Genomic DNA, 54674 nt, shown 5'->3' with positions numbered 1-54674 from the left:
TGCACAGCCACAATGCCGCCATGTCGGACAGCCATTCCGATCAGGCCAGCGCCCCCGGCGTGCTCCATGCGGCGCCCGCGCGCACCACCTTCCAGGGCTTCGCCCGGCCGGACGGGCGCGTGGGCACGCGCAACTACATCGGCATCCTCGCCTCGGTGAACTGCTCCTCCACCGTCTGCAATTCCATCGCCGAGACGGCGAACCGGCTGCTGCTGCAGCACTTCCCCAATATCGACGGCTTTGCCCCGATCGTGCACGATCAGGGCTGCGGCATGGCCAACCAGGGTGAAGGCTTCGACGCGCTGGTGCGCGTGCTGAAGGGCTACCGCGACCATCCGAATTTCGGGGGCGTGCTGATCGTCGGGCTCGGCTGCGAGGTGAACCAGCTCACGCTCTATCAGCGCAGCGACTGGACCGAGGAACGCATCGGCATCTTCAATATCCAGGACGTGGGCGGCTCGGCTTCGGCTGTGCGCCGCGCGATGGAGCTGCTGGAGCCGATCTGTGCCGCCGCCAATGCCGACAGCCGCAGCGCACAGCCGGTGTCGAAGCTGGTGTTGGGCATGCAATGCGGCGGATCGGACGGGTTTTCGGGCATCACCGCGAACCCGGCGCTTGGCGTCGCCTCTGATATGCTGGTGGCCGCAGGCGGCACCTCGATCCTGTCGGAAACGCCCGAAATCTACGGCGCTGAGCATCTGCTGATCGCGCGGGGCGATGCGGCCACGGGGGCAAAAATCCGCGCCATGATCGACTGGTGGCGCGACTATACCGCGAAGAACGGCGCCAGCCTCGACAACAACCCCTCACCCGGCAACAAGAAGGGCGGCCTGACCACGATCCTGGAAAAGAGCCTGGGCGCGGTCGCGAAGGGCGGGCTGTCGCCGCTTGCCGGCGCCTTCGCCTATGCCGAACAAATTCGGATCCCGGGCTTCGTCTATATGGACAGCCCGGGATACGACCCGGTGGCGGCCACGGGCCAGGTCGCTGCCGGGGCCAATCTCATCGCCTTCACCACGGGGCGCGGCTCGTGCTTCGGCGCGAAGCCCGCTCCCTCGATCAAGCTCGCCTCCAACAGCGCCCTGTTCCGGCAAATGCCCGAAGACATGGACATCGACTGCGGCGTGGTGGTCGAGGAGGGCGTGAGCCTCGAGGAAATGGGCCAACGGATCTACGACCTGCTGCTCGATACCGCCTCCGGGCGGAAGACCAAATCCGAGGAATTCGGCTACGGCGACAACGAATTCGTGCCGTGGAAGATCGGCGCGGTGCTCTGAGCGCACAATGACGACCGAAAGGCCCGGGCGCCCGCCCGGGCCTTCGCATCTCAGCGCCGGCCCGCCTTCAGCGCGGCGACATTGCCGCCATGGCCGCCCCCGCCGAAGACCTGCTTCTGCCCGAAGGAGGCGCGCACCGGCGCCGCCGGGGCCGCGATCCCGAGCTCCGGGAACAGCAGCTCGGCCACGCGGTAGGCCTCCTCCAGATGCGGATAACCCGAGGCGATCACCGTATCGATCCCGATCTCCTGATATTCGCGCAGCCGCGCCGCCACCGTCTGCGGCGAACCGACGAGCGCCGTGCCCGCCCCCGAGCGCACCAGCCCGACGCCCGCCCACAGGTTCGGCGAGACCTCCAGCCGGTCGCGCCGGCCCTGATGCAGCGCGGTCATCCGGGCCTGGCCGACCGAATCCGATTGCCCGACCTGCGCGGCCTGCGCCGCGGCGATGGTCTCGTCCGACAGATGCGAAATCAGCTTGTCGGCCGCGGCCCAGGCCTCCTCATCGGTTTCGCGCACGATGAAATGCAGCCGGATCCCGAAGCTGACCTCATGCCCGCGCGCGGCTGCGATCCTGCGCACATGGGCGACCTTCTCCGCCACCTGCGCCGGGGGCTCGCCCCAGGTCAGGTATTTTTCGGTGATCCCGGCGGCGAATTCGATCCCGGCATCGGAGGAGCCGCCGAAATACAGCGGCGGGCGCGGCTCCTGCACCGGCGGCAGCCCGAGCTTTGCATCCAGCGCCCTGATGTATTTGCCATCGAGATTCGCATGGCCGGTTTCCATCAGGCTGTTGAACACCTGGAAGAATTCCTGCGCATGGTCGTAGCGCTCGTCATGGCCGAGGAAGATCCCGTCGCCCGCCAGCTCCTGCGCGGAGCCGCCCACCACGATATTCAGCAGCAGCCGCCCCCCGGAGAGGCGATCGAGCGTGGACGCCAGCCGCGCGTAATAGGCGGGCGAGGCCGTGCCCGGCCGCACCGCCACCAGGAATTTCAGCCGCTCGGTATGGGCGGCAAGGTCCGCGGCCAGAATGAACGATTCCTCGCAGGCGATGCTGGTCGGGATCAGCACGCCGGAATAGCCCAGCCGGTCCGCCGCGCGGGCGATTTCGCGGAAATAGGCCGGATCGCCGGGGCGGCTGAGCGTATCGGTGCCAAGATAGGCGCCATCCCCGGAGGAGGGAATGAACCACAGGAAATCGAGCGGGGTCTTGGTCATGGGTCTGGTTCCTTGCTGTCCGAGCGGATTTCAGGCGGCGTCGCGCCCGAGCAACCGGTCGAGGATCTCTTTTTCATAGGCGGCCACGCCCGCAGAGCCGTGATGGCGCGGGCGCGGCAGGTCGATGGCCAGATCGAGTGCGACCTGACCCTCTTCCAGCAGCACGACCCGGTCCGCGAGGATCACCGCCTCGGCGACGTCATGGGTCACCAGCACCGCGGTGAAGCCCTTCTCGCTCCAGATCCGCTCCAGGAGCCGCTGCATCTCGATCCGGGTCAGGGCATCGAGCGCGCCCAGAGGCTCATCCAGCGCCAGGACCGCAGGCGCCCCGACCAGCGCCCGCGCGAGCGCGACCCGCTGGCGCTGCCCGCCCGAGAGCACCGAGGGCCATTCGCCGCCCCGGTCGGCGAGGCCGACCTCCTCCAGATAGGCGGTGGCGCGGCATTCGGCCTCCGGCCCGACCGCGATCCCGGTGAGGCCGACGGCCACGTTTTCCGCCACCCGCGCCCAGGGCAGCAGACGCGGCTCCTGGAACATGATCCGGGTGCCCCCCGCCCCCTGCACGGCCGCCGCACGCTCGATCCGGCCGCCATCGGGCTGATCGAGCCCGGCGAGCAGCCGCAGCAGCGTGGATTTGCCGCAGCCGCTCTTGCCGATGATGGCCACGAACTGGCCTTCGGGGATGTCGAGGTTGATGCCGCGCAGCACATGCTTCTGCCCGAAGCTGCGGCTCACGGCGCGAAACGTCAGCGCGGCGGTCATGCGTCGCTCCTCTTCTGAAAGGCCGGATGCCATTGCAGCGCCAGCCGCTCCAGCATGCGGGCGAAACTGTCGGCGAGCTTGCCCAGCACCGCATAGATCAGGATCGACAGCACCACGACATCCAGCATCATGAATTCGCGCGCCTGCATCGCCATATAGCCCAGACCCGAATTCGCGGCGATGGTTTCGGCGACGATCAGCGTGAGCCACATGATGCCGAGCGCATAGCGCAGCCCGGCGAAAATGGCCGGCAGGGCACCGGGCAGGATCACCTTCGTGAACAGCGCCCAGGGCTTCATGCCATAGATGCGGCCCATTTCCACCAGCTGCGGATCGATGCCCTGCACGCCCAGCAGCGTGTTCACATAGATCGGGAAGAACACGCCGAGCGCCACCAGGAAGATCTTCGCGCCCTCGTCGATGCCGAACCACAGGATCACCAGCGGGATCAGCGCGAGATGCGGAATGTTGCGCACCATCTGCAGCGTGGTGTCGGTGATATCGCGCGAGAGCGACCAGAGCCCGTTCGCAAGCCCGAGCCCGAAGCCGATCGCGCCGCCGATGATGAAGCCGATCAGCGCGCGCTGCGTGCTGATGGCGATATTGGCCAGAAGCTCGCCCGAAGCGAGGCTGTCGCGGAAGGCCGCGAGCACCGCCGAGGGCGCCGGCAGCACGTTTTCGGAAATCGCGCCACTGCGCGACATCGCCTCCCACAGCAGCACAAGCAGCAACGGCAGGACCCAGCCGATGGCGCCGCGCAGCGACGGCAGCCGCAGCCGCCGCGCGCGCAGGCCGGTTTCTTCGCTGGTGACAGACATGGCGCCCTCCTCAGGCCCGGCCGCCGGACCAGACGGCATCGGCCACCGTGATCTGCTTCGGGATCAGGCCAAGGCGGAAGAAGCGATCCGCCGTCTGCTGCTGGCTGGCGATGATCGCATCGCTGAGCGGGAACAGGCCGAAATCCTGGCGCTCGGCCGCGATCTTCTGCGCGGCCAGCGGCACACCCGTCACCTCATGCAGCGCCTGGGCGACCTTGTCGCGGTTCGCGGCGGCCCAGGCGGCGGCTTCCTTCAGCGCGCCCAGGGTCTTGTCGATCACCTCGGCATTGTCCGCGGTGAAATCGCGGTTCGCGAGGAAATAGCTGTGCACCTTGAGCACATCCGCGGTGCGCACCAGAACCACCGGCTTGAACCGAACCTCGGCCACCGCGAAGAACGGGTCCCACACCGCCCAGGCATCGACCTTGTCAGCCGCGAAGGCCGCACCGGCATCGGCCGGGGAAAGATAGACCGGCTCGATATCCGAAAACTGCAGCCCGTTCGCCTCCAGCGCCGCGACGACGAGGTTATTGGCGCTGGTCCCCTTGCCCACGGCGACCTTGCGGCGCTTCAGATCCGCCACAGTCTTGATCCCGCTTTCGGGCTTCGTGAAGATCGCTTCACCGCGGCCATTGGACGGAAACGCCGCCACATAGGAAATCGCGGCCCCCGAGGCCTGCCCGAAGATCGGCGGGGCGTCGCCAGTCCAGCCGAGGTGAATGGCCCCCACGTTCAGCGCCTCCACCAGCGGCGGACCGGCGGAGAACTCGACCCATTCCGCCGCCACGCCCAAAGGCTGCACCGCGGTCTCGATGGTCTTTTGCTGCTGCGCGATGACCGGCAGGCCGGTCTTCTGATAGCCGATCTTGAGGGTCTTGACCGGGGCCGCGCCGAGCGGCACCCCGGCCATTCCGGCCAGAGCGAGAGAGGTCAGGGCAAACTGGCGGCGGGTCAGTGCGGACATGGGGTCCTCCGAATATCTGGCGAATGTCTGCCGTCCTGCGGCACGTTTCCGGTTCTTGGTATTCCTTGTGGGCGGGCCGTCAACCGAGGCGCCGGCACCGGGGATGCGGCCCGAAGGGCCTCATCGAAGACAATTATTCCTTTTTGAAATCATCGCATTACCACACATTCATTGCCATCCCGCGCAAATCCCCCCGGATCGGAGGAGATCATTCTTCCCCCGACCGCAGGGAGGACGAATGCCCCGTTTCACGCCGGGCCGAAAATGCACCGTATTGAACGCCCCAAATTTCGGGCACATCCGCGCCGGAAGAGCTCCGGCGCTCAGCCGCGCGCCGGGGCGGCAGACTCAGTGGCGATTTGTGCCGCGAGCTGCGCGCATTGCACCCGAATGTCCGGGATCGCGGTGATTTCCCAGCTCGCCCCGCGCGCGCAGGGGCCAATCGCCAGGATCCGGCGCGAGGCCCGCCCATCGCGCATCAGCACCCGGCACTGAAGGTCGGTATCGATCCCGAGCCGCAGCGCATCCAGCCGGCAGGCCCCCCGCGCAAGCAGATCACGCACCACCGGCGCGCTGTCACGCTCCGGATCGCGGCGGATCCCGCGGCAATCAATCGCCCGCGCCGCGCGCAGGGTCACCGGCCCCCCGGCCGTGCCGATGCGAATGCAGGTATGGCCGGGCGCGGCTTCGGCGCCCTGGAAGCGCCCGCGCAGAACGCGCAGCTGCCCCCGCGCGCGGGCATCGGCCAGCCAGCGGCCCGATTCCGGCGGCAGGCGATGGCGGTGCACCTCCCAGAAGCTGGCGGCATGGCGCAGGAAGCGGCGCCGCTCGGCCTCCGGCCAGGCGCGCCAGATCGCGCTGACATGCGGGCGGATCCCATCCACCGCATCACGCCAGCTGCCCCCCGCCTGCTCCGCCTGCCGCGCCAGCCCGCGCAGCCAGCGCATCGCCGCCCCTGCCGAGGCACCAAGCGGCACCTCGCCGCGGCTGACCGGCTGCGCATGCCCATCGGCATGGACCTGAGGCAGCAAGCCCCGCCGCGAGCTGCAGGTGATCGGGCCGCGATGGCCATTGCGCAGCAGCGAAATCACATGATCGACCATCGACAGCCCGGTGCCGATGATCACGACCTCGGCCGCCGGGTCCTCGGGCAGCGTGAAGTCCCAGGCATCGGCGAGCCCCTCGGGCATCTGTGCCGGGACGGCATGGCCGGTGGCCAGAATGGCGCGGTCGCCGCGGATGCAGCTGCCGTCGTCCAGATGCGCGATGACGGCACCGCCTATTTCCTCCAAGCGCAGGCATTCGCCGCGCACGCAGCGCATTCGGCCGCTTTGTTCGTCTTCGGTCTCGATCAGATCGGTGAGGTAGCGCCCGTAGACCCGCCGGCCCACGAAACTGTCGGGCGTGGCGCCCGGCGCGCGGCCGGTGGCCTGCAGCCATTTCTGGAAATGATCGGGCTCTTCGTTGAAGGCGCTCATGTTGTGCACGCGCGTGTTCAGCAGATGGCCCGGGTCCGACGTGGCATAGGCAATGCCGCAGCCAAGGATCTCGCGCTTCTCGATCACGCTGACGCGGATCGAGGGATCCGCCTTCAGCAGGTGCAGCGCCATCAGCGCGCCGCTGGCGCCCCCGCCGATCACCAGCACATGGCTACAGAAAGGCTCCAGTGCCTGAGGCGGAGAGAATTCTGCCGGGTTGAGGCTCGTCATGCGCATCTCCTGTCCTGCGTGAGGCGTTCCGATCCCGGCGCGCGGGACCATCCGTGTCTGCCGAACCGCGCGATGGCGGTGGGAGCCCGCGGGCTCCACGCAAAAAGACTACCATGCTTGTCGTGATTACATTTCTTTTTTGCCGCGGGGTTCGGGAAAAATGTTCTCGGGGGCAGGAAAAGGCCCCACCGTTTCGGCGGGCGCAAAGACACGGGGCGGCCGGGCTTTCTCCGGCCGCCCCTGCGCATGTCTTCGCTCTGTGTCAGGCGGCGGCTTCGTCCTGGCCGGCGACAGTGGCAGAAAGCCTGCGCGCAATCGCCTCGGCCCAGGCCGTCACCTCGGGCAGGCCCATCAGCTCGCCCACGGCGCCGCGCGCCAGAGGGCCGGCAATCAGCAGCCGCTCCCGCGCCAGCCCGTCCGCCCCGATGGCCGCAGCCTCCGGCGTCGCATGGAGGCCAAGGCCCAGCGGATCGGGCGCCAGTTCCCCTGCCACCGAAAGCGCCGCCAGCACCGGATTTCCCGAAATCGCGCGCTCATGGGCCGGGCCGGTGGCGAGAACGATCCGATCGGTATCGATCTCCTGCTGCCCACCATCGCGCAGCGCGACCGTCACCGCGACCCCGAGCGGATGCGGGCGCAGCCCGACGATCCGGCCCGCGACGGGGTGAACGTGACGCCCGGCGATCTGCCGGTTCAGCAGCGCATGCGTTTGCGGCGCGATCCGGAAGCGGTGAATGTCCCACAGGCCGCGCAGATGGCGCACGAGGCGCTTGCGCTCGGGCTGCGGCAAGGCCGCCCAGATCTGCGGCCCCTGCGCGCGCAGCCGGTCGAACACCGCGTGCCAGGTCAGCCCCGCCTGCGCATCGCGCGCAAGCTCTGCCCGCACCCGGCGCAGCAGCCCGCGCGCGGTGCGCGCCGGATCGCGGCTGAAATCGGCGGTGGTCTCGGCCTGCCGCGGCCCGTGCGGCTGCGAGCGGCGGCCATGGCGCGACAGCATGTGCACGGCGGCGGCATGCCCCTGCCGGTGCAGCGTCGCGACCACATCGGCCCCGGTCAGCCCGGAGCCGATCAGCAAAACCCGCTCCCCGGCGCCAATGCCCGCCAGCGCTCCCTCGGCATAGGCATCCGGGATCAGCCGCGGATCGCCCACAAGCCCGCGCAGCGCTCCGGGAACACCCGGCGCCGGATGCGAGACCGCCAGCACCAGATGATCCGCCTGCAGGCTGCGCCCGTCCTCCAGCGTGATCCGGTAGCCCGCGCCCGCACGCTCCGCCGCGTTGGCGCGGCTGCGCAGATGCACGATCCGGCCACTGTCGAGCCAGGGCTGGAGCTGCCGGGCAACGTAGAGGCCGAAGACCCCGCGCGGCGCAAAGACCTCGCCCGCGAGCGTGGCCGAACCAGCCGGCAGGAACGGCGCATCGAAGGAGCTGAGCCAGCGGCGGAAATGCAGCGGATCGGCGGTATCGAGCGACATCTTGTGCTCGGGCACGTTCAGCCGGTGATCCGGGTCCGGCGTGCCATAGGCGAGGCCCCGCCCCAGCTCCGCGCGTGTCTCCACGACGATGATGCGCAGCGCATGCGCCTTGGTCCGGCGCGCCAGATGCCAGGCGACAGCGGCGCCGGAAAACCCGCCGCCGATGATGACCACCGTGGGTTGTGCTTCGCCGGGCATGGCCTGCTTACTCCGCGGCATGCTGCAGCGCGCGCGCCGCCGGGAAGATCAGCTCGAATTCCTCCACGGCACGGCCCAGCCGCTCCAGCGCGGCGGCGCCGGTCAGACGGCCATCGGTGAAATCCTTGTCCGACACATGTACGGCCGTGGACAGGACCCGCGCCTCGAAGAAAGCGAACAGCGGGCGCAGCTGATGCTCCACCGCCAGGGCATGCCTCTCGCCGCCGCCGGTCGCCGCGATCAGCACCGGCTTGCGCAGGAAGGCGGCCGGGTCCAGCAGGTCGATCAGATGCTTGAACAGCCCCGGATAGGAGCCCTTGTAGATCGGGGTCGCGACCACCAGCGCATCGGCCGCGAGCAGAGCCTCCACCCGCGCCCGGGCGGGTTCGGAGAGGTCCGACAGGCGCCGGGCGCGGCCCAGGTCTTCGCCGAAATCGGCGATCTCGAACAGCTCGGTGCGGGCATCGAGCCTTTGCGACGCCAGATCCAGCGCCGTGGCGACAAGGGCGCGGGTCTTCGACGGGCTGGTGATGTTGCCGGCGAGGCCGACGATAGACAGCGCAGGGGACAGTGCGGGCATGGATGCCTCCGATAAATCACGATCTTGGCGCTAGATTATTTCGGCTGTCAGGCCTTCTCCATTCCAAAGACCCGGCCCCAGACAGTATAAACCTCTCCGCCCGCGCCCCAAAGCGGAGAGATCCATCTCAGCTGGCCGCTGCCTGCCGGGTGACGCGGATATCGAAGGCGCCGCCGGTCTGGTTGCCGCGCTGCGTCACCGCGGCCTTGCCCAGGAGCGGGAACACCAGCTCCGCGAAGCGAATCGATTCCTCCAGATGCGGATAGCCCGAGAGCACGAAGGTATCGACGCCCAGCTCCTGATATTCGCGCAGCCGCTCGGCGATCTGCTCGGGCGCGCCGACCAGCGCCGTCCCGGCCCCGCCGCGCACGAGGCCGACCCCCGCCCAGAGGTTCGGCCCGACGACAAGCCGCTCCCGCTGCCCGCCATGCAGGGCCGCCATCCGCGCCTGCCCGACGGAATCCATCTTCGCGTAATTCGCCTGCGCCGCGGCGATATCCTCATCGGTCAGCCGCGAAATCAGCCGGTCGGCTTCGGCCCAGGCCTCGGCCTCGGTCTCGCGCGCGATCACATGCAGCCGCACCCCGAAGCGCACCGTGCGCCCCTGCCGTGCCGCGCGGGCGCGCACATCGGCGATCTTCTGCGCCACGGCCGCGGGCGGCTCGCCCCAGGTCAGATAGGCATCGACATGCTTCGCCGCGAGATCATGCGCCGCAGGAGACGACCCGCCGAAATAAAGCGGTGGATAGGGCCGCTGCACCGGCGGATAGAAATTGCGCGCGTTTTCCACCCGAAGATGCTTGCCGGCGTAGCTGTAGGGCGCATCGCTGGACAGGATCTGCCGCCAGACGGTGAGGAACTCATCCGCTGCCTCGTAGCGCGCATCATGATCGAGGAATACGCCGTCGGCGGCCAGCTCCGCCGCATCGCCGCCCGGAACCACGTTGAGCAGCAGCCGCCCGCCGAGCGCCTGATCCAGCGTCGCCGCCTGCCGCGCCGAGGCCGTCGGCCCCATGATCGAGGTGCGCAGCGCCACCAGAAGCTTGATCCGGCTGGTTTCCGAAATCAGGCTGGCGGCCGTCACCCAGGGGTCCTGGCAGCTGGATCCGGTCGGGATCAGCAGCCCGTCATAGCCCAGCCGCTCCGCCGTCACGGCGATCTCGCGCATATAGGCATTGGTCGGGGGGCGCCCGAAATCCGATTTGCCCAGATAGCGCGTATCGCCCGAGGTGGGCAGGAACCAGAAGATGTCCGGCGATTGGCTCATCGCGATGCTCCTTATTCTTCCCTCCCAGACTGGCCCCGCGCCCGGGCGGGGGCCATTCCAAAGACAGCCCGTTCCGGAGGAGAAAACATGCGGCCGGGGAGGGCGCCGCAACCGTTTCCTCCTCCGGTCCGCCTCAGCTCCAGGGATGCCGGGGCGGGTGTTCGCCGTTCAGATACCAGTTGCCGACGTGGTAGAACTTCCACCGCACCGGGTCGTGCAGCGTATGCACCCGGGCATTGCGCCAGTGCCGATCGAGCCCGTGGGCCGCAAGCGTGGAGCGGGTCCCGCCAAGCTCGAAGAGCTTGTTGGTGGCCTCGATCGCGACCTGCGTCGTGAGCACCTTGGCCTCGGCCGTGCGGATCGTGGCTTCGGTGATGGTGTCGAGCGACTCATCCAGATAGCCGCGATCGATGGCGCGGCCGGCGATCTCCAGCAGCGCCTCGGCGGCATGCAGCTTGATCGTCAGATCCCCGATCGCCTGGATCGAATAGACATCCTCGCCCGCGGTTTCCTTGCCACTGTCGATCCAGGGCCGCGCCTGGGTCTTCAGGAAACGGATGGTCTCGTCGATGGCCGCGCGCGCGATGCCCGCATCGATCGCGGCCTGGATGATCTGCGAGACCGGGCCCTGAATCGAAGGCTGCACGGCCGGATCGCGCAGGCGGATCGCCCGGTCGCGCGGCACGCGGACATTCTCCAGCCGCACCGCGCCCGAGGCCGTGGTGCGCTGACCGAAGCTCGACCAGTTGTTGGTGATGGTCAGGCCGGGCGTGTCGCGGTCCGCGAAGACCAGATAGGCCCCATCTTCGCCAATCGAGACGATCGGCACGATATGCGACAGCAGCGCCCCGGTGGTATAGAACTTCTCGCCGTTGACCACGGCCTCGTCGCCCTCGAAGGTGACCTTGGTCTGGAAATCCGCCACAGAGCGGCCGCCGAATTCCGAGAAGGCATTGCCGAAGCGCAGCCCGGCGAGCGACCAGCCGAACACCTGCTTCTTCTGGGCTTCGGTGCCGTCGATGTCGATCAGCCCGACGATGGCGATATCGTTCTGCGCGATCTGCGCAACCGCCGGGTCACCGCTGGCCACGAGCGCAATCGCTTTCGCCAGGGTCGCATGCGACAGCCCCGGGCCGCCATGGCTCTTTGGCACCAGGATCGACCACAGGCCGCTTTGCGAATACTGGTCCAGCTCCGCGAGCGGCAGCAACCCCTCGCGGTCGCGCAGCGCCGCGCCCTTCGCGAGCTCTGCCGCCAGCGCCGTTGCCACTGCCACCGCATCGGCGTCATCCACCAGCAGATGCGGCGGCTGCGCCGGGCGCGGCCGCGGCGGGACCGGATCGTCGGAATTCACCCGCGGATGCAGGCTATAGTCGATTTCAGTTTCGGTCAGCGAACCCATGTCCTGTCCTCTCGTTGATCTCGTGCGCGGCGACCGAAAAGCCAAGGTCATGAAAATAAGCACTTTATGATCAGTGCCCCGCCCCTGTAGCCTCGCAGCAGCGGCCTGCGCCGGCAAGGAACGGAGATTGTCTTTCTTTGTGCGCGGCGGAGCGGGTTCTTCTCTGCGGCCGCGCTCTGGCAACGCCTCCGTTCCCCGAGGCCCGGCAAATCCCGACTCAGTCAGACGTGATTCGAACCGCCCCTTATCGCCCCGGCGAAAAACCTTCTCGCGGCACCGGTCACCGCGACATCCCCCTGCTCCACCCGCGGCCCAATTCGGAAGGGCACGCTCTCCCCCCGACCGGGCCCGCGGGCATAGACTTCGGCCATGCCCCCTGCGGGGCCCTTCGCGCATATCAGCGCCCCGGCGAGCGGGCGCATCAGGAGAGAGCCATGACCGTACACGACCGCTGGACCGAGCTGCCCGATACCGAAACGCTGAAGGCGCGGTTCCGCCCGGTTTTCGACCGGATCGCCGAAGGCGCCCTGCGCCGCGAGCGCGAGCGCACCCTGCCCTTCGAGGAGATCGGCTGGCTGAAGGAGGCAGGCTTCACCGCGGTGCGCGTTCCGGTGGAATATGGCGGCTCGGGCGCCTCGCTGGTGCAGTTCTTCGACCTGCTCGTCGATCTGGCCGAGGCCGATACCAACATCGCCCAGGCCCTGCGCGGCCATTTCGCGCTGGTGGAGGACCGGCTGGTCGCGCCCCGCGCGGAAGGCGAGCTCTGGCTGAAGCGCTTCGGCGCGGGCGAGATCGCCGGCAATGCCTGGACCGAGGTCGGCGCGGTGAAGATTGGCGACACGATCACCAAGGTCGCGCCCGATGGCGCGGCGTTCCGTATCGACGGCGAGAAATACTACTCCACCGGCACGATCTTCGCCGACTGGATCGACACCTATGCCGTGCGCGCGGATACGGGCGCCCCGGTCATCGCGATCGTGCGCGCGGATCAGGGCGGGATCGAGCGGCGCGACGACTGGGCGGGCTTCGGCCAGCGCCTGACCGGCACCGGCACCACTGTATTCGAGGGCGCGGCCGTCGAGGCGGCGGGGGTTGTGCCCTTTGAGACCCGGTTCCGGTATCAGACCGCCTTCTACCAGCTGGTGCTGGATGCGGTCCTCTCGGGCGCGGCGGCGGCGGCGGTGCGCGATGTGACCGCGCAGGTGCGCAAGCGCACCCGCGGCTATTCGCATGGCTCCGGCACGGTGGTGCGCCAGGATCCGCAGGTGCTGCAGGTGGTCGGTCGGGCGCGCGCCTTTGCCTTCGCCGCGCGGGCCGCGACGCTGGAGGCCGCGCGCGCGGCCGAGCGTGCCTATCTGAGCGCGCAATCGGGCGACAAGGCCGCCGATGACAGCGCCAATGTGGAAGCCGAGCTGGCTTCGGCGGCGGCGCAGGTCGCGGCAGCGGAGCTGGCACTGCGGGCCACGTCGGACCTGTTCAATGCCCTCGGCGCATCCGCGGCAGATACCGGCCTCGCGCTGGACCGGCACTGGCGCAATGCCCGCACCGCGGCCAGCCACAACCCGCTGATCTACAAGGAGCGCATCCTCGGCGATCATCTCGTGAACGGGACTGAGCCGGTCTATGTCTGGCAGATCGGCCAGATCGGCGGCTGAGCCGCCGATACGCGCCCGGAAAACCGGTCTCCCGCCCCTGCCCCGGGCGGAAGGCCCTTCTCCGCACAGGCTCTTCTTTGGAATGGCCAACAGGGCCGGGCCGCGGCATCAATAATCACGACAAGACAAGTAGATTATATCCGGCGCGGCCGGCCCCATGATCCATGAGGACATCATGACCCAGACGAAGAAGCGCATCATCCTGAACGCCTTCGAAATGACCTGCGTCGGCCATCAGGCCGCGGGTACCTGGCGGCATCCCTCCAGCCAGGCGTCGCGCTACAATGACATCGAATACTGGACCCATCTGGCGCAGGAGCTGGAGCGCGGCCGGTTCGATGCGCTGTTCATCGCCGATGTGGTGGGCGTCTATGACGTCTATCGCGGTTCGGCGGAGGCTGCACTGCAAGATGCAGCCCAGGTGCCGGTGAACGACCCCTTCGGCGCGATTTCGGCGATGGCGGCGGTGACGCAGAACGTGGGCTTCGGCGTGACTGCGGCGGTGACGTTCGAACACCCGTATCTGCTCGCGCGGCGGCTCTCCACGCTCGATCACCTGACCAAGGGGCGGCTGGCGTGGAACGTGGTCTCCTCCTATCTGGACAGCGCGGCGCGCAACATCGGCCTCGAGCGCCAGATCGCCCACGACCAGCGCTATGACGTGGCCGAGGAGTATATGGAGGTCACCTACAAGCTGTGGGAAGGCAGCTGGGAGGTGGGCTCGGTGCTGCGCGACAAGGAGAAGGGGGTGTTCACCGATGCCTCCAAGGTCCACCCGATCCGGCATGAGGGCGCGTATTACAAGGTGCCGGGGTTCCATCTGTGCGAACCCTCGCCGCAGCGCACCCCGGTGATCTTCCAGGCCGGCGCCTCTTCGCGCGGGCGCGCCTTCGCCGCGCGCCATGCCGAGGCGATGTTCATCCTGGCGACCACGCCCGAAACGGCGAAGAAGCTCACCGACCAGATCCGTGCCGAGGTGCAGGAAGCCGGGCGCGAGCCCGATGCGCTGAAGATCTTCACCCTGCTGACGGTGATCACCGGCCCGACCGATGCCGCCGCGCGGGCGAAATACGAGGAATACCTGTCTTATGCCTCGGCCGAGGGGGCGCTGGCGCTCTATGGCGGCTGGACCGGGCTCGATTTCTCCTCGCTGGATCCGGATACGCCGCTCACCGCAGTGGAGAACGATGCGCTGCGCACGACGCTGGAATCCCTTGCCGCCGATGGCGAGGCCTGGACGGTGCGCGACGTGATCCGCAAGCGCTCCATCGGCGGGCTCGGGCCGGTGCTCGTGGGCGGGCCGAAGACCGTGGCCGATGCGCTCGAACGCTGGGTCGATGAGGGCGGGGTCGATGGGTTCAACCTGGCCTATGCGGTAACCCCGGCCTCGACCACGGATTTCATCGACTTCGTCGTGCCGGAGCTGCAACGCCGCGGCCGGGCGCAGACGGAATACACCCCCGGCACGCTGCGCGAGAAACTCCTGGGCGACACCGACGGCCTCGCCCGCGACAGCCACCCGGCCGCGCATTGGCGCCAGCACTATGTCGGGCGTGAGAGCGTGGCCGATGCGAGCCACGGCCAGCCTTTTGCCGAACCGGCCCGCCACGCGGCCGAATGAGCTGATGAAAAGGCCCGATCCGCCCTTGCGCGGGCCGGGCCGATCTGAACAACTGCACGCGTTCTCAGGGCGGGGCGAAATTCCCCACCGGCGGTATAGCCCGCGAGCGCCTTCCCCCGGGAAGGGTCAGCAGATCAGGTGAAACTCCTGGGCCGACGGTCATAGTCCGGATGGAAGAGAAGATGCCGCAAGGCCGCATAAGCGCGGCCCCATGGCATGAGATCGCCTTGGGTGACGTGTCACAACAATGGAGATCACGATGACACACACCCGCTATGCCTTCATCAAGGCGCAATGGCATGCCTCGGTCGTGGACCAGGCGCTGAACGGTTTTCTGGAAATCATCCCTGCGGCACAGGTCGATGTATTCGACGTGCCGGGCGCGTTCGAGATGCCGCTGGTGGCGAAGAAGCTCGCGGCGACGGGCCGCTATGGCGCGATCGCTGCGGCGGCGCTGGTGGTGGATGGCGGCATCTACCGGCATGATTTCGTCGCGCAGGCGGTGGTCAGCGGGCTGATGCAGGCCGGGCTGGAGACCGGGGTGCCCGTGCTCTCGGTCTCGCTGACGCCGCATCACTATCAGGATGGCGCGCATCACCGCGCGATATTCGAGGCGCATTTCGTGCAGAAGGGCCGCGAGGCGGCCGAGGCGGCGCTGAGCATCGCCGCCACCCACGCAGCACTCTGATCGCTCAGGCCGCGTGGCCGCCGAGATAACTGTCGCGGATCTCGGGGCGCGCGGCCAGTTCCTGCGCCGGGCCAGAGAGCGTGCTGCGCCCGTTCTCGATCACCGTCGCATGCCGGGCATGGCGCAGCGCCACCGCCGAATTCTGCTCCGCCACCAGCAGCGTCAGCCCGGTTTCCCGGTTGAGCCGCTCCAGCGCGGCAAAAATTTCGGCCACCACCAGCGGCGCGAGCCCCATGGAGGGCTCGTCCAGCACGAAAAGCCGCGGCTTCGCCATCAGCCCGCGGCCGATTGCCGCCATCTGCTGCTCGCCGCCGGAGGTGAGCCCCGCAACGCTGCGCCGGCGCTGCTTCAGCCGCGGGAACAGGTCGTAGACCAGCTCCAGCCCCTCGGCCACGCCGCGCCGGCCGAAGCCGCGCCCGACCGCGCCGGTGACGAGGTTCTCCTCGATGCTCAGCGATTTGAACAGCCGGCGCCCCTCCAGCACCGGGACCAGCCCGGCGCGGATATGGGCGCCCGGGCTGCTCTCGGTCACGTCGCGGCCCTCGAAGCGAATATGGCCAGCGGTGATGCGGCCGCGCTCGGCGGGCAGCAGGTTCGACGCAGCCTTCAGCAGCGTCGTCTTGCCCGCGCCATTCGCGCCCAGAAGGGCTGCGAAATCGCCCTCCTCCACCCGGAGCGAGACCCCGTTCAGCGCCGCGATAGCGCCATTATAGGCGGCCGACACCGCCTCGAATTCCAGTAATGCCGCCATGCTATGCTCCTGCGGATGGGGGCGGCCGCGCCGCCCCCTGGCCGGTCAGTTGGTGGTGACGATATCGACATCCGCCTCGGTGCGGATCTTCAGGCCTTTCTCGGCCGCATAGGCCTCGGAGGATTTCTCGATGATCGGCCGCAGCAGCGCCCAGTCGGGCGCGATCCAGTCCGACACGACCTTCCACTTCTCGCCGTCCCATTGCTGGAAGGTGACGTAGCCATCGCCCTCGTGATTGTCCCAGGTGACCTTGATCGAATGGAACAGGTTCTCGGCCCCCAGCTCCTTCACCCGCGCGGGGCTGAGCTGCAGATGCTCGAAGCCCCAGCGGACTTCGTCGCCCGTCAGCGTGCGGTTACCGAATTTCGCCTGCGCGATCCGCACCGCCTCCACGTTCAGGATCCCGTTGACGATGCCGAGGTTATGATAGACCGAGCCGATCCGGCTTTTGTCCGACAGGTTGCCCTGCCCCTTGTCATAGACCGTGGCGATGATCTCCTTCAGCACCGGATAGTCCTGCCCCGACGCCTGGGTGGTGATCGCGGTATAGCCCTTGGCGGCATCGCCCGCCGGGCGCACATCCTCCTCCGAATTGGACCAGACGTTGCCGATGATCCGGTCCGCCGGGAAGCCGTTGCGCTGCGCCGTGGTCAGCGCCACCGGGTTCATCACCCCCCAGCCGCGCAGCACCACATAATCCGGGCGCTCGCGGCGGATCTGCAGCCATTGCGCCTGCTGCTCGTTGCCCGGATGCGGCACCTCGATCTGCGTCAGGGTGAAGCCGTATTTCTCGGCCAGCAGCTCGTAGATCGGGATCGTTTCCTTGCCATAGGGCGAGCCGTGATACAGCACCACGATCTTCTTGCCCTTCAGCTGGTCCTGCCCGCCCTCCTTCGCGGCGAGGTAGTTGATGATGCCGGAGCTCTCGGAATAGGGGTTCAGCAGCAGCGGAAACACATAGGGGAACACGCGCCCGTCGGTGGTGTCGGTGCGGCCGTGGTTGATGGTGATCAGGGGGGTCTTGTCCTCGGTGATGCCGTCGATCATCGCATAGGCGATCCCGACCGACAGCGGGTTCCAGGCGGCCACGCCCGGATTGGATTTCAGCCGCTGATAGACCTCCACCCCCTTCTCGACCTCATATTCGGTCTCGCCCTCGGAATAGGTGAGCTTCACCCTGTTCACGCCGCCATCGCGGGTGTTGATCAGGTTGATATAGTCGATGAAGCCGCCGAAGAAGCCGGTGCCGCCCGCCGCATAGGGCCCGACGCGATAGGACTGCAGCGGGAAATACTGCTCATCGGCCAGTGCAGGCGTGGCGAGGACGCCCGCCGCGAGCGCCGCGGCGGCAAAACGTTTGAAGAAAGACATGGAAAACTCCGTTGGGTTGGTCAGCTCCGCCGCAGCGCCGCCCGGATCCGGGCCGTGGCCCGGTCCAGGATGGCCGTGAGGCCGTTCGGTTCCGCGATCAGGAAGAGGATGATCACCGTGCCGAGCACGATGCGTTCGACGAGTTTGAGAACCCCCGCATCAAGGACGCCGTCGAACAGCGCCGAGGAGATGCGGGCGAGCAGGAGCGGGAAGACGACGATCAGCCCCGCGCCGAGAAAGGCGCCCCGGATCGTGGCGAGCCCGCCGATGATGATGATGAACAGCACCTGGAAGGAGCGGTCGAGGTTAAAGCCCGCGGGCTCCACCGTGCGCAGATAGGCGAAGGCCCAGAGCACGCCCGCGACACCGATGATGGCCGAGGAGAGCGCGAAGGCCGCGAGCTTCGTGCGCAGCACCGGCACGCCGATCACCCGCGCCGCGGTTTCATCATCGCGCACGGCAACGAGGTTGATGCCCTCGGCGCTGCGCACGATGCGGTACACGAGAAGCGTCGCCGCCAGCACGATGGCGAGCGAGAACAGATATCGCCCCCCCGGCCCGTCGAGCGCGAGCCCCGCGACCGAGAGCTTCGGCGCCGAGATCACGCCCGAGGCGCTGTAATTCGAAAACCAGCCGAACTTCGTCAGCGCCCATTGCACGAAGAACTGCGCCGCCAGTGTGGAAACGGCGAGGTAGAAGCCGCGCAGGCGCAGGCTCGGCAGGCCGAAGAGCGTCCCGATCGCCGCGGCGGTGAGCGCGGCGAGCAGGATCGACACCGGCAGGCCGAGGCCGAGCCGCAGCTGAAAGTTGTAGGCCGCGAAGGCGCCCACCGCCATGAAGGCCGCGGAGCCCAGCGAGACCTGCCCGCCGTAGCCGGTGAGCAGGTTCAGCCCGAGCCCGGCCAGCGAAAGCGCCAGGAAGGGCAGCAAGATCGCCTCGATCACATAGGGCGAGGCATAGAGCGGCACTGCGAGGAGCGCCGCGAGCCCGGCGAGGCCCAGCCCCCAGGGGGCCAGCCGCGGGCGGGCCGTGGGGCTGTCGGCAAGGGTCGTCATCTCAGTATCTCTCCACGAGTTTCTTGCCGAACAGGCCCGAGGGCCGCACCAGAAGCACGACGAGCGCCACGACATAGGCGAACCACCCCTCGATGCCGCCGCCGACGAAGGGGCCGAGATAGACCTCGGCGAGCTTCTCCGCCGCGCCGATCAGCAGGCCGGCGATGATTGCGCCGAGGACAGAATCGAAGCCGCCCAGCACCAGCACCGGCAACGCCTTCAGCACCACGAGCGAGAGCGAAAACTGCACGCCCAGCCGCGCGCCCCAGAGCAGCCCTGCCACCAGCGCGACGAAGCCCGCCGCCGTCCAGACCGCGCCGCGGATCCGGCCGAGCCGCAGCCCGATCGCAGTGGCGGCGAAGGTATCATCGGCCACGGCGCGGAAGCTGAGCCCGGTCCGGGTGAAGCGGAAGAACAGCGTCAGCGCGGCGACCATCGCCGCCGCGATTCCGGCCGCGACCAGATCGAAGACCGAGACGAAAATACGGCCGACCTCGAAGGGCGCATTCGAGATGCCGAGATCCAGCCGGTGCACCTGCGTGCCCCAGATGAGCTGCGCCGCCCCTTCGATGACGTAGCTGAGCCCCAGCGTCGCCATGAACAGCACCATGGGCGAGCGGTTCGAGAGCGGCCGCAGCACCGCGCGTTCGATGGTGAAGCCGAGCGCGGCCATCACCGCCATCGTCGCCGCCAGCGCCGCCCAGAACGGCACATGGCGCTCCACCAGGCTGACGAAGGTCAGCGCCGCAAACAGCACCAGTGCCCCCTGGGCAAAGTTCAGCACGCCCGAGGTCTTGTAGATCAGCACGAAACCGATCGCGACCAGCGCATACATCACCCCGGAGAGCAGGCCGCCAACTGCGACCTCGACCCCGAACAGAAACCCATACCAATCCATCAGGCGTCCCCCAGATAGGCGCGGATCACCTCCGGATCGTGGCGCACGGCCTCGGGCGCGCCATCGGCGATCTTGACCCCGTGGTCGAGCACCGCGATCCGGTCCGACAGCTCCATCACCACACCGATGTCATGCTCGATGAGCACGATCGCGAGCCCGAGACGGTCGCGCAGCGCGCGGATCTGGCGTGCCATCGCCGCCTTCTCGGTCGCGGTCAGCCCCGCCATCGGCTCATCGAGCAGCAACAGCTGCGGCTCGGCCGCAAGAGCGCGGGCGAGGTCCACCTGCTTCTGCAGCCCATAGGGCAGCGTCGCGACCGGCCGGTCGAGCTGCGCCGCGATGCCGAGAAAGCCCGCCACCTCCTGCACACGGGCATCGGCGCGGGCCTCTTCGCGCCGCGCCTGCGGCAGGCCGAGCACCTGCGCCCCCAGCCCCGCGCGGCGCCGGAAGGCGAGACCCGAGGCGATGTTCTGCGCCACGCTCAGCCCCGGAAACAGCGCCAGGTTCTGGAAGGTGCGCGCCACGCCCAGCTCCGCCAGGCGATGCGGCGGCACCTTGCGGAAGGCCTGCCCGCCGAGGCGCACGGCGCCCTCATCGGCATCGTAGAGCCCGCTGATGACATTCATCAGTGAGGATTTTCCGGCGCCATTCGGGCCGATCACCGCGCGGATTTCGCCGGGGCGCACATCGAAGGACACATCGCGCAGGGCGTGAATGCCACCAAAGCTCAGGCTGATCCCCTCCAGCGCGAGCGCGGCCCGGGCAGCAGGAGATACGGCGGAAACGGGCGCAGCCGGGGGCAGGCGCCGAAAGACGCTGGTCATGGGAAACTCCGGATCGGGCCATCGGCCCGCAAGGTCAGGGAAAGGCGCGCGGCCTTCAGGCGCGGCGCACGGGCGTTACAGGCGAACGACCGGACAACAGGAGCTGGAAAGCGGCATCACCGGACCTCAAATCACGACTTCATGAGCCGATTTAAGCATTCCGGGGGCTGTTTCTCCATTCCAAAGACAGGGCGCGGAGAAACCGGTTTGATCTCCCGGCGGGCGGGCCGCCGGAGAAGTTCGTTCTGTCGGGATGGTGTCAGGGGGCGCTCTGGAAGGCGTAGATCTTGCGGGTATGCTCGACGATCTCCCAATCGCCCTTCCAGCCGCGGGGCAGCATGATCGCATCGCCCGGCCCCAGCTCGCGGCGCGTGCCGTCGATATGGATCATCACGATCCGCCCCGAGAGGAAATAGCAGAATTCGGCCGCCGCGGCGCGATCCGCGCTGAACCGCCCCGGCGTACATTCCCAGACACCGATCTCCAGCGATCCGTCGGGCGCGGACCACAGCGGCGCCGTGGCCTCCTGCTGCCCGGGGGTATGGGTCGTGGGTTTGTCCGCGAAAGGGCCTACCGGCATGCCGGCGAGGTCGGAAAAGGCGGAGAGGTCGATCATGCTGGGTCCTTCCGTTCCGGGCTCAATGCCCGGTGATCTTGTTGGCAAGCCAGGCGAGGCGCGAGCTGCGCTGCCCGCGCAGGGCCGCCTCGCGCCGGTCCGCCATGTGATAGAGCTGGTACATCGCATGCACGCCAAGCCAGCGCAGGGGCTCGGGCTCCCACCGGCGCGGATGCCGGTTCACCCAGGGCAGGGCCGTCAGCTCGGTCTCGCGCGCGAGCACCAGATCCGCCAGCGTCCGCCCGGCGAGGTTCGAGGTAGAAACCCCGATCCCGACATAGCCCCCGGCCCAGCCGATCCCCGTGCGCGGATCGAGCCCCGCCGTCACGCACCAGTCCCGCGGGACGCCCAGCACGCCGCACCAGGCATGGTCGATCCGCAGGGCGCGGGCTTGCGGCAGCAGCCGGTAGAGGATCTCGCGCAGCTGCGCGACGGTCTGCGGCTGGGTCTGGCCGCGGATATCGGTGCGCGAGCCGTAGCGGTAGGGCACGCCGCGGCCGCCCATGGTGATGCGGCCCTCGCGGGTGCGCTGCGCATAGCAATAGGCATGCGAGGCATCGCCCAGCAATTCCCCCGCGCGCCAGCCGATCTCCTGCCACAGGGCGTCGGAGACCGGTTCGGTGACGATCTGGGCGCTGTTCATCGGCAGCCATTCGCGGCGGCTTCCGGGCAGGCCCGCGGTGAAGCCCTCCGTTGCGCGCAGGATGCGGTGCGCGCGCACGCGGCCGCGGTCGGTGTGTACGAGACCCGGCGCGATCCCGGTGACGGTGGTGCCCTCATAGATCCGGGCGCCACGGCGCTCCACCACCTCGGCCAGGCCGCGCACCAGCTTTGCCGGCTGCACACGCGCGATATCGTGGAGCACGAGCGCCCCCATCGCATCCTTGATCCGGATCCGCTCCGACGCCTCCGCCGCCCCGATCAGCGACATCCGGCCCTCGGGCAGCTCCCAGGCGATGCCCTCGGCATGCTCTTCCTGCAGCCGCGCCCATTGCGCCGGGCTGCAGGCATAGGTCAGGCCATCGGTGATGTGGATGTCGGCGTCGATGCCTTCGGCCCGGGCCACGCGCACGACCTCCGCCACAGCCCCGATCGCCGCCCGTTCAAAGGCGATCACGCCCGCGCGGGTACCGGAGGAGAGATACTTCCGGCGGTTCCAGCCGAATTCGCCCGAACACCAGCCGCCATTGCGCCCGGAGGCGCCGAAGCCCGCGAATTCGCGCTCCACGATGGCGATGGAAATCCCCGGCTGCGCCTGCTGCAGGTAATAGGCGCTCCAGAGCCCGGTGAAGCCCGCGCCGACGATGCACACATCCACGTCGATGTCGCCCGGCAGGCCCGGGCGGCGCGCGGGCAGGCCGCCGATATCGGCATACCAGAACGAGATGTCGCCGTTGCGCATGGGGCCCTCAGTAGAAAGCCGGGGTGGTGACCCAGATCACCTCGGTCTCCACGCCATCGGCCCAGAACCGGATCATCGAGGTGGCGTCAAACGCGAAGGAATCGCCCTCGCGCAGGATGTCGGTGCGGCCGTCGATCTCGAGCCCCAGCCTGCCGCGCAGCACGACCCCGCATTTCGCGCCCTCGGGCTCGTTGTAGGCTTCCGCGCCGGTGGTGCCCTCGGGCTTCAGCACGATGCGCATCATCTGCAGCTTCAGCATCGAATCCGGGGTCAGCATATCCTTTTCCATCCCGTTCTTCGGGAAGGCGATATGCCGGTGCGCGGCCTTGCGGATCACATGCGGGTTTTCCGCAGCATCGCCCTGGCCGCGCCCCTCCGGATCCAGCAGCCAGCTCAGCGGCATCTGCAGCGCCTGACACAGCAGCACCAGCTTGTCGACCGAGGGCATCGCATTGCCGCGCTCGATCTGGCTCAGCTGCGCGGTGGAAATGCCCGCAGCCTCCGCCACCGTGGCCAGCGTCATCCGCCGGACCTTGCGCCGCTGCCGCAGCCGGGTGCCGAGCTCGTTCACCGGGCTTGCCGCCTGCGCAGCGGTGCCGCGCACGCTGGCAAAGGGAACGTCGATCTTGTCCGGATCATTCATCCGCAGCTTTCCTCCCCGCCCCCCGGATCAGCCCGAGACGCGATCATATAGTTGCCGGCGCGTGGGCCGCGCCCGCCCGTCAGCGGCCCCGAAGCGTGTCGCGCAGCCGGTTCCACGCCATGGTCGCCTCGGCCCCGATCTTCCAGAAGCCATGGAACGGCACCGGCGCGAGCGCGCCATCCACCGGCAGCGCCACATCCGCCGCCCCGCCCGACAGGATATGCTCCGCCACCATCCGCCCGGAGGCCGTGGAGACCGCAATCCCGCGGCCATTGTAGCCAAACATCAGATGCACGCCTGTCTCGGGCGCGACCAGATGCGGGAAATGATCGTCGGTGATCGCCACCTGGCCGTGCCAGCTCCAGGGGAAGGACACGTCCTTCAGCTCCGGCCAGAGCTTCCTGGCATAGCGGGTCAGATGGCCGTAATCGGCCTCCACCCGCGCATCGCGCTGCGGGCCGCGCCCGCCCATCAGCAGCCGCCCGGCATCGTCCAGCCGGTAATAGACCACGTCCCAGGCCGCCTCATACAGCGCCGCCCGCGAAGGCATGATCTTCTCGCGCAGCGCCGCGGGCAGCGGGTCCGTGGCGGCGATATAGGTCCAGACCGGGACCAGCGCCTGGCGGAAGCCGGGCCAGAGGTCATCGGTATAGCCATTGGTGCAGAGCACGATTTCGGGCGCGGTGACGGAGCCGCCCGCGGTGCTCACCTTCCAGTCCGAGCCCGCGCGCGCAACCGAGGTGGCCCGGCTCTGGCCGTGCAGGCTGGCGCCTGCGGCCTGCGCCGCCAGCGCGAGGCCCCGCGCATAGCCGAGCGGGTTCAGGTGGCCGCCGCGCGCATCGAAGGCCCCGGCGCGGTAGATGCCGGTGCCGGTCATCTGCGCCATTTCGGCCGCATCCACGAAGCGCACCGGCCAGCCGCGGGCGGTGCATTGCGCCACCAGAGCCTTCACCTGCGCCACGCCGGCATCGTCGATCGCGGCGCGGATCGTGCCGGTGCGGCTCGGCGCACAATCGATGCCATAGCGCTCGACCAGCTCGAACACTTCCGCCGGCGCATCGGAGCCCATCTGGTTCATCCGCTTGCCGCGCGCGGCGCCGAAATGCGCCTCCACGTCATCGGGCAGCGCCTTGAGCCCCGGGTTCACCTGGCCGCCGTTGCGCCCCGAGCAGCCATGCCCGATCTCGCCCGCTTCCAGCAGCACCACCCGCGCGCCCTGCCCTGCGAGCTTCAGCGCCGCCGCGAGCCCGGTATAGCCCCCGCCGACGATCACGACATCCGCCGTCTGCGCCCCGCTCAGCGCGGGAGCCGAGACCTGCGGGCGCGCCGTTTCCAGATAGAGGTTCTTCATCATGTGTTCCAAGTCGCTGCCGCCGAGCCAGATGCTCCGCCCGGACCGCTCGGCGCGCGGTCGGCGAATCCCCCCGTCGCCTCAGATTACGGGCCGAAAATTTTCTGACAATAAAATTGTGACGTCATTTTTTTATTGCCAAAGAATTATTTTCCATACCTTCTATGCCCACAACGATATCCGCAGCCTGATTCAGGCCAAGCGCATACGACGGAAAACAGGGAATGCCCGGCCACCGCCCGTAATGGGAAACGACACGCTGTGTCGGCCGATGATGCATGCCCGCTTCCGGAGCCAACCCGCCGCCCTGCCAGGGCGGTCTCGCAAGCAAGGCGGCGCCTGCGCCGCGACAGGGAGTATGACATGAGAAGTTCCATCGGTATCGCGACCCTGCTGACGCTCGCGACGCTCAGTGCGGCGGCGGCCCAGCAGGCGCCCGTGGCCGGCGAGGTCGCGGAAGGCGCGCTCAAGGGCAAAACCGTCACCTTCGTTTCCTATGGCGGCGTCTATCAGGACGGACAGATCAAGGCGCTGGACGAATTCGTGAAGAAATCCGGCGTCGAGCTGCTGTCCGACGGGCCGACGGAGCTCGCCAAGGTGCAGGCGCAGGTGGAATCGGGCAATGTCATGTGGGACGTGGTCGATACCGGCGACGCCCTGCCCTATGTCCATTGCGGCACGATCTTCCAGAAGCTGGATTTCAGCCGCATCGACACCTCGAAGATCCCCGCGGGCCAGGTTGGCGAATGCAGCGTTCCGGCGACGAACTATGCCGTGGTGCTGATGTACAAGAAGTCCGTCTTCGGGGATAACCCGCCGAAAAGCTGGGCCGATTTCTTCGATACCGAGAAATTCCCCGGCACCCGCGCGATCCCGGGCTATGGCGACCCGGAAGGCTACATGATGGAAATCGCGCTGCTGAACGACGGCGTGGAGAAAGACAAGCTGTTCCCTGCGGATCTGGACCGCGCGCTGAACAAGTACCGCAAGATGCGCGACGACGGCACGCTGATCCTGTGGACCACCGGCGCCCAGTCGCAGCAGATGATGGAGGCCGGTGAGGCCGATATGGCCATCGTGTGGTCCGGCCGCGGCAAGGCCGCCGTGGCAAACGGCGCCGAATACGAGCCGGTGTGGAACGACTGGATCGTCGTGAAAGATCAGCTCACGATCCCCGTCGGCAGCAAGAACACCGATGCCGCCTATGCGCTGATCAACGCCTATCTCGGCAAGGCCGCGCAGGAAACCATGACCGAGGCCACCTCCTATTCGCCGATCAACGTCGATGCCACGCCGAAGGTGGACGAGCTGACCGCGAAATGGCTGACCAACACGCCCGAGAAGCAGGCCACCGCCCATAACTTCAACATCCCCTACTGGGTCGAGCACAATACCGAGCTGACCGAGAAATGGGGCGCCTTCCTGGCGGGCAACTGACGCATTGCCGGGCCGTTCGCGCGGCCCGGCCCTTCCGAGGACGAGACCATGACCCAGACCGATCCGGACGTCCGGCAACGCCGCCGCGCCCTGCTGATGACCGTTCCCGCGCTGGCGGTGCTGGCGCTGGTGCTGCTCTTGCCGCTGGGGATCGTGGTGCTGCGCAGCTTCACCGTGCCCGAGCCTGGCCTCGGGAACTACGTCTGGTTCTTCGGCACCAAGGTGAACCTGACGGTGCTGCTGCGCACCTTCACCATCGCCTTCTGGGTAACGCTGGTCTGCGTGGTCGCGGCCTACCCCTATGCCTTCGCGATGTCGGTGGTGGGGCGGCGCACGCGGCTTTTGCTGGTGCTGTGCGTGCTGGTGCCGTTCTGGGTCTCGGGGGTGGTGCGCAGCTTCGCCTGGGTGATCCTGCTGCAGGACGCGGGCGTCATCAACCGCATCGTCATGGCGATGGGCTTCGAGAAGATCCGCCTGATCCGCACCCAGCTCGGGGTGACGATCGGGATGGTGCAGATCCTGCTGCCCCTCATGCTCATGCCGCTCTATTCGGTGATGCGCGCGATCGACCTGCGGCTGATCCAGGCCGCGGGCAGTCTCGGCGCCCATCCGGTGAAATGCTTCTTCCAGATCTACCTACCGCTGTCGCTGCCCGGGGTCTTTGCCGGGGCGACGATCGTGTTCATCTTGGCGCTCGGCTTCTATATCACGCCGCTGCTCCTCGGCGGGCCGTCGTCGACGATGCTGTCCACGCTGATCCAGCAGCAGGTCCTGTCGCTGCTGAACTGGGGCCGCGGCGGGGCGATGAGCGTGGTGCTGCTGGTCGCGACCTTCGCCTTCCTCGCGCTGGCCGCCCCTGTCATGAAACGCAAATACGACCTGAGCGGGAGCGGCAAATGAAACGCGCCGGACGTCTGTGCCTCGGGCTCGCCTGCCTGCTGATCGCGGTCTGGCTGGTGGCGCCCACGCTGGTGATCATCCCGATCTCCTTCACCGAGAAGAAATCGCTGGCCTTCCCGCCCTCGGGCTTCTCCTGGCAGTGGTATCAGAACATCTTCGCCAGCCGCGACTGGTCGCGCAGCCTGGTGAACTCGATCCAGATCGCTGCGATCGTGGCGGTGCTCGCGACCGTGCTCGGCACCATGGCCGCCCTCGGGCTGGAGCGGCTGAAGCCGCGCACCAGCGGGCTGATCCGCGCGGCCCTGATGACGCCGATGATCGTCCCGGGTGTGGTGCTGGCAATCGGGATCTATGCGGTCTATCTCGATGCCCATCTCGTCGGGACCTGGACCGGCTATGTGCTGGCGCATACGCTGCTCGCGCTGCCCTTCGTGGTGATCGCGGTGGGGGCGAACCTCGCCGTGTTAGACCGGCGGCTGGAAACGGCAGCGGCAAGCCTCGGGGCCTCGCGGCTCTCCACCTTCTTCACCATCACCATGCCACTGATCCTGCCCGGCATCCTGTCGGGCGCGCTCTTCGCCTTCGTCACCTCCTTCGACGAAGTGATCGTGGCCCTGTTCATCACCAGCCCGCAGCTGAAGACCCTGCCGGTGCAGATCTTTTCCTCGATGACCCGCGACACGGATCCGACCGTGGCCGCGCTCGGCACGCTGGTCTTCGCCGCAACGACCCTCATCATCGGCGCGGGCCTGCTGCTGGGCTCCCCGAAAGGACGCAAGCAATGACTGAAGCCCCCCGCCGCGGCGCCGCCATCGACATCAGTGCCGTGAGCAAGTTCTACGGCTCCTTCACCGCGCTGAAGGACGTCAGCCTGACGATCGAGCCGGGGGAATTCATGTCTTTCCTCGGGCCGTCGGGCTCGGGCAAGACCACGACGCTGAACCTGATCGCGGGCTTCACCGCGAATGACACCGGCTCGATCGCGCTCGACGGGCGCGCGATCGACAACCTGCCGCCGCACAAGCGCAATATCGGCGTGGTATTCCAGCATTACGCGCTGTTCCCGCATATGACCGTGGCGCAGAACGTGGCCTATCCGCTGAAGCAGCGCGGCATGGGGCGCGCCGCGCGCGAGGCCGCGGTGATGGAAACGCTGGCGAAGGTGAAGCTCGAGAGCTTCGCCCACCGCTACCCGAGCGCGCTCTCTGGCGGCCAGCAGCAGCGCGTGGCGCTGGCGCGCGCGATGGTCTTCAACCCGGCGCTCCTGCTGATGGACGAGCCGCTTGGCGCGCTGGACAAGAAGCTGCGGGAAGTGCTGCAGCTGGAAATCAAGCGCATCCACCGCGAGCTTGGCTCCACCTTCGTCTATGTCACCCATGATCAGGAGGAGGCGCTGGTGCTCTCCGACCGGATCGCGGTGTTCAACAAGGGCCAGCTGGAGCAGGTGGGGACCGGCGCCGATCTCTATACCCGGCCGCAGACCCTGTTCGTGGGCCAGTTCATCGGCGAGAGCTCGATCCTGCGCGGCACGCATCAGCGGGCGGGGGGCGAAACTGCGCTGCAGATCGGCGGCAGCCGGGTCAGCGTCGCGGCGGCGCCCGCCTCCGAAGGCGCGCAGGTGATCCTCCTGCGCCCCGAGCAGATCCGCGTGCAGCGCCCCGGCACCGGCCCGCAGGGCGATTTCGGCAATGTGCTGGCGGGGCAGATCTGCGAGAAGCTCTATCTGGGCTCCGCGGTCAAATACGAGGTGCGGCTGGCCGATGGCACCATCATCACCGCCCGCTCCGGGATCGAGGACAACGGCTTCGCGCTGAACGATGCGGTCGAGATTGCCTGGAGCCCGCGCAGCGGGATCCTCCTGGCCGATGATGGCAGCTGATCCGAGAGATAAGCCGGAACAGGGCGCAGGGCGCAGGGCGCAGGGCGCAGGGCGCAGGGCGCAGGGCGCAGGGCGCAGGGCGCAGGGCGCAGGGCGCAGGGCGCAGGGCGCAGGGCGCAGGGCGCAGGGCGCAGGGCGCAGGGCGCAGGGAAGCCATGCCCGCATCGACCGCATCGCGCAAGAAGCGCCACGATGCAGCCGCAGTCGGATCTGTGCGGCCGGCCCCGAACGCGCGGGCCGCCCCGGCTACCGCCCCAGCCGCGAGAAATCATGCCGCGGGTCGGGGCCGATGCCCAGATAGCCCCGCATCACCGCGGAAACCGCGTCGATGATCTCGTTCTTCTGGGTGTATCCGCGCGCCCGCGCCGCCCGGGCATCCCCGCCGACAAGCGCCGGGGCATCTGCGGCGATGGGTGTCGGCTCGGTGAGCGGCTGGCCACTGCGGGCATCGAAAATCTGCAGCGTGAAGCGGATGTCATGCACGCCCGAAAAATGCAGATACTTCTCTACCTTCGGCGTGATCGCATGAAACTGCTGCAGGGTTGCCACCAGGGTCACCGCCCGCTTGCCGCGCAGCTCCTGCGCGCCGGTGCGCAGCGCAGTCGTCATCAGCGCTTCGACCTGCGCATACCGGTCGCCGGGCGGATCGCCATGCCAGACGATGTCATAATCGGGCGTCCAGCTGTTTTCATCCGATGTGGTCAAGGTCCGCGGCACCGAAACCCGCACATCCGCCACATGCCAGCCCCGCGTGACGGCCGGATCCAGCGCCTGCGGATAGCGCACGCGCCACTCCCCATGCGCGCCGCAGCCCGCAACGGCCAGCAAGCCGAGCATCACCCCCCTGCGCCTGACCCGGATCGTCATGGTCCCCCCGCCTGATGCGCCTTTGGGCGGACCATGGCGCCTCACGGTTGCCAAATGGTTAATGCCCGCCCTCAGCGATAGGCTTCGAGGATCTCCAGGAAGGCCCCGGCGAAACGCTCCACCTTCGCCTCCCCCATGCCCGAAACCCGCGCAAGCTCCTCGCGGTCGCGCGGCATCTTTTCGGCCAGCCGGGCCAGCATGCCGCTGTCGCAGCTGAGGAGCCGCTCCTGCCCCCCGGCCCCGCGCGCGAGCTCCTGCTGCGCCGCCAGAAGCCGGTCGTAGATTTCGCCGGCGTCGCGCCCGGCGAGCCGCCGCCGCGCCGGATGCAGCGCCTCGACCGCACCCGCGATCACCTCCAGAAAGGCCGCGCCATAGCTTTCGAGCTTCTTCGCGCCGACGCCATTCACCCGCGCCATCTCGTCCATGCTCTGCGGCCGGCTCTCCGCCATCTCGATCAGGGTACGGTCGGGAAAGATCATGTAGGCCGGCAGCCCCGCCGCCTCCGACAGCGCCCGCCGCTTCGCCTTCAGCGCCGAGAGCAGCGGCGCATCCTCCTCCGCCACCAGCGCCCGCACCACGGGCTTTGCCTTGGCGCGCTGGATCAGGTCGCGCCGCAGCGTGATCCGCTCCTCGCCGCGCAGGATCGGGCGGGCGCGCTCCGTCATCACCAGCGCGCCATGGCGCTCGCTGTCGGGGCGCATCAGGTCGTGGCCCAGCATCTGCCGGAACACCGCCTGCCATTGCGGGCGGCTCAGCTCGCGCCCGACGCCGAACGTGGGCAGGCTGTCGTGGTTGCGCGCGCGGATCCGGTCATTGGTATTGCCGAGCAGGATCTCGATCAGATGGCCCGCGCCGAAGCTTTCGCCCGTGCGCAGCGCAGCCGAAAGCGCCTTGCGCACCGCGTCGGTGGCATCGAACAGCTCGGGCGGGCTTTCGCACAGGTCGCAATGGCCGCAGGGCTCCGAGGCCTCGCCGAAATAGGCCAGCAGCTTCTGGCGGCGGCACGATGTCGCCTCCGCGAGGCCGAGAAGGGAATTCAGCCGGGCGTGGTCGGCGGCCTTGCGGTCGGGCGGCGCGGGGCTTTCGTCGATCTGCGCCCGGCGCAGGCGGATGTCGTCGGGGCCATAGAGCGTCATCGTCTCTGCGGGTGCCCCGTCGCGCCCGGCGCGGCCGATTTCCTGATAATAGCTCTCGATGGATTTCGGCAGGTCCGCATGCGCGACCCAGCGGATATCGGGCTTGTCGATGCCCATGCCGAAGGCGATGGTCGCCACCACGATCAGCCCGTCCTCGCGCTGGAACCGGGTTTCCACCAGGCGGCGGTCCTCGGCCTCCATGCCGCCATGGTAATGGCAGGCCGGATGCCCCACCTCGCGCAGCGCCTGCGCGATCGCCTCGGTGCGGGCGCGCGCGGCGCAATAGACGATGCCGGACTGCCCCCGATGCGCGGCGGCATAATCCAGGATCTGCTTGCGCGGGCTGTCCTTCGGCGCGAAGGCGAGGTGGATGTTCGGCCGGTCGAAGCCGCGCAGGAAGGTCTCCGGCTGGCGCCCTTCGAACAGGCGGGTGACGATCTCGGCCCGGGTCTCCTCGTCGGCGGTGGCGGTAAAAGCCGCCAGCGGCACATTCAGCGCCCGCTTCAGCTCGCCGATGCGCAGGTAATCGGGGCGGAAATCATGGCCCCACTGGCTGACGCAATGCGCCTCGTCCACCGCAATCAGCCCGGCCTGCGCCCGCTTCAGCAGCGCGACCGTGGCCCCGGAGGCGAGCCTTTCGGGCGCGATATAGAGCAGCTTCAGCCGCCCTTCGTCGATCGCCTGGAACACCCCCTCGGTCTCCGCTTCGGTATTGCCCGAGGTCAGCGCCCCGGCCGCGACGCCCGCCTCGCGCAGCGCGCGCACCTGGTCGCGCATCAGCGCGATCAGCGGCGAGATCACCACCGTCAGCCCCGGCAGGCACAGCGCCGGCAGCTGGAAGCAGAGCGACTTGCCGCCCCCCGTGGGCATGATCGCGAGCGTATCGCGCCCGGCCAGAACCGCCCGCACGATCTCTTCCTGCCCCGGCCGGAACGACCGGAATCCGAAGACCGAGGCGAGCAGCGCCTCTGGATCGGGCTGGGCGGAATCGCGCATCAGAAGCCGTAGAAGAAGCCCGCGTTGTTGCGCAAAGCCTGTTGCAGGATGATGATGGCGATGAACACCACCAGCGGCGCCAGATCGAGCCCCGGCGTATTCGGCAGGAAGCGGCGGATCGGCGCATAAACCGGCTCCAGCAGGCTGTTCAGCCCGTACCACAGCTGTGCGACAAGAGGCTGGCGCAGGTTCAGCACCTGGAAGTTGATCAGCCAGCTCATGATGATCTGCACGATCATGACGAACCAGACGACGTTCAGGATCAGGTTCAGCGCCTGATACAGGGTGACCATGTGTGACCTCCGGGTGGTGCGGCACAACAGGTAAGCCAGCCGCGCCGCCGTTGCAACCTGCCGCGACGTTGCGATTGACCGCGATGTGGCGCTCGGGCACGCAATTGCGCAGGGAGGCGCTCATGTATCCGATTGTCCGCATGGCCAAGGCCTTGGCCCCCGCCCGGGGCCAGCCCGTCGATATCCTGCAGGTGCTGTCCACCCGGCACATCGCCTGGCCCTGGGACATCGACCCCTGGAAAGACCTCAACAATGGCCGCATCCTGACCCTGTTCGACCTCGGGCGGATCGCGCTGATGAACCGGGCCGGGCTGTTTCGCACGCTCCGCGCGAACCGCTGGGGCATCGTGGTGGCGGGCAACACCACACGCTACCGGCGCCGCATCACCATGTGGCACCGTTTCGAGATGCGGACCCGCTGCATCGGCTGGGATGACCGCTTCCTCTATCTGGAGCAGGGCATGTACCGCGGGGAGGAGTGCTGCAACCATGTGCTGATCCGCGGCGCGATCACCTCCGCCGGGGGCATCGTGCCGCCCTGGCAGGTGCTGGCCGCGATGGGCCATGCGGAGCCAAGCCCGGAGCTGCCATCGTGGGTGGCGGACTGGATCGCGGCCGAAACCGGGCGCCCCTGGCCGCCGAACCTCTGACAGGGGCCGCGCCCCCGCCGCCAAAACTGTGATCTGCGGGCGGCTTGCGTCCGGGCGCGGTTTGAGGCTTCATCGCCCCGACACGGAGGTTCGGACATGATCGCCCCACGCAAGCGGATCCTCGGCTGGTGGTTCTTCGACTGGGCCAGCCAGCCGTTCAATACCCTGCTGCTGACCTTCGTCTTCGCACCCTACATGGCGGACCTGCTCGGCTCCGGCACCTCGGCGCAGACGGTCTGGGGCTATGGCGTCGGCTTTGCGGGCGTGGTGATCGCGCTGGCCTCGCCCTTCCTCGGCGCCATCGCCGACCGCTCCGGCCGGCGGATGCCGTTCATCTGGCTGTTCTCGCTGATGTATGTGGCCGGGGCCTGGGGGCTCTGGTGGGCCGCGCCGGGCAATTACAGCCTGCTTCTGGTGATGACCAGCTTCGCCATCGGCCTGATCGGCATGGAATGGGCCACCACCTTCACCAATGCGCTCCTGCCCGGGCTCGCCCCGCGCGCGGAGCTGGGCAAGGTCTCGGGCACGGGCTGGGCCTTCGGCTATCTGGGCGGGCTGGTGTCTCTGGTGCTGATGCTGGGGCTGCTGCAGGTGAACCCGGCCACCGGGCACACGCTGATCGGCCTGCCGCCGCTCTTCGGGCTGGATCTCGCAGCGCGCGAGGATACCCGCATCGTCGGGCCGCTGACCGCGGTGTGGTATGTACTGTTCATGGTGCCGTTTTTCCTCTGGGTGCGCGACCCGCGCCCCGAAGGCTCGGTCTCCGTCGCCCGCGCGGCGCGCGAGGCCTGGCCGCATCTGCGCGCGACGCTCCGCGCCCTGCCCCGGCAGCGCAGCCTGTTCCTGTTCCTGCTGGCCTCGATGTTCTACCGCGATGCGCTGAACGCACTTTATACCTTCGGCGGGATCTATGCGAAGGGCGTGCTCGGCTGGACGATCCCGCAGATCGGGCTCTTCGGCATCCTCGGCACCATCACCGGCGCGGCCTTCGCCTGGCTCGGCGGGCGCGCGGACGACCGCTTCGGCCCGAAGGCGGTGATCCTGTTCTGCCTTCTGGTGCTCTCGGCCGTGGTGGTGGGCGTGATCTTCGTCGCGCGCGACAGCCTCTTTGGCCGGCCCGTCAGCCCCGACAGCATCCTGCCCGACATCGCCTTCTATGCCCTTGGCGGGCTGATCGGCGCGGCGGGGGGCGCGCTGCAGGCGGCCAGCCGCACGCTGATGGTACGTCAGGCCGACCCCGCGCATATGACCGAGGGCTTCGGCCTCTATGCCCTGACCGGCAAAGCCACCGCCTTCCTCGCGCCGCTGCTGATCGCCGTGACCACGCAGATCACCGGCACCCAGGCGATGGGGATCGTGCCGATCATCGTGCTTTTCCTCCTGGGCCTTGTGCTGCTACCCTGGGTGAAATCGTCCGGCGCCGCCTCCCCGGCCGCAACAGGAGACCCCACGCCATGAAACCGCTTGTCGCAGCCCTTGCGCTGAGCCTGCTTGCGCCCGCAGCCTCGGCCGAACCGCTGGCCCGGGAGCTGTTCGGCGCCGCCCGCACCCCGTCGCATCAGCAGCCCACGCCGATCGGCAGCTATGCGCGCGGCTGCGCGGCCGGGCTGCAGGCGATGCCCGAATCCGGCCCGACCTGGCAGATGATGCGGCTGAGCCGGAACCGTTTCTATGGCCAGCCGGTGATGCTCGGCTTCCTGCAGGACCTTTCGCGCTTCGCGGCCAGCCTTCCCGGCTGGCGCGGGCTCTATCTCGGCGATATCAGCCAGCCCCGCGGCGGCCCGATGACCGGCGGCCATGCCAGCCATCAGATCGGCCTCGATGCCGATATCTGGATGCTGCCCGCAACCCGGCTGAACCTGAGCGCGGCCGAGCGCGAGAAGATCAGCTCGATCCCGATCCGCACCGCCGACCAGACCCGCATCAATGGCAACTGGACGCCCCAGCACATGGCGCTGATGAAGGCCGCCGCCTCCGACCCGCGGGTGGAGCGGGTGTTTGTGGCCGCCGCCGCCAAGATCGCCATGTGCAATGCCGCGCCCCGCGGCGACCGTGCCTGGCTGCAGAAGATCCGGCCCATTTATGGCCACGAGACCCATTTCCATGTGCGCCTCGCCTGCCCGCCCGGCGCGACCTATTGCGAGAGGCAGAGCCCCACGGTGGCGGAGCTGTCCAAGGGCGGCGATGGCTGCGACGAGACTCTGAACTGGTGGGTGACGACCTATCTCGAGGAGCTGCGCAATCCGCCCAGGCGCCCCGCCACCCCCGGCCCCGCACCGAAAACCGCCAAGACCTTCGTGATGTCCGATCTGCCGTCCGCATGCCTGAACGTTCTCGCCTCGCGCTGATCACCGTGCTGCTGGGGGTGGGCCTCGGGCTGGGCGGGCAGGGATGCGCCGCGCAGAACGAGCACGCCTCCGCGGTGCAGCTTCGGGGGGAATTCCTGCAAAGCTGGGTCTGGCGCCTGCCCGACCCGGAGTTCGGTGGCTTCTCCGGCCTGAAATTCCTCGAAGACGGGCGCCTTTTCGTCACGCAATCGGACCGCGGCACGGTCTGGCGCGGGACGCTGAGCCGCGATGCGACCGACCGGATCATCGGTGTGAGCCGCACCGGCGGCCCGGTTCCGCTGCACGACCGCGACGGCCAGGTGCTGGACCGGCGGCGCGGTGATGCCGAGGGGCTGGCGATCGCGCCGCAGGGCGGGATCTATATTTCCTTCGAGGGCGAGAACCTGGCCCGCGTCGCCTATTATCCGGCCGATGACGCCCCGGCGCAGCTGCTGCCGCGCCCGGCCGCCTTTGACCGGTTCTGGCCGAATTCCTCGCTGGAAACGCTGGCGATCGATGCCGAGGGCACGCTCTACACCATCCCCGAACGTTCGGGCGCGAAGGAAGCCCCCTTCCCGGTCTGGCGGTTCCGCAATGGCGCCTGGGATCAGCCCTTCACCATCCCGCGCGACAATACCTGGCTCACGGTCGATGCGGATTTCGGGCCCGACGGGCGGTTCTACCTGCTGGAGCGCGATTTCTGGGGGCTGCTGGGCTTCCGCACGCGGGTGCGCGTCTTCGATATCCGCGGCGACCGGATTTCGGGCGGCGAGGTCCTGGTGGAGACATCGGCCGGCACGCATGACAACCTGGAGGGGCTTGCCGTCTGGCGCGACCGTCAGGGCACGATCCGGCTGACGATGATCTCCGACGACAACCAGCGCTTCTTCCAGCGCACCGAATTCGTGGAATACCGGGTCCGGGCACAGAAGCCTTGACCGGCGGGGCGCGGCGGCGTATGCGCCGCCTGTCCTCGGACCATGTCCCCGCTACCATGTAAAAACGGTGATCTCATGAAACGCCTGTTGCCTGGCATTCTCGCCATGACCGTCATCGTCGTGGCCTCCAATATCCTCGTGCAGCACCTGTTCGGCCAATGGCTGACCTGGGGTGCCTTCACCTATCCCTTCGCCTTCCTCGTCACCGATCTGACGAATCGCCTGCAGGGGCCGGCCGCCGCGCGCAAGGTGGTGGTCGCAGGGTTTGTCGTGGGCATTCTCTGTTCGGTGATCGGCTCGCAGATCGATGGCGAATTCGGCGCGCTGGTCAGCTTCCGCATCGCAGTGGCGTCCGGCCTCGCCTTCCTGTGCGGGCAATTGTGCGATGTGTCGGTCTTCAACCTGCTGCGCCGGTTCAGCTGGTGGAAGGCGCCGCTGGTGGCATCCTTCCTCGGGTCCTGTATCGATACCGCGCTGTTCTTCTCCCTCGCCTTTGCCGCGCCCTTCGCCTTCATCGAACCGGGCAACGACATGGGCTGGGCCGGCGAAATGCTGCCGCTGCTCGGTATCGGGCCGCAGGTTCCGCTCTGGGTCTCGCTCGCGCTGGCCGATTGGTGTGTCAAAGTTGCTATAGCAATAATCGCATTGACGCCTTATCGGGCAATTGTCTGGAAACACGCGCCACGCATTGCGTGAATTAACTTGCCATATACCAGATCTGTGCCACCTTTGGTTCATCGGCAACGCATGAAAGGAGGTGGTCCAGTGTCTAGAGTGATATTGGAGAGAGGTGTCGGGACAGTCAGGGGGGCCGAGGCCTGAGGGCAACCCCAAGGGTCGAAAACCCTGGCTGGGACGGACGGATCCGATCTAGGACCCTAACCGGACCATCTCCGTAGATCTCGGGGGGCCGCGAGCGGATGCAGCGGCCCTTACCCTTTGCCAGCGCCCGGCTGATCAAGGCGCAGGCCAGAACGAGGAGACGCAGGCGGGCAATGCCCCGGCGTCTCCAGCATCCGCCCCAGTTTCAGCTCTTCGCCAGAACGCCGCTCCGAGCTGCCTGACGCATGCGTCGCCCCCTAGGGGGTGGAGGCCCGGTCTATGGCCCGCCCGAGGATTTCGCGGCGCCGCGGGTGCCCGGCGCGACGGCGCGAATCGGCGGCTGCCGCGCAAAGGTGCCTCTCCGACCGATCATCGCATTTCCGCCGAAACCCCCATCTCGCACTGGATTCCGCGAGGCTTCCGTGGCATCCCCGGGGCAAAAGGAAAGGATCTGGCGATGAGCGAACCCGACATCTCCGCGATGAGCTTCGAGCAGGCGATGAAGGAACTCGAGGGCGTCGTCGGGCGGCTCGAGCGGGGCGAGGTGCCGCTCGACGAATCGATCCGCCTGTATGAGCGCGGGGCTGCGCTGAAGGAGCGCTGCGCGACGCTGCTGAAGGAAGCCGAGGAGCGGGTCGAGAAGATCACGCTCGGCACTGACGGCGCGCCGAATGGCACGGTCCCGGTCGAAGGCCTGTAATGTTTCCCGAACGTCTGGCCCAGGTGCAGGGCGCGGTGGGCGCCGCGCTGGACGAAGCGATCGCGCGCTATCCGGCCGGCAGCCTGCGCGACGCGATGGCCTATGCCGCCACAGGCGGCAAACGGCTACGGGCGTTTCTGGTGCTGGAATCGGCCGCGCTGTTCGGGGTGGCGGATGCCCTGCCCGCGGCCACCGCCGTCGAGGCGCTGCATGCCTACAGCCTCGTGCATGACGACATGCCCTGCATGGACGACGACGACCTGCGCCGCGGCCTGCCGACCGTCCATGTGAAATGGGACGAGGCGACCGCGGTTCTGGCGGGCGATGCGCTGCAGACGCTGGCCTTTGCGCTGTGCACCGCCCCGGCGCTCGGGCCGCACCGGATCGAGCTGGTTGCGGCACTGGCCGAGGCTTCGGGCGCGGGCGGGATGGTCCATGGTCAGGCGCTCGACATTGCGGCCGAAACCGCTGCCGTGCCGCTGAGCCTTGCCGAAATCACCCGGCTGCAGGCGGGCAAGACCGGGGCGCTGATCTCTTTTGCGGCCGAAGCGGGGGCGATTCTCGCCGGCGCGGACCGCGCGCCGCTTGCGGCCTATGCGCGCGCGCTCGGGCTCGCCTTCCAGATCGCCGATGACATTCTCGATGTCGAGGGCTCGGAGCAGGCGGCGGGCAAACGCCTGCACAAGGACGCCGCCGCGGGCAAGGCCACCTTCGTGTCGCTCCTCGGGCTCGCGGGCGCCAAGCAGCGCGCCGCCGAGCTGGTCGCCGAAGCCGAAGCCGCTCTTGCGCCCTATGGCGAAAAGGCGGAAACCTTGCGGGACGCCGCGCGTTATGTGATCGCCCGCGACAAGTGAGCCAGTGATGAGCCAGACCCCGACCCTCGACCGCGTGCATCTGCCTTCGGACATGAAGGCGCTCTCGGATGCCGAGCTGAAAAAGCTCGCCTCGGAGCTGCGCGCGGAAACGATTTCCGCGGTGTCGGAGACCGGCGGGCATCTGGGTGCGGGGCTCGGCGTGGTGGAGCTGACGGTGGCGCTCCATGCCGTGTTCGACGCCCCGCGCGACAAGATCATCTGGGACGTCGGGCATCAGTGCTATCCGCACAAGATCCTCACCGGGCGGCGGGAGCGGATCCGCACCCTGCGCATGAAGGACGGGCTGTCGGGCTTCACCAAGCGCTCGGAAAGCCCCTACGACCCGTTCGGCGCCGGGCACAGCTCGACCTCGATCTCCGCCGCCGTGGGCTTCGCGATGGGCCGCGAGCTGGGCGCTGAGACCGGCGATGCGATTGCCGTGATCGGCGATGGCGCGATGTCGGGCGGTATGGCCTTCGAGGCGCTGAACCATGGCGGGCATCTCGGCAAACGGGTGTTCGTGGTGCTGAACGACAATGAAATGTCGATCGCGCCGCCGGTCGGGGCCCTTTCGGCCTATCTCACGCGGCTCTATTCCGAAGCGCCGATGCAGGACCTGAAGGCCGTCGCCAAGGGCGCGGTCAGCCTGCTGCCGGAGCCGTTCCAGGAGGGCGCGCGCCGGGCGAAGGAACTGCTGAAGACCATGGCCGTGGGCGGGACGCTGTTCGAGGAGCTGGGCTTCACCTATGTCGGGCCGGTGGACGGGCACGACCTGGACGCGCTGCTGCCGCTCCTGCGCACGCTGAAGGCCCGCGCCAAGGGGCCGGTGCTGATCCATGCGCTCACCCGCAAGGGCAAGGGCTATGCCCCCGCCGAAGCGCGCGCCGACAAGGGCCATGCCACGGCGCGATTCGATGTGGCGACCGGGGCGCAGCACAAGGCGCCCTCCAACGCGCCGAGCTATACCAAGGTCTTTGCCGAGAGCCTGATCCGCGAGGCCCGGCGCGACGAGAAGATCGTCGCCATTACCGCCGCGATGCCCGATGGCACCGGGCTCGACCTCTTTGCCAAGCAGTTCCCACGCCGGTGTTTCGACGTGGGCATCGCCGAGCAGCATGCGGTGACCTTTTCCGCCGGGCTGGCGGCCTCCGGCATGCGGCCGTTCTGCGCGATCTATTCCACCTTCCTGCAGCGCGGCTACGATCAGATCGTCCATGATGTGGCGATCCAGCGGCTGCCGGTGCGTTTCGCGATCGACCGCGCCGGGCTCGTGGGCGCCGATGGCGCGACCCATGCCGGGGCGTTCGATATCGGCTTTATGGCCTCGCTGCCCGGCATGGTGGTGATGGCCGCGGCCGATGAGGCCGAGCTGGTGCATATGGTGGCAACCGCCGCCGCGCATGACAGCGGCCCGATCGCCTTCCGCTATCCGCGCGGCGAGGGCATGGGCGTGGAGATGCCCGAGGAGGGCGTACCGCTGGAGATCGGCCGTGGCCGCATCGTCGCCGAGGGGGCGCGCGTCGCGATCCTGAGCTTCGGCACCCGTCTCGCGGAGGTATTGAAGGCGCGCGAGGCGCTCGGCCAGCGCGGCATCGCGCCCACGGTCGCCGATGCGCGCTTCGCCAAGCCGCTCGACACCGCGCTGATCCGCCTGCTGGTGGCGGAGCACGAGGCGCTGATCTGCATCGAGGAAGGCGCCATCGGCGGCTTCGGCAGCCATGTGGCGCAGTTCCTGGCGGAGGAAGGCGTCTTCGACCGCGGTTACAAATTCCGCTCCATGGTCCTGCCCGATACGTTCATCGACCACGCCAGCCCCGAAGATATGTATGCCTCCGCGCGCATGAACGCGGCCGACATCGAGGCGAGGGTGCTGGAGCTGCTGGACGTCGCCGTCGCGCGGCGGGCCTGATCAGCCCCGGATCGCGGCCTCGATCGCCGCGACGTCGATCCGGCCCATGCTCATCATCGCGGTGAAGGCGCGCTCCGCCGCGGCCCCGCCCCCGGCCAGCGCCTCCGTGAGCACCCGCGGCGTGATCTGCCACGAGATCCCCCAGCGGTCGCAGCACCAGCCGCAGGCGCTCTCCGCCCCGCCATTGCCCACGATCGCATCCCAGTAGCGGTCGGTCTCTGCCTGATCGTCGGTCGCGATCTGAAAGGAGAAGGCCTCGCTGTGCCGGAACACGGGGCCGCCATTGAGCCCGCAGCACGGAATCCCCGCGACGGTGAACAGCACGAGCAGCACATCGCCCTTCCGGCCCGAGGGATAATCCGCGGGCGCATGGTGCACGGCTTCGACGGTGCTGTCCGGAAATGTCGCGGCATAGAAGGCCGCGGCGGCTTCGGCATCATGGTCGTACCAGAGGCAGACCCGGTTCCTGGTGGTCATGGCGCGCTCCTCCCACAGGCGAAGGTAACGCAGCCGGGCCTTTCCTGTTCCCGTGGCTCAGCCGGCCTCACGCGCGCTCAGCAGCCCCTCGGCCACCAGCCGCGCGGCCCAGCCGGCCGGATCCTCGAACCGGTGCGTCTTCCAGCCGCGCATATGGGCGGTGGCGATATTGTCGGCGCGGTCATCGGCGAAGAGAAGCTGCGCGCCGCTGAGCCCGGTCTCGGCCTCCACGCGCTCATAGATTGCGGGCGCCGGTTTCGCCATCCGCAGATGGCCCGAAACGAAGCCACGGTCGAACTCCCGCAGGAACGGGTAGTGCAGCTGCGCGAGCGCGAAGGTCTCCACCCCGAAATTGGTGAGCGAGAACACCGGCACCCCCTTCGCCCGCAGCGCGCGCAGGAGGCGCACCGAATGCGGAATCTCGGGCGCGGCCATCTGCAGCCAGTCATCGTGCCAGCGCAGGATTTCGGCCCGCCAGCGCGGGTATCTGTCGGCCCAGGCCAGCACGGTTTCGCGGAAGGGCGCGCCATGGTCGATCAGGTCGTTCATGCCATGCAGGTCGATTTCCGCGAACATCGCCCGGCGCTCGGCCTCCGGCATGATCCGGTCGTAATGCCGCTCGGGCTGCCATTCGATCAGCACATTGCCGATATCGAAGATCACCGCCTCAACCATTGTCCCTCCCCGCGGCCCGCACCGCCCGGTCCAGCGCCTCCAGGAAATGCGACCTGTCGGCGCGGCTGAAGGCGCGCCCGCCGCCCTGCCGGAACGGATCGGCCGCGCGCAGATCGGCCATCAGGTCGCGCGTGGCCAGCACGTTGCCGATATTCGCGGGCGTCAGCGCCTCGCCATCGGGGCGCAGCACCCGCGCCCCCGCCGCCACGCATTTCGCCGCGAGCGGAATATCGTTGGTGATGACGACATCGCCCCGCCCTGCCCGCTCCGCGATATGCTTGTCGGCCTCGTCCGGCCCTTCGGCGACATAGACCATGCGCACCAGCGGGTTTTGCGAAGGCCGGAGCCCGCCATTCGACACGAAGGCCAGAGGCACGCCGAGCCGGGTCGCGACCCGCTCGGCCTCCTCCTTCACCGGGCAGGCATCGGCATCGACCCAGATCACCGCCAGAGCGCCTCCGAATGGAAGGCGATGTGATCCTCGATGAAGGTCGATACGAAGAAATAGCTGTGATCGTAGCCCTTCTGCATGCGGAAGGCGCCGGGCTGGCGGCGCGCGGCCATGGCCTGGGCCAGCGTTTCCGGGCGCAGCAGGTCGAGGAACTGGTCGGCCCCGCCCTGGTCGATCAGCACTTCGCCGTCGAAGCCCTTCTCCGCCATCAGGATCGAGGCGTCATGCGCGCGCCAGCGGCTTTCGTCGGCGCCAAGGTAGGCGGTGAACTGCTTGCGGCCCCAGTCGCTGCCGGTGGGGTTGGCGATCGGCGCGAAGGCCGAGACGGAGCGGAAGCGGCCGGGCAGGCTCATCGCCAGCGTGAGCGCGCCGTGGCCGCCCATCGAATGGCCGGTGATCGCCTGGCGGTCCTCGTCAATCTCGAAGCCGGCGGTGACGACGCGGGGCAGCTCCTCGGCAAGGTAGTCCCACATGCGGAAATGCTTCTTCCAGGGCGCCTGCGTCGCGTTCACATAGAAGCCCGCGCCCTGGCCCAGGTCATAGGCCTCGTCATTTGCCACGCCCTCGCCGCGGGGCGAGGTATCGGGGAACACCAGCGCCAGCCCGTGCTCGGCGGCGAAGCGCTGCGCGCCCGCCTTCACCATGGCGTTTTCATGGGTGCAGGTCAGCCCCGAGAGATACCACAGCACCGGCGCCGGGCGCTCGATCGCGCTCGCGGGCAGGAACAGCCCGAAGGTCATGTCGCAGCCGGTGACCTCCGAGGCATGGGCATAGACACCCTGAATGCCGCCGAAGCACCTGTTTTCCGAAATCGTGCGCATGGCGCCCTCCTAGTGATGCGAAACCCAGGCAATGACGCCCGGGATGGTCAGGATGCTGACCGCCGTCGAGATCAGGATCGCGGTGGAGACCCGCTGCATCCCCACCCCGAAATAGGCGGCCAGAATGTAGACGTTTCCGGCGACGGGCAAGGCCGCGGCGGCGATCATGACGCCAGCCGCGAAAGGCTCCACCGGGAACAGCCAGAGTGCCGCCGCCGCCACCGCGAGCGGATGAAGCACCAGCTTGGCGAACGAAAGCCAGACCGCGGGCGCCACGCGCTGCGCCGATGTGGCCGCGAGCGAGGCGCCGATGGCGAACAGCGCGCCCGGCGTGGCCGCGGCCCCGATCAGGGCGAGGAACTCCGCCAACGGCGCGGGCATCGGCAGATGCAGCCCCGCCCAGGCGAGCCCCGCCGCCATCGAAACGATCATCGGATTGCGCAGGAGCCCCAGCAGCAGCGGCCCAAACGCCACCCGGCCATGGCGCGACGCGGTGATGAGCATGGTGATGAGCGGCGAGAACACGATCATGTCGGCGGTCAGCACCATCAGCACCGGGCCCGCCGCGCGTTCGCCCAGCAGCACGACGAGCATCGGCACCCCGAGAAAGCCGGTATTGCCGGTCATGCCGGTATGGGCCTCCATCGCGGCATCGGCGAGCGGCAGGCCGCGCAGGCGCGCCACCGCAAAGCACAGCGCCCAGACCACGGCCGAGCCCGCCAGATAGGCCGCGACGAAGACCGGGTCGAACAGTTGCTCGATGGGCAGGGTGGCGGCGAAGCGAAACAGCATCGCCGACAGCGCGAAATAAAAGACGAAACGGGTCAACGCGGCGGTGGCTTCGGGCGGGAAGAACCGCACCCGGCCCGCCGCCCAACCGAGCCCGATCAGGCCGAAGAACGGCAAGGTCTTGAGGAAGATCGCCAACATGCTCCAGCGCTAGCACGCGCGGGCGGTGTCAGCCACCCCCGATGAGCGTCCCCGCCAGGAACACCAGCGCGCCCCCGACCACCACCTGCATCACCGCCCGCAGGAAGGGCGTTTCCATGTATTTGTTCTGGATCCAGGCGATGGCCCAGAGCTCCACGAAGACCACCATCATCGCGACGATCGTCGCCGTCCAGAAATCCGGGATCAGATAGGGCAGCGCATGGCCGAGGCCGCCCACCGCCGTCATGATCCCCGAGGCGAGGCCGCGCTTCAGCGGGCTGCCGCGGCCGGAGATGACGCCATCGTCATGGGCGGCCTCGGTGAAGCCCATGGAGATCCCCGCCCCCACTGCCGATGCGAGGCCGACGAGAAGCGTGGTATGGCTGTTCTGTGTGGCGAAAGCGGTGGCGAAGATCGGCGCCAGGGTGGAGACAGAACCATCCATCAGCCCCGCGAGGCCCGGCTGCACCCAGGTCAGGATGAACTGACGGTAGGCGGCGCGGTCCTCCTCGTCCTTGGCATCGGTGGTCAGGTTCGCGGCTTCGAGCTCTTCGGCCTTCTTTTCGTGGCCCTGTTCGGCCGCAGCCAGATCGCCGAGCAGGATCCGGGTCTCGGCGTCCTGGGTGCGCTGCGCGGCCAGGATATAGAACCGGGCGGCATCGCGCTCCATCGCCTCCGCCTCGCCGCGGATCTTCTCGAGCGACAGGTTCGCGGTGAGCCAGATCGGCTTGCGGGTGTAGTAGCCCGCCACGTGCTCGCGCCGGATCAGCGGGATCACCTCGCCGAAGCGGGCCTGGTGGCGCTCGATCAGGCGGCGGCGGTGCTCGTCCTCCTCCGCGGCCATCCCCTCGAAGACCGCAGCCGAGGCCGGGTATTGCGCGCGCAGGCGCTCGGCATAGGTGCGGTAGATCCGGGCGTCGTCTTCCTCGGAGGAAATCGCGAGGGCCAGAACCTCCTGTTCGGACAGGTCGGAGAAGCGGCGTCGGGAGGCAAGGCCGGAAAACATGGGGCACCCGTTTTTAGAACGGTTCTAAATTACATGCTTCCGCCCACGCTGCAAGCGCATTATTGCAGCTGCGCGATCCGCCGGGCGAGCTGGGTCAGCGCCTCGGATTGCGCCGCCACCGTGGCCGCAGCGCCCTCGCCCTGTACCGGCACGCTCAGGTCGAACCGGCGCATCAGATCGCCGCCGCCACCGCCCTGCGGCGTGACGAAATAGAGCCCGCTGAGCCGCACCATGCCCTGCGCCGTCGGCACGAACTGCTCCACCCGAACCTCGATCCGGCGCGCGGGCAGATCGCTCAGCGGCCAGGGCTCGGCGATCACCGTGGCGCCGGAAAGCTGCGAGATCTGCCGGGCGAGCGCCAGCGTCACCGCCCGCGGCGGATTGTCGGCCCAGATCTCCTTCGGATTGGAGCGGAGCGCTCCGTCCTCAGATTGCGCGGCGATCTCCTGATCGGCGGCATATTGCGGCAAGGAGACCTCGCGCAGCTCGGCCGTGCCGATCCGGTCCGGATAAGCCCGGGCGACCGGCGCCGGGTCTATGGCGAAGCGCGCGACATCGCCCGAACAGGCGGCCAGTGCCAGCGCGAGAAGCAAGGAGAAGCGGGGCATCTGGGTCCTCCGTCAGCGGCCAAGGATGAAGGCGCGCGGGTTGCGTTCGATCATGCGCGCGAGCGAGCCGAAGGCCTGGGTCGCGCGCTGCAGCTCGCGCATGGTGGCGACGAGCTGGTTGTTGAAATCACTGCGCGCGCTGTAGGCATTCACCATGACCTGCGCGTCACGCACCAGGGTATCGAGCCGCCCGGTCAGCTCCGGCACGCGGTCAGTGGCGCCGCGGATCGCCTGGGCCGCGTCCTGCGTGGCGCTCAGCGTGCCGTTCAGCTTGTCTGCCGCGCCCCCGGCGCGCAGCTCGGCCAGAAGCGCCGCGGTTTCCTGCAGCGTATCAGCGAGCGCCTTCGGCAGCTGCGCCGCATCCTCGGAGCCCAGCATGCCGCGCAGCTGCGTGATCGTGCCGTCGATGTTGCGCCCGATATCGCCCAGCGGCATCTGGCCCACGGCATCGGCCGCGCGCGTGGTGGCCGCCAGCGTATCGCCGAAGCCCTCGAACTGCGTCATCACGCTGCCCGCAGCATCGGTCAGGCCGGTCATGGCCGCGGCGGCCTTGCCCGCGGCATCCGCTTCATTGAGCTGCGCGACGAGCACCTGCATCTGATTGAGCAGCTTCGACAGGTTCACCGGCACGGCGCGGGTTTCCTGGCTATCGGCGATGGCCGCGATGGAATCCAGCGTGCGGATCGCCGAATCCATCAGCTTCTCGATCGGCAGATTGGCCACCCGGCCGACCACATCGCGCGCAGAAGCCGCCAGATCGTTGGTCGCGGGGGGGGCCGTCGGCAAGGTCGGATAGGGCTGTGCCTCCAGCGCGATGGTGGCCGGAGGCTGATCGGGCACATCGACCAGCTCGACCACCAGGGTCGTGCCCAGAAGCCCGGTTCCCGCGACGCGCGCGCGCAGGCCGCCCCGCACCTCCTGCGCCAGGAAATCGGTCAGGGTGGCGGCATCGGCATCGCGGGTCAGGCCCAGCCGCTCCGGAGACAGCGCGATGATCACCTGCTGCTGGGCGTAGCGGGTTCCGGCGGCATCCGTCTGCACCCGGATCGAGATATCGGTGACTTCGCCCGCCTCGACCCCGCGGAACTGCACCTTCGCGCCGCGCGCGAGCCCGTCCACCGGATCGTCGAACAGCAGCACGAAATGCGGCGGGTCGATCGCATCGGTGCCGAAGATCGAGGTCTTGGCGGCCTCCGCGCTTTCATAGAGCCGGAAGCCGCGGCCATTCTCGACGATCCCGCCGCCGCTGGTCAGGGTGTCGAATTCGACGCCCCCCTGCACCAGCGAGGCGAGCGAGCGCACCGAGAGGCTCACGCCGCCCGTGCCCAGCGAGAACGAGACCCCCGACGTATTCCAGAACCGTGTCATCGTGGTCATGCGGGCATCGTAGGGTGCCTCCACATAGGCATCGACGATGACCCCGGTGCCCGCCGCATTCAGCCGCAGGTTCTGGATCCGCCCCACCGTGAGCCCGCGGTAGATGATCGGCGCGCCTTCGGCGAGGCCGCCCGCATCGGCGGCGCTCAGCTCCACCACCGTGCCCTTGGTCGGATCCGGGGCGACGGGGGGCCGTTCGAGCCCCTGAAACACGCTCTGCTGCTGGCTCGGCTGCGCGTCCCACCAGCCTTCGATGAAGGTCCCCGATAGAACCGTATCCAGCCGCGAAATCCCCTGAGCGGAGACCTCGGGGCGCACCAGCCAGAACCGCGCATCCTTGTCGATATAGGGCGCGACATCCTTGTGCACCCGCACCCCCACCTTCACCGATTGCAGATCGGCGCTGAAGCCCACGGTCTCGACGGTCCCGACCGTCACTTCGCGGAATTTCAGCTGGGTTTCGTTGGGGGTGATCCCGGTCGCGTCGGCAAAGTCGATCTCGATCAGCATGCCGCGGTCGGAATAGCTGTGCCAGGCGACACCGAGCGTCACCGCCAGCGCCAGCAGCGGCACCAGCCAGACGACGGAAACCCGGCTCCAGATAGGATCCGAGGCCGGGGATTTCTTCAGTTCGGCGGGTTCGGGCGTCTCGGTCATGGTGTCCCTGTATCTGGGCCGCGCCAGATCAGGCGCGGATCGAAGGCTTGCGCCGACAGCATGGTGAAGGCGACGGATAGCGCGAAAGCGGCCGCGGCCGGGCCGGGGTGGATTGAGGCTACGAAGCCCAGCTGCACCAGCGAGGACAGGATCGCCACCACGAATACGTCGATCATCGACCAGCGGCCGATGAATTCGACCACATCATAGAGCAGAAGATGCGGCTTGCCCCCCGCCTGCGACGGCCGCGCGACGATCAGCGCGAGATAGGCGATGGCGACGAATTTGCAGATCGGGATCATCACCGAGGCGGCGAGAATGATGAGCGCGATCGGCCAGCTGCCATGTTCGGCCAGCTCCACCGCGCCGCCGATGATGGTGCTTTCGGTATGCGTTCCAAGGGCGTTGGTGAGCAGCATCGGATAGAGATTGGCCGGTATGTAGAAAATCAGCCCCGCCCACCACCAGGCCCAGACCTTCTGCAGGCTGCGCGGCGCGACCGGATGCAGCTGCGTGCCGCAGCGCCCGCACCTTTGGGTGCCCGCAGCCCACACCCGCCCACATTCGGTGCAGCCGGTCAGCCCGGCATCGGTGGCGGTCAGGAAGCGCTCGCTCATCTGTCGATTGCCTCCCAGATCGCCCATTTGCTCATGTAGATGTTCTTGAGCACAGTCACGATGATCAGCGCACAGAAGGCCCAGAAGGCCGGGCCAAAGGAAATGGAGGCAAGCCCCGCGATCTTCACCAGGGCAACGCCGGTGCCGATGACGAAGATCTCCGCCATGGACCAGGGCTGCAGCTCCTCGACCAGACGAAACACGCGGCGCGCGTGCCTCCAGGCGGGGCGGCCGTTCGCCAGCGGCCAGAGCGTGTAGATCAGCCCGGCAAAGCGCAGCACCGGCAGCGCCGCGATGGAGCCCAGAACCGCCAGCGACAGGGGCGCAAGCCAGCCATCGGAGAAGGCCATGGCGACCTCGAAAACCGAGCTCTCATGGCCGAATCCATGCGACGAGATTCCCAAAAACGGGAAGAAGATCGCCGCAATCATCAGGATCATCGCGGTGAAGGCCAGCGCCATGACATGCAGGAAAGACCGGTCCCGCGGGGTCATCAGCAGGCTGCCGCAGCGCGCACAGGCGGCGCGCTCCTGCGCCATCAGCGCGGTGGCGCGGTGCAGCGTGTCGCAGTGCGGACAGGCGATGAGGTCCTCAAGCGGGGGAAGCGGGCCGTTCATGGGCGCGATGATAGACCGCGCCGCCGGGCAAGCAAGACGCCCCGGCCTGTCGCGCGCATTTTCAGCTTAAACCGACGTTAAGTCACCGCAGGTATACCGTCCGCGATCGGTAACCTTTCCTGGCTGGCGGATGGACGGATGAAAAAGAGCGACAATTCGGCTCCGATTGTCATCAAGCGGAAGAATGTCATTGCCGGCGGCGGCCATCATGGCGGCGCCTGGAAGGTCGCCTATGCGGACTTCGTGACCGCCATGATGGCGTTCTTCCTGCTGATGTGGCTGCTCAATGCCACCACGGAGAAGCAGCGCAAGGGCATTGCGGATTACTTCAACCCGACGATCCCGGTGAACCGGATTTCGGGCGGGGGAAGCGGGGCATTCGGCGGCGATTCGATGTTCACCGACGAGAAAATGGCCCATTCCGGCACAGGCGCCGTCTTTCAGAACGCGACCGCGCAAAAGCAGTCCAAGGGATCCGAGGAGATGGGGCAAAACCCCGATGCGCAATCGGAGGACGAATTCAACACGGTCGCACGCGAGATCGACAAGACCCTTTCCGGGCGCACCGGCGAATCCATGGCGAGCGACAAGCTCGCGCGGCGAATCGTCACGCGGGTGACGGACGAGGGGCTGATCGTGGAATTCTTCGATCTGGAGAACGAGCCCCTGTTTGCCGCCGACAGCGCGACCCCGGAGCCGATTCTCGGTGAAATCACACAAATGCTGATCCGGGTATTTGGCCTTGTCGACAACCAGATCGCCGTAAACGGATATGTGCGCTCCTATCCCGAAGTTCTGCGGGTGGACCCGGTCTGGGATCTCTCTTCCGAACGGGCGCAAGTGGTGCGCGGCTTGCTGGAGCAGGCGGGGTTTGATCGCAAACGCGTCCAGCGCGTCACTGGCTTTGCCGACCGCAAGCCCGCGGCGAAGGCGGCAATGTCGATTCGCAACAACCGGATCGAGGTGATCTTGCTGCGCAAGGGCCGGTAAATCCAAGCAATTTCTTATAATTTCAGTCGTTAGGTCGATTTTAAGATCACCGGCCGCAAGGTCAGGACACTCAGGGACACCAGCAGCAGAAAGGCGCTTTCATGTCCATTTCCTCCTCGCTCACCGCCGGCGTTGCCGGGCTTGCAGCGAACTCCACCCGCCTCGCCACCATTTCCGACAACATCGCAAACTCGGGAACCTACGGTTACAAGAAGGCCACGACGGATTTCGAAAGCATGGTGCTGACGCAAAACCGCAGTGCCGGGACCTATTCGGCGGGCGGCGTCCGGGCGAGCACCTCGCGTCTGATCAGCGAAAACGGTTCCCTGGTGTCCACCTCGAACTCGATGGACCTCGCGGTGAACGGGCGTGGCTTCCTGCCGGTGACGACTACCACCTCCCTGAACGGCAGCAATGACGAGCTGCTGATGACGACGACGGGCTCCTTCGCCACCGATTCCGACGGCGTCCTGCGGACCGAATCCGGCCTCGTGCTGCTCGGCTGGCCGGCAAATGCGGATGGCTCCATTGCTTCGACCACGCAGATCCGCGATTCGATCTCGGGGCTGCAGCCGGTGGTGATCAACGCCAACCAGACCGCTGCGGACCCGACGACAGCGATCACGCTTGGGGTCAACCTGCCAGCCGCCGATGCCGATCCGGCCGGCTATACGACCACCATCGAATATTACGACAACCTCGGTGCCGCCCAGAACCTCACGGTGACCTTCGAGCCGACCGGCACCAATACCTGGACCATGTCGATCGCGGACGGCACCGGCGTCCTGGACACGGCCGACCTCACCTTCGACGATTCGCGCGGCAGCGGCGGCACGCTGGCTTCGGCGACCGGCGCAAATTACGATTCGTCGAATGGCACCTTGACCGTCAATCTGGGCGGCGACCCCAACAATCCGCTGACCATCAACATCGGCAAGATCGGATCCACCACCGGCCTGACCCAACTCTCGGATACGTTCGATCCGACCTCGATCACCAAAGATGGCTCGCCTGTCGGCAACCTCAGCGGTATCGAGATCGACGAAAAGGGTTACATCAAGGCCACCTACGATACTGGTTTTGTCAAAACGCTGTATCAGATTCCGCTCGTCGACGTGTCGAATACCAACGGGCTCAGCTCTCTCGACAATCAGACCTTCAAGGTCTCCTCGACCTCGGGTTCGTTCTACCTCTGGGATGCCGGCGACGGCCCGACCGGGACGATCGAAGGCTACTCGCGCGAGAGCTCGACCGTCGATGTGGCGGAAGAACTTACCAATCTGATCCAGACGCAGCGTGCCTACTCGTCGAATGCGAAGGTCATCCAGACCGTCGACGAGATGCTGCAGGAAACCACGAACATGAAGCGCTAAGCCATCGCGGGCTAGAGGAGACTGCCTGAATGAGTATCTCGAATGCGTTGAACAATGCAGTCTCCGGCCTGTCCGCGGCGTCGCGCATGGCCGAGGTTGTGGCGTCGAACACGTCGAACGCCCTGACCGCCGGCTACGCGCGGCGCGAAGCCACACTGACGTCGCTGAGCAACGGCGGCGTCAGCGTGACAGCGATTTCCCGTCAGGTGAGCGATTCTCTGGTCAAGGAGTCGCGCCTGGCGAATGCTGGCGCGGCGAATGCCACTGCAATCGCGGATTTCCATACGAGCATCGAATCCCTGATTGGGACCGACGACGCGACAGGATCGCTGAGCAAAACTCTCTCTACATTCGATTCAGCGCTTATCGAGGCAACCGCCTCCCCGGAAAGCACGACAGCGCTCACCAATGCGGTGACTGCGGCAAAAGATGTGGCTAGCAAGCTCAATGACATATCGGATGGCATTCAGGACGCGCGCCTAGAGGCGGACAGTTCAATCGCTGCGCAAGTCGAGAAGCTGAACTCGTCTCTTTCGCAGATCGAGGACCTGAACCGCGCGATAACACGGACGATCGCATCGGGAGCGGATGCGAACTCACTGATGGATCAGCGGCAGACGCTGATCGATGAAATTTCAAGTATCGTCCCGGTCCAAACGCTGGACCGTGCGGGGAATCAGGTCGCGCTGTACACTGCGAATGGGCTGGCGCTTCTCGACGCGACGGCCGCGACCATCGGCTTCGAGAAGGTCGGGACGATGACGGCTGATATGACACTGGAATCAGGTGCCCTGTCGGGCCTGACTGTGAACGGTCGGGCGGTTTCAACTCTCGACTCTGGCGCACTCGGTGGGGGAAGCCTCTCGGCTGCATTTTCTATCCGCGACGAGCTCGCGCCAGAAGCCCAAGCGAATGTAGATGCGCTGGCCCGAAACCTGATCGAACGCTTTGAGGGGACTGCGGTGGATCCTACGCTTTCCGCCGGCGACCCTGGATTGTTTACCGATGGAGGCTCGGCGCTAGACACAGCGGATGAGGTTGGGCTCGCGGAGCGAATCAAGATTAACGCGGCGGTGGACCCCTCAACTGGAGGGGCGGTCTGGCGGCTGCGTGATGGCCTAGCGGCAACGGCCGAAGGAACCGTTGGAAACGCAACCCTACTCAGCAGCCTTCAAGACGCACTTAGCGCAGGGAAGGTAGCAAACTCTGGAGACTACGGCTCGACTCCGCGTAGCGCATCCGAATTCGCGGCGAGCATGTTGTCCATCATCTCGACAGCGAACCAGACCGCACAATCCAGACAAACCTATGCTGTCGCCAGAATGGAAACGGCTTCTCAACAATTGTTGGCGCAAGGTGTGGACACCGATCAGGAGATGCAAACGCTTCTTCAGGTTGAGACGGCCTATTCGGCGAATGCGAAGGTCATCTCAGCGATTGATGAAATGATGCAGACAATTCTGGAGCTGTGAGATGAACTATCTATCCGTTGGAGACATGGCGCAGTCCTACCAAATGCGCCGACATAACGCACAGCTCAAGCAGACGATGAACGCGCTCTCCGAAGAGCTCACCACCGGGGTACAAAGTAATCTAGGCAAGGCGGTCAAGGGCGACTTTCGGGCGCTCTCATCCATTGATGCTTCTCTGGACCGCATCGCAAGCTACACCAAAAACGCGGACCTCGCGACCATTTACACGTCGTCGATGCAGTCCAGCCTCGAACAGGTACAAAATTTGGCTGCAACTTCGGGAGCATCTCTCTTATCTGCGTCATCTGACATCAAATCGTCTTCATTCGACGTCGCGTTGCAGGAGGCATCCCGCAACTTCGACTCTGCCATCTCTACACTCAACACGAAGATTTCTGGCCGGTATGTTTTCTCCGGAACGTCGACATCGACTCAGCCTCTTGCCTCGAGCGACACGATCCTGTCATCTCTGGAAACGGCGATCAACGGATTGACGACGTCTGGCGATATCTCCACCGCAATAGACGCATGGTTCGACGCTCCGCAGGGCTCCGGCGGCTTCATGGACATCGCATTTTCTGGAAGCACCGAAACCGTAGCCGGCTTGAGCATATCCGACAGCCAAAGCGTCGATTTTCCTGCCACGGCAGCCAGCCAAGAAATCCGCGACACACTGAAAGGCCTGGCGACAGCAGCGTTGGTGGCAAGAGGGTCTGTGCCAGACGATGACGACCTGCGCGTCAACCTCGTCCGTGGTGCGAGTGAACAACTCGTCGCCTCCGATAGCGCACTTTCCGAATTGCGTGGTGTCGTTGGAACGGTCGAAGAACAAATCGCGACAGCGCAGACCTCCAATGAGAGCGAAAAATCATCGCTGTCCATTGCGAAGAACAAACTCATTGGAATTGATGAGTACGACACAGCTACGGCACTCGAAGCGGTTCAGACACAGCTCGAAACGCTCTACACACTGACCTCTCGCCTCACACAACTGTCGCTGACGGACTATCTCTGATGCGTATTGCTTTGCTCATTCTGCTAACCCTACTGCCAGCTTTTGCTTCCGCAGCCTCGATCCGCATCAAGGATCTGGTCGAATTCGATGGAGTGCGTGGGAACGACTTAGTTGGCTATGGTCTGGTGGTAGGCCTGAACGGTACAGGCGACGGCTTGCGCAATGCCCCCTTCACCGAAGAAATTATGTCGAACGTATTGGAGCGATTGGGAGTGAATGTGTCTGGCGAACAGCTGCGCCCTAAAAACGTTGCGGCCGTTCTCGTGACAGCAACCTTACCCCCTTTCGCCCGGGCGGGAAGCCAGATCGATGTAACCGTTTCCGCGATCGGAGATGCCAAGAGTCTTCTCGGCGGGACTCTCGTCATGACTCCGCTCAACGCGGCCGATGGAGAGATTTATGCTGTTGCACAAGGGACCATCCTATCGGGAGGTGTCTCAGTCCAAGGCCAAGCAGCCTCGGTTGTTCAAGGCGTACCGACGTCCGGCTCTATCCCTTCGGGTGCCCGCGTCGAACGCGAAATCGCTTTCGATCTAGGAAGCCTTCGAACCGTACGATTGGCCTTAAAAAATCCTGATTTTACTACTGCAGGACGGATCGAGCGAGCAATCAATAGAGAGTTCGGCTCGCGAGTAGCTACCATGATGGATGCAGGGACTGTTTCACTAGATTTGGAGAGAGCCAATATGAGCTCAACTGCGCATGCAATCGGCCGCATCGAAAATCTTGATGTAGAGCCTCAGCAGCGCGCTCGTGTTGTCGTGGATCAACGCTCCGGTACAATCGTGATGGGAGAAGATGTACGAATTTCGCATGTCGCGGTTAGTCAGGGTAATCTCACCTTACGTGTTCAAGAGCAACCTTTGGCAATTCAGCCTAATCCATTCGCACGCGGAGAGACTGTTGTGGTGCCGCGCACAGGCGTTTCTCTTGAGAATGAGCCCGGACTCAGAATGGCTGAAGTTCCAGAAACAAGCTCGCTGTCAGATGTAGTTGCCGGGCTCAATGCTCTCGGAGTCAGCCCACGCGACATGATCGATATATTGAAATCGATCCATGCCGCCGGTGCGCTTCACGCGGAGTTCATCGTTAACTAGGGCCCAGACTCATTGCTTTTGACAGCCAGAACAAGACGGTTGCGGCGAGCATGATCGCGGAGAAGAAGGTTTCCGGACATCGGTCGTGTCGTGTGGCGACCCGCCGCCAGTGACCTGCCACTGGTCTTTCATCCAGCCGCGACCGGAGCCGGTAGCTGATTTACGCCTTTCGGCGTGGGATGAGCAATCGCCCGGCGCGCGGAACCCTCATCGCGTGCAGCGGGTCGGGCGATTGCG

Annotated in this window: 53 protein-coding genes and 1 riboswitch (1 of these 54 running past the window's edge); of the genes, 22 read left to right on the top strand and 31 right to left on the bottom strand. The window is 67.2% G+C overall.

What is annotated here, in order from left to right; translation table 11 throughout:
• Window positions 1–1277, top strand: partial view of a UxaA family hydrolase gene (locus ACOMG5_RS06045; RefSeq protein ID WP_420342897.1) — the 3' portion only. It extends 226 nt beyond the left edge of the window; 1277 of the gene's 1503 nt are visible here — the last part of the coding sequence; its start codon lies beyond the left edge, outside the window; its stop codon occupies window positions 1275–1277.
• Between the two features lie 50 nt (window positions 1278–1327).
• Here the strand turns inward: ACOMG5_RS06045 and ssuD (ACOMG5_RS06040) are convergent, their stop codons facing one another.
• From ssuD (ACOMG5_RS06040) to ACOMG5_RS06000, 9 genes are all read right to left on the bottom strand, one after another.
• Entirely contained in the window at window positions 1328–2497 is a 1170-nt protein-coding gene (gene ssuD, locus ACOMG5_RS06040; protein ID WP_420342896.1) for an FMNH2-dependent alkanesulfonate monooxygenase, read from the bottom strand.
• A gap of 30 nt (window positions 2498–2527) precedes the next feature.
• A complete protein-coding gene (locus tag ACOMG5_RS06035) occupies window positions 2528–3259 on the bottom strand; it encodes an ATP-binding cassette domain-containing protein (protein WP_420342895.1) in 732 nt (243 codons plus the stop codon).
• A complete protein-coding gene (locus ACOMG5_RS06030; RefSeq protein ID WP_420342894.1) occupies window positions 3256–4077 on the bottom strand; it encodes an ABC transporter permease subunit in 822 nt (273 codons plus the stop codon). The genes ACOMG5_RS06035 and ACOMG5_RS06030 overlap by 4 nt, the downstream gene beginning before the upstream one ends.
• 10 nt (window positions 4078–4087) lie before the next feature.
• Window positions 4088–5041, bottom strand: a complete 954-nt coding sequence (locus tag ACOMG5_RS06025; protein ID WP_420342893.1) for an aliphatic sulfonate ABC transporter substrate-binding protein — start codon at window positions 5039–5041, stop codon at window positions 4088–4090.
• Window positions 5042–5364: 323 nt separating this feature from the next.
• A complete protein-coding gene (locus ACOMG5_RS06020; protein WP_420342892.1) occupies window positions 5365–6750 on the bottom strand; it encodes an FAD/NAD(P)-binding protein in 1386 nt (461 codons plus the stop codon).
• 262 nt (window positions 6751–7012) lie between these two features.
• Window positions 7013–8422 (bottom strand): FAD/NAD(P)-binding protein, encoded by a 1410-nt coding sequence (locus ACOMG5_RS06015; RefSeq protein WP_420342891.1) that lies wholly within the window; start codon window positions 8420–8422, stop codon window positions 7013–7015.
• Between the two features lie 7 nt (window positions 8423–8429).
• Complete coding sequence (locus ACOMG5_RS06010; RefSeq protein ID WP_420342890.1) at window positions 8430–9002, bottom strand: NAD(P)H-dependent oxidoreductase; 573 nt, start codon at window positions 9000–9002, stop codon at window positions 8430–8432.
• A gap of 127 nt (window positions 9003–9129) precedes the next feature.
• Entirely contained in the window at window positions 9130–10269 is a 1140-nt protein-coding gene (ssuD, locus tag ACOMG5_RS06005) for an FMNH2-dependent alkanesulfonate monooxygenase (protein ID WP_420342889.1), read from the bottom strand.
• 133 nt (window positions 10270–10402) lie between these two features.
• Window positions 10403–11671, bottom strand: coding sequence for an SfnB family sulfur acquisition oxidoreductase (locus ACOMG5_RS06000; RefSeq protein WP_420342888.1), 1269 nt, complete (start codon window positions 11669–11671; stop codon window positions 10403–10405).
• 434 nt (window positions 11672–12105) lie between these two features.
• Here ACOMG5_RS06000 and ACOMG5_RS05995 point away from each other — a divergent pair, with 434 nt between their 5' ends.
• From ACOMG5_RS05995 to ACOMG5_RS05985, 3 genes are all read left to right on the top strand, one after another.
• Window positions 12106–13326, top strand: coding sequence for an acyl-CoA dehydrogenase family protein (locus ACOMG5_RS05995; RefSeq protein WP_420342887.1), 1221 nt, complete (start codon window positions 12106–12108; stop codon window positions 13324–13326).
• Between the two features lie 157 nt (window positions 13327–13483).
• Window positions 13484–14947 (top strand): LLM class flavin-dependent oxidoreductase, encoded by a 1464-nt coding sequence (locus ACOMG5_RS05990; protein ID WP_420342886.1) that lies wholly within the window; start codon window positions 13484–13486, stop codon window positions 14945–14947.
• A 56-nt stretch (window positions 14948–15003) separates the two neighbouring features.
• Window positions 15004–15133: riboswitch (FMN riboswitch) on the top strand.
• Window positions 15134–15206: 73 nt separating this feature from the next.
• Window positions 15207–15635, top strand: coding sequence for a 6,7-dimethyl-8-ribityllumazine synthase (locus tag ACOMG5_RS05985; protein ID WP_420342885.1), 429 nt, complete (start codon window positions 15207–15209; stop codon window positions 15633–15635).
• 4 nt (window positions 15636–15639) lie between these two features.
• Here ACOMG5_RS05985 and ACOMG5_RS05980 read toward each other — a convergent pair whose 3' ends face one another.
• From ACOMG5_RS05980 to ACOMG5_RS05940, 9 genes are all read right to left on the bottom strand, one after another.
• Window positions 15640–16386, bottom strand: coding sequence for an ABC transporter ATP-binding protein (locus tag ACOMG5_RS05980; RefSeq protein WP_420342884.1), 747 nt, complete (start codon window positions 16384–16386; stop codon window positions 15640–15642).
• Window positions 16387–16431: 45 nt separating this feature from the next.
• On the bottom strand, window positions 16432–17757 hold the full coding sequence (locus ACOMG5_RS05975; protein WP_420342883.1) for an ABC transporter substrate-binding protein: 1326 nt from the start codon (window positions 17755–17757) through the stop codon (window positions 16432–16434).
• A gap of 20 nt (window positions 17758–17777) precedes the next feature.
• Entirely contained in the window at window positions 17778–18812 is a 1035-nt protein-coding gene (locus tag ACOMG5_RS05970) for a branched-chain amino acid ABC transporter permease (RefSeq protein ID WP_420342882.1), read from the bottom strand.
• Between the two features lies 1 nt (window position 18813).
• Complete coding sequence (locus ACOMG5_RS05965) at window positions 18814–19710, bottom strand: branched-chain amino acid ABC transporter permease (RefSeq protein ID WP_420342881.1); 897 nt, start codon at window positions 19708–19710, stop codon at window positions 18814–18816.
• Window positions 19710–20534 (bottom strand): ABC transporter ATP-binding protein, encoded by an 825-nt coding sequence (locus ACOMG5_RS05960; RefSeq protein ID WP_420342880.1) that lies wholly within the window; start codon window positions 20532–20534, stop codon window positions 19710–19712. Before ACOMG5_RS05960 ends, ACOMG5_RS05965 begins: the two co-directional genes overlap by 1 nt.
• Window positions 20535–20793: 259 nt before the next feature.
• Window positions 20794–21150 carry a cupin domain-containing protein gene (locus ACOMG5_RS05955; RefSeq protein WP_420342879.1) on the bottom strand — a complete coding sequence of 119 codons (357 nt, stop codon included), beginning with the start codon at window positions 21148–21150 and terminating at the stop codon, window positions 20794–20796.
• 22 nt (window positions 21151–21172) lie between these two features.
• Window positions 21173–22552: an NAD(P)/FAD-dependent oxidoreductase gene (locus tag ACOMG5_RS05950; RefSeq protein WP_420342878.1), complete on the bottom strand. Its 1380-nt coding sequence runs from the start codon at window positions 22550–22552 to the stop codon at window positions 21173–21175.
• Between the two features lie 7 nt (window positions 22553–22559).
• Window positions 22560–23195, bottom strand: a complete 636-nt coding sequence (locus tag ACOMG5_RS05945) for a helix-turn-helix domain-containing protein (RefSeq protein ID WP_420342877.1) — start codon at window positions 23193–23195, stop codon at window positions 22560–22562.
• Window positions 23196–23274: 79 nt separating this feature from the next.
• Window positions 23275–24546 (bottom strand): NAD(P)/FAD-dependent oxidoreductase, encoded by a 1272-nt coding sequence (locus ACOMG5_RS05940; protein ID WP_420342876.1) that lies wholly within the window; start codon window positions 24544–24546, stop codon window positions 23275–23277.
• Window positions 24547–24909: 363 nt separating this feature from the next.
• On the opposite strand from ACOMG5_RS05940, the gene ACOMG5_RS05935 reads away from it, so the two are divergent.
• Genes ACOMG5_RS05935 through ACOMG5_RS05915 form a run of 5 tightly spaced genes read left to right on the top strand, consistent with a single transcriptional unit; the run spans window position 24910 to window position 29063 of the window.
• Window positions 24910–25983: an extracellular solute-binding protein gene (locus tag ACOMG5_RS05935; protein ID WP_420342875.1), complete on the top strand. Its 1074-nt coding sequence runs from the start codon at window positions 24910–24912 to the stop codon at window positions 25981–25983.
• A gap of 48 nt (window positions 25984–26031) precedes the next feature.
• On the top strand, window positions 26032–26883 hold the full coding sequence (locus tag ACOMG5_RS05930) for an ABC transporter permease (RefSeq protein ID WP_420342874.1): 852 nt from the start codon (window positions 26032–26034) through the stop codon (window positions 26881–26883).
• A complete protein-coding gene (locus ACOMG5_RS05925) occupies window positions 26880–27668 on the top strand; it encodes an ABC transporter permease (RefSeq protein WP_420342873.1) in 789 nt (262 codons plus the stop codon). Before ACOMG5_RS05930 ends, ACOMG5_RS05925 begins: the two co-directional genes overlap by 4 nt.
• Window positions 27665–28762, top strand: coding sequence for an ABC transporter ATP-binding protein (locus ACOMG5_RS05920; RefSeq protein WP_420342872.1), 1098 nt, complete (start codon window positions 27665–27667; stop codon window positions 28760–28762). Before ACOMG5_RS05925 ends, ACOMG5_RS05920 begins: the two co-directional genes overlap by 4 nt.
• Entirely contained in the window at window positions 28701–29063 is a 363-nt protein-coding gene (locus tag ACOMG5_RS05915) for an alanine-zipper protein (protein WP_420342871.1), read from the top strand. Before ACOMG5_RS05920 ends, ACOMG5_RS05915 begins: the two co-directional genes overlap by 62 nt.
• On the opposite strand, the gene ACOMG5_RS05910 is transcribed toward ACOMG5_RS05915, so the two are convergent.
• The 3 genes from ACOMG5_RS05910 to ACOMG5_RS05900 all read right to left on the bottom strand — a co-directional run bounded on the left by ACOMG5_RS05910 (window position 29009) and on the right by ACOMG5_RS05900 (window position 32054).
• Window positions 29009–29629 (bottom strand): DUF6778 family protein, encoded by a 621-nt coding sequence (locus ACOMG5_RS05910; RefSeq protein ID WP_420342870.1) that lies wholly within the window; start codon window positions 29627–29629, stop codon window positions 29009–29011. The genes ACOMG5_RS05915 and ACOMG5_RS05910 overlap by 55 nt on opposite strands.
• 71 nt (window positions 29630–29700) lie before the next feature.
• On the bottom strand, window positions 29701–31761 hold the full coding sequence (recQ, locus tag ACOMG5_RS05905) for a DNA helicase RecQ (protein WP_420342869.1): 2061 nt from the start codon (window positions 31759–31761) through the stop codon (window positions 29701–29703).
• Window positions 31761–32054, bottom strand: a complete 294-nt coding sequence (locus ACOMG5_RS05900; protein WP_420342868.1) for a YggT family protein — start codon at window positions 32052–32054, stop codon at window positions 31761–31763. Before ACOMG5_RS05900 ends, recQ begins: the two co-directional genes overlap by 1 nt.
• A gap of 122 nt (window positions 32055–32176) precedes the next feature.
• On the opposite strand from ACOMG5_RS05900, the gene ACOMG5_RS05895 reads away from it, so the two are divergent.
• The 8 genes from ACOMG5_RS05895 (at window position 32177) to dxs (ending at window position 40254) form a co-directional block, all read left to right on the top strand.
• On the top strand, window positions 32177–32704 hold the full coding sequence (locus tag ACOMG5_RS05895) for an acyl-CoA thioesterase (RefSeq protein ID WP_420342867.1): 528 nt from the start codon (window positions 32177–32179) through the stop codon (window positions 32702–32704).
• A gap of 96 nt (window positions 32705–32800) precedes the next feature.
• Window positions 32801–34162, top strand: coding sequence for an MFS transporter (locus tag ACOMG5_RS05890; RefSeq protein ID WP_420342866.1), 1362 nt, complete (start codon window positions 32801–32803; stop codon window positions 34160–34162).
• Window positions 34159–35052 (top strand): penicillin-insensitive murein endopeptidase, encoded by an 894-nt coding sequence (gene mepA, locus ACOMG5_RS05885; RefSeq protein ID WP_420342865.1) that lies wholly within the window; start codon window positions 34159–34161, stop codon window positions 35050–35052. Before ACOMG5_RS05890 ends, mepA begins: the two co-directional genes overlap by 4 nt.
• Window positions 35025–35969, top strand: a complete 945-nt coding sequence (locus ACOMG5_RS05880; protein ID WP_420342864.1) for an esterase-like activity of phytase family protein — start codon at window positions 35025–35027, stop codon at window positions 35967–35969. The genes mepA and ACOMG5_RS05880 overlap by 28 nt, the downstream gene beginning before the upstream one ends.
• 105 nt (window positions 35970–36074) lie before the next feature.
• Complete coding sequence (locus tag ACOMG5_RS05875) at window positions 36075–36665, top strand: queuosine precursor transporter (protein WP_420342863.1); 591 nt, start codon at window positions 36075–36077, stop codon at window positions 36663–36665.
• Between the two features lie 583 nt (window positions 36666–37248).
• Window positions 37249–37491 carry an exodeoxyribonuclease VII small subunit gene (locus ACOMG5_RS05870; RefSeq protein WP_420342862.1) on the top strand — a complete coding sequence of 81 codons (243 nt, stop codon included), beginning with the start codon at window positions 37249–37251 and terminating at the stop codon, window positions 37489–37491.
• The gene (locus ACOMG5_RS05865; RefSeq protein WP_420342861.1) at window positions 37491–38345 is read left to right on the top strand and encodes a polyprenyl synthetase family protein; all 855 of its coding nucleotides are present in this window, start codon (window positions 37491–37493) and stop codon (window positions 38343–38345) included. Before ACOMG5_RS05870 ends, ACOMG5_RS05865 begins: the two co-directional genes overlap by 1 nt.
• A gap of 7 nt (window positions 38346–38352) precedes the next feature.
• The gene (gene dxs / locus ACOMG5_RS05860) at window positions 38353–40254 is read left to right on the top strand and encodes a 1-deoxy-D-xylulose-5-phosphate synthase (protein ID WP_420342860.1); all 1902 of its coding nucleotides are present in this window, start codon (window positions 38353–38355) and stop codon (window positions 40252–40254) included.
• On the opposite strand, the gene ACOMG5_RS05855 is transcribed toward dxs, so the two are convergent.
• The 10 genes from ACOMG5_RS05855 to ACOMG5_RS05810 are packed head-to-tail and all read right to left on the bottom strand — an operon-like array spanning window position 40255 to window position 48490.
• Window positions 40255–40731: a VOC family protein gene (locus ACOMG5_RS05855; RefSeq protein ID WP_420342859.1), complete on the bottom strand. Its 477-nt coding sequence runs from the start codon at window positions 40729–40731 to the stop codon at window positions 40255–40257. It abuts the gene before it with no gap.
• A 57-nt stretch (window positions 40732–40788) separates the two neighbouring features.
• Window positions 40789–41406, bottom strand: a complete 618-nt coding sequence (locus ACOMG5_RS05850; protein WP_420342858.1) for an HAD family hydrolase — start codon at window positions 41404–41406, stop codon at window positions 40789–40791.
• Window positions 41399–41851: a YaiI/YqxD family protein gene (locus ACOMG5_RS05845; RefSeq protein WP_420342857.1), complete on the bottom strand. Its 453-nt coding sequence runs from the start codon at window positions 41849–41851 to the stop codon at window positions 41399–41401. The genes ACOMG5_RS05850 and ACOMG5_RS05845 overlap by 8 nt, the downstream gene beginning before the upstream one ends.
• The gene (gene fghA, locus ACOMG5_RS05840) at window positions 41848–42678 is read right to left on the bottom strand and encodes an S-formylglutathione hydrolase (protein ID WP_420342856.1); all 831 of its coding nucleotides are present in this window, start codon (window positions 42676–42678) and stop codon (window positions 41848–41850) included. Before fghA ends, ACOMG5_RS05845 begins: the two co-directional genes overlap by 4 nt.
• Window positions 42679–42687: 9 nt before the next feature.
• Complete coding sequence (locus ACOMG5_RS05835; RefSeq protein ID WP_420342855.1) at window positions 42688–43608, bottom strand: AEC family transporter; 921 nt, start codon at window positions 43606–43608, stop codon at window positions 42688–42690.
• Between the two features lie 28 nt (window positions 43609–43636).
• Window positions 43637–44614, bottom strand: a complete 978-nt coding sequence (gene mbfA / locus ACOMG5_RS05830) for an iron exporter MbfA (RefSeq protein ID WP_420342854.1) — start codon at window positions 44612–44614, stop codon at window positions 43637–43639.
• A 59-nt stretch (window positions 44615–44673) separates the two neighbouring features.
• Window positions 44674–45222, bottom strand: coding sequence for a PqiC family protein (locus ACOMG5_RS05825; protein ID WP_420342853.1), 549 nt, complete (start codon window positions 45220–45222; stop codon window positions 44674–44676).
• 12 nt (window positions 45223–45234) lie between these two features.
• The gene (locus tag ACOMG5_RS05820) at window positions 45235–47256 is read right to left on the bottom strand and encodes an intermembrane transport protein PqiB (RefSeq protein ID WP_420342852.1); all 2022 of its coding nucleotides are present in this window, start codon (window positions 47254–47256) and stop codon (window positions 45235–45237) included.
• Window positions 47253–47873 carry a paraquat-inducible protein A gene (locus ACOMG5_RS05815; protein ID WP_420342851.1) on the bottom strand — a complete coding sequence of 207 codons (621 nt, stop codon included), beginning with the start codon at window positions 47871–47873 and terminating at the stop codon, window positions 47253–47255. Before ACOMG5_RS05815 ends, ACOMG5_RS05820 begins: the two co-directional genes overlap by 4 nt.
• Window positions 47870–48490, bottom strand: a complete 621-nt coding sequence (locus tag ACOMG5_RS05810; RefSeq protein WP_420342850.1) for a paraquat-inducible protein A — start codon at window positions 48488–48490, stop codon at window positions 47870–47872. The genes ACOMG5_RS05815 and ACOMG5_RS05810 overlap by 4 nt, the downstream gene beginning before the upstream one ends.
• A 138-nt stretch (window positions 48491–48628) precedes the next feature.
• On the opposite strand from ACOMG5_RS05810, the gene ACOMG5_RS05805 reads away from it, so the two are divergent.
• The 5 genes from ACOMG5_RS05805 to ACOMG5_RS05785 all read left to right on the top strand — a co-directional run bounded on the left by ACOMG5_RS05805 (window position 48629) and on the right by ACOMG5_RS05785 (window position 54437).
• Window positions 48629–49480, top strand: a complete 852-nt coding sequence (locus ACOMG5_RS05805) for a flagellar motor protein MotB (protein WP_420342849.1) — start codon at window positions 48629–48631, stop codon at window positions 49478–49480.
• A gap of 101 nt (window positions 49481–49581) precedes the next feature.
• Window positions 49582–50853 carry a flagellar hook protein FlgE gene (locus ACOMG5_RS05800; protein WP_420342848.1) on the top strand — a complete coding sequence of 424 codons (1272 nt, stop codon included), beginning with the start codon at window positions 49582–49584 and terminating at the stop codon, window positions 50851–50853.
• A gap of 29 nt (window positions 50854–50882) precedes the next feature.
• Window positions 50883–52325, top strand: a complete 1443-nt coding sequence (flgK, locus tag ACOMG5_RS05795; protein WP_420342847.1) for a flagellar hook-associated protein FlgK — start codon at window positions 50883–50885, stop codon at window positions 52323–52325.
• A 1-nt stretch (window position 52326) separates the two neighbouring features.
• The gene (locus ACOMG5_RS05790; RefSeq protein WP_420342846.1) at window positions 52327–53340 is read left to right on the top strand and encodes a flagellin; all 1014 of its coding nucleotides are present in this window, start codon (window positions 52327–52329) and stop codon (window positions 53338–53340) included.
• Window positions 53340–54437, top strand: coding sequence for a flagellar basal body P-ring protein FlgI (locus tag ACOMG5_RS05785; protein ID WP_420342845.1), 1098 nt, complete (start codon window positions 53340–53342; stop codon window positions 54435–54437). Before ACOMG5_RS05790 ends, ACOMG5_RS05785 begins: the two co-directional genes overlap by 1 nt.
• Window positions 54438–54674 lie beyond the last annotated feature (237 nt).

The organism is Paenirhodobacter sp. (genome assembly GCF_041916475.1).
In the GTDB taxonomy this organism is placed as follows: domain Bacteria; phylum Pseudomonadota; class Alphaproteobacteria; order Rhodobacterales; family Rhodobacteraceae; genus Rhodobacter.
The sequence above is the reverse complement of the archived record's forward strand: the minus strand, read 5'-3'. Positions and strand labels throughout refer to the sequence as shown.

Excerpts from the sequence above, each read along its gene's own strand:
- ACOMG5_RS05985 (WP_420342885.1), top strand. The coding sequence starts at position 15,207 with ATGACACACACCCGCTATGCCTTCATCAAGGCGCAATGGCATGCCTCG.
- ACOMG5_RS05815 (WP_420342851.1), bottom strand. The coding sequence starts at position 47,873 with ATGAGCGAGCGCTTCCTGACCGCCACCGATGCCGGGCTGACCGGCTGC.
- ACOMG5_RS05970 (WP_420342882.1), bottom strand. The coding sequence starts at position 18,812 with ATGACGACCCTTGCCGACAGCCCCACGGCCCGCCCGCGGCTGGCCCCC.
- ACOMG5_RS05910 (WP_420342870.1), bottom strand. The coding sequence starts at position 29,629 with ATGACGATCCGGGTCAGGCGCAGGGGGGTGATGCTCGGCTTGCTGGCC.
- fghA (WP_420342856.1), bottom strand. The coding sequence starts at position 42,678 with ATGCGCACGATTTCGGAAAACAGGTGCTTCGGCGGCATTCAGGGTGTC.
- ACOMG5_RS05975 (WP_420342883.1), bottom strand. The coding sequence starts at position 17,757 with ATGTCTTTCTTCAAACGTTTTGCCGCCGCGGCGCTCGCGGCGGGCGTC.
- ACOMG5_RS05855 (WP_420342859.1), bottom strand. The coding sequence starts at position 40,731 with ATGACCACCAGGAACCGGGTCTGCCTCTGGTACGACCATGATGCCGAA.
- ACOMG5_RS05785 (WP_420342845.1), top strand. The coding sequence starts at position 53,340 with ATGCGTATTGCTTTGCTCATTCTGCTAACCCTACTGCCAGCTTTTGCT.
- ACOMG5_RS05800 (WP_420342848.1), top strand. The coding sequence starts at position 49,582 with ATGTCCATTTCCTCCTCGCTCACCGCCGGCGTTGCCGGGCTTGCAGCG.
- ACOMG5_RS05820 (WP_420342852.1), bottom strand. The coding sequence starts at position 47,256 with ATGACCGAGACGCCCGAACCCGCCGAACTGAAGAAATCCCCGGCCTCG.
- ACOMG5_RS05880 (WP_420342864.1), top strand. The coding sequence starts at position 35,025 with ATGCCTGAACGTTCTCGCCTCGCGCTGATCACCGTGCTGCTGGGGGTG.
- ACOMG5_RS06010 (WP_420342890.1), bottom strand. The coding sequence starts at position 9,002 with ATGCCCGCACTGTCCCCTGCGCTGTCTATCGTCGGCCTCGCCGGCAAC.
- ACOMG5_RS05865 (WP_420342861.1), top strand. The coding sequence starts at position 37,491 with ATGTTTCCCGAACGTCTGGCCCAGGTGCAGGGCGCGGTGGGCGCCGCG.
- ACOMG5_RS05950 (WP_420342878.1), bottom strand. The coding sequence starts at position 22,552 with ATGCGCAACGGCGACATCTCGTTCTGGTATGCCGATATCGGCGGCCTG.
- ACOMG5_RS05850 (WP_420342858.1), bottom strand. The coding sequence starts at position 41,406 with ATGGTTGAGGCGGTGATCTTCGATATCGGCAATGTGCTGATCGAATGG.
- ACOMG5_RS05870 (WP_420342862.1), top strand. The coding sequence starts at position 37,249 with ATGAGCGAACCCGACATCTCCGCGATGAGCTTCGAGCAGGCGATGAAG.
- ACOMG5_RS05940 (WP_420342876.1), bottom strand. The coding sequence starts at position 24,546 with ATGAAGAACCTCTATCTGGAAACGGCGCGCCCGCAGGTCTCGGCTCCC.
- ACOMG5_RS05915 (WP_420342871.1), top strand. The coding sequence starts at position 28,701 with ATGCGGTCGAGATTGCCTGGAGCCCGCGCAGCGGGATCCTCCTGGCCG.
- ssuD (WP_420342896.1), bottom strand. The coding sequence starts at position 2,497 with ATGACCAAGACCCCGCTCGATTTCCTGTGGTTCATTCCCTCCTCCGGG.
- ACOMG5_RS06035 (WP_420342895.1), bottom strand. The coding sequence starts at position 3,259 with ATGACCGCCGCGCTGACGTTTCGCGCCGTGAGCCGCAGCTTCGGGCAG.
- ACOMG5_RS05955 (WP_420342879.1), bottom strand. The coding sequence starts at position 21,150 with ATGATCGACCTCTCCGCCTTTTCCGACCTCGCCGGCATGCCGGTAGGC.
- ACOMG5_RS05960 (WP_420342880.1), bottom strand. The coding sequence starts at position 20,534 with ATGACCAGCGTCTTTCGGCGCCTGCCCCCGGCTGCGCCCGTTTCCGCC.
- ACOMG5_RS05895 (WP_420342867.1), top strand. The coding sequence starts at position 32,177 with ATGTATCCGATTGTCCGCATGGCCAAGGCCTTGGCCCCCGCCCGGGGC.
- ACOMG5_RS05920 (WP_420342872.1), top strand. The coding sequence starts at position 27,665 with ATGACTGAAGCCCCCCGCCGCGGCGCCGCCATCGACATCAGTGCCGTG.
- ACOMG5_RS05995 (WP_420342887.1), top strand. The coding sequence starts at position 12,106 with ATGACCGTACACGACCGCTGGACCGAGCTGCCCGATACCGAAACGCTG.
- ACOMG5_RS05790 (WP_420342846.1), top strand. The coding sequence starts at position 52,327 with ATGAACTATCTATCCGTTGGAGACATGGCGCAGTCCTACCAAATGCGC.
- ACOMG5_RS05890 (WP_420342866.1), top strand. The coding sequence starts at position 32,801 with ATGATCGCCCCACGCAAGCGGATCCTCGGCTGGTGGTTCTTCGACTGG.
- ACOMG5_RS05935 (WP_420342875.1), top strand. The coding sequence starts at position 24,910 with ATGAGAAGTTCCATCGGTATCGCGACCCTGCTGACGCTCGCGACGCTC.
- ACOMG5_RS05930 (WP_420342874.1), top strand. The coding sequence starts at position 26,032 with ATGACCCAGACCGATCCGGACGTCCGGCAACGCCGCCGCGCCCTGCTG.
- ACOMG5_RS05900 (WP_420342868.1), bottom strand. The coding sequence starts at position 32,054 with ATGGTCACCCTGTATCAGGCGCTGAACCTGATCCTGAACGTCGTCTGG.
- ACOMG5_RS06015 (WP_420342891.1), bottom strand. The coding sequence starts at position 8,422 with ATGCCCGGCGAAGCACAACCCACGGTGGTCATCATCGGCGGCGGGTTT.
- ACOMG5_RS05805 (WP_420342849.1), top strand. The coding sequence starts at position 48,629 with ATGAAAAAGAGCGACAATTCGGCTCCGATTGTCATCAAGCGGAAGAAT.
- ACOMG5_RS05990 (WP_420342886.1), top strand. The coding sequence starts at position 13,484 with ATGATCCATGAGGACATCATGACCCAGACGAAGAAGCGCATCATCCTG.
- ACOMG5_RS05810 (WP_420342850.1), bottom strand. The coding sequence starts at position 48,490 with ATGAACGGCCCGCTTCCCCCGCTTGAGGACCTCATCGCCTGTCCGCAC.
- ACOMG5_RS05965 (WP_420342881.1), bottom strand. The coding sequence starts at position 19,710 with ATGGATTGGTATGGGTTTCTGTTCGGGGTCGAGGTCGCAGTTGGCGGC.
- flgK (WP_420342847.1), top strand. The coding sequence starts at position 50,883 with ATGAGTATCTCGAATGCGTTGAACAATGCAGTCTCCGGCCTGTCCGCG.
- ACOMG5_RS05945 (WP_420342877.1), bottom strand. The coding sequence starts at position 23,195 with ATGAATGATCCGGACAAGATCGACGTTCCCTTTGCCAGCGTGCGCGGC.
- ACOMG5_RS05980 (WP_420342884.1), bottom strand. The coding sequence starts at position 16,386 with ATGGCGGCATTACTGGAATTCGAGGCGGTGTCGGCCGCCTATAATGGC.
- ACOMG5_RS05875 (WP_420342863.1), top strand. The coding sequence starts at position 36,075 with ATGACCGTCATCGTCGTGGCCTCCAATATCCTCGTGCAGCACCTGTTC.
- ACOMG5_RS05925 (WP_420342873.1), top strand. The coding sequence starts at position 26,880 with ATGAAACGCGCCGGACGTCTGTGCCTCGGGCTCGCCTGCCTGCTGATC.
- mbfA (WP_420342854.1), bottom strand. The coding sequence starts at position 44,614 with ATGTTTTCCGGCCTTGCCTCCCGACGCCGCTTCTCCGACCTGTCCGAA.
- dxs (WP_420342860.1), top strand. The coding sequence starts at position 38,353 with ATGAGCCAGACCCCGACCCTCGACCGCGTGCATCTGCCTTCGGACATG.
- ACOMG5_RS06000 (WP_420342888.1), bottom strand. The coding sequence starts at position 11,671 with ATGGGTTCGCTGACCGAAACTGAAATCGACTATAGCCTGCATCCGCGG.
- ACOMG5_RS05835 (WP_420342855.1), bottom strand. The coding sequence starts at position 43,608 with ATGTTGGCGATCTTCCTCAAGACCTTGCCGTTCTTCGGCCTGATCGGG.
- ssuD (WP_420342889.1), bottom strand. The coding sequence starts at position 10,269 with ATGAGCCAATCGCCGGACATCTTCTGGTTCCTGCCCACCTCGGGCGAT.
- ACOMG5_RS05825 (WP_420342853.1), bottom strand. The coding sequence starts at position 45,222 with ATGCCCCGCTTCTCCTTGCTTCTCGCGCTGGCACTGGCCGCCTGTTCG.
- ACOMG5_RS06025 (WP_420342893.1), bottom strand. The coding sequence starts at position 5,041 with ATGTCCGCACTGACCCGCCGCCAGTTTGCCCTGACCTCTCTCGCTCTG.
- recQ (WP_420342869.1), bottom strand. The coding sequence starts at position 31,761 with ATGCGCGATTCCGCCCAGCCCGATCCAGAGGCGCTGCTCGCCTCGGTC.
- ACOMG5_RS06020 (WP_420342892.1), bottom strand. The coding sequence starts at position 6,750 with ATGACGAGCCTCAACCCGGCAGAATTCTCTCCGCCTCAGGCACTGGAG.
- mepA (WP_420342865.1), top strand. The coding sequence starts at position 34,159 with ATGAAACCGCTTGTCGCAGCCCTTGCGCTGAGCCTGCTTGCGCCCGCA.
- ACOMG5_RS06030 (WP_420342894.1), bottom strand. The coding sequence starts at position 4,077 with ATGTCTGTCACCAGCGAAGAAACCGGCCTGCGCGCGCGGCGGCTGCGG.